The sequence below is a fragment of the Bdellovibrio bacteriovorus genome (assembly GCF_048286975.1).
Classification (GTDB): Bacteria; Bdellovibrionota; Bdellovibrionia; order Bdellovibrionales; family Bdellovibrionaceae; genus Bdellovibrio; species Bdellovibrio bacteriovorus_H.
The window spans coordinates 1022013-1075896 of the sequence record NZ_JBLVRT010000001.1 but is presented as its reverse complement, the minus strand read 5'-3'; the positions used below and the strand labels follow the sequence as shown (position 1 = coordinate 1075896).

The 53884-nt window shown below is 48.7% G+C and carries 66 protein-coding genes and 1 other RNA gene (2 of these 67 only partly in view); 29 read left to right on the top strand and 38 right to left on the bottom strand.

Annotated features, from left to right (window positions below):
• Positions 1 to 582 carry the beginning of an NAD(P)H-binding protein gene (locus ACNQKP_RS05385; protein WP_417863324.1) on the bottom strand. It extends 789 nt beyond the left edge of the window, so 582 of the gene's 1371 nt are visible here — the first part of the coding sequence; the start codon lies at positions 580 to 582; its stop codon lies off the left edge, out of view.
• A 170-nt stretch (positions 583 to 752) separates the two neighbouring features.
• On the opposite strand from ACNQKP_RS05385, the gene ACNQKP_RS05380 reads away from it, so the two are divergent.
• The 3 genes from ACNQKP_RS05380 (at position 753) to ACNQKP_RS05370 (ending at position 2037) form a co-directional block, all read left to right on the top strand.
• Positions 753 to 929, top strand: coding sequence for a hypothetical protein (locus tag ACNQKP_RS05380; protein WP_417863323.1), 177 nt, complete (start codon positions 753 to 755; stop codon positions 927 to 929).
• Positions 929 to 1420: an Hsp20/alpha crystallin family protein gene (locus ACNQKP_RS05375; protein WP_417863321.1), complete on the top strand. Its 492-nt coding sequence runs from the start codon at positions 929 to 931 to the stop codon at positions 1418 to 1420. The genes ACNQKP_RS05380 and ACNQKP_RS05375 overlap by 1 nt, the downstream gene beginning before the upstream one ends.
• 137 nt (positions 1421 to 1557) lie before the next feature.
• Complete coding sequence (locus ACNQKP_RS05370; RefSeq protein ID WP_417863319.1) at positions 1558 to 2037, top strand: hypothetical protein; 480 nt, start codon at positions 1558 to 1560, stop codon at positions 2035 to 2037.
• 12 nt (positions 2038 to 2049) lie between these two features.
• Here the strand turns inward: ACNQKP_RS05370 and ACNQKP_RS05365 are convergent, their stop codons facing one another.
• Positions 2050 to 2475, bottom strand: a complete 426-nt coding sequence (locus ACNQKP_RS05365) for a VOC family protein (protein ID WP_417863317.1) — start codon at positions 2473 to 2475, stop codon at positions 2050 to 2052.
• Positions 2476 to 2580: 105 nt separating this feature from the next.
• Here ACNQKP_RS05365 and ACNQKP_RS05360 point away from each other — a divergent pair, with 105 nt between their 5' ends.
• Complete coding sequence (locus tag ACNQKP_RS05360) at positions 2581 to 3099, top strand: asparaginase domain-containing protein (RefSeq protein ID WP_011165953.1); 519 nt, start codon at positions 2581 to 2583, stop codon at positions 3097 to 3099.
• Between the two features lie 115 nt (positions 3100 to 3214).
• Positions 3215 to 4969, top strand: a complete 1755-nt coding sequence (locus tag ACNQKP_RS05355; RefSeq protein ID WP_417863314.1) for a hypothetical protein — start codon at positions 3215 to 3217, stop codon at positions 4967 to 4969.
• On the opposite strand, the gene ACNQKP_RS05350 is transcribed toward ACNQKP_RS05355, so the two are convergent.
• Together ACNQKP_RS05350 and ACNQKP_RS05345 are read right to left on the bottom strand one after the other, a co-directional pair.
• Positions 4966 to 5628, bottom strand: coding sequence for an SRPBCC family protein (locus ACNQKP_RS05350; protein ID WP_417863312.1), 663 nt, complete (start codon positions 5626 to 5628; stop codon positions 4966 to 4968). The genes ACNQKP_RS05355 and ACNQKP_RS05350 overlap by 4 nt on opposite strands.
• Positions 5629 to 5634: 6 nt before the next feature.
• Entirely contained in the window at positions 5635 to 6357 is a 723-nt protein-coding gene (locus ACNQKP_RS05345; protein ID WP_417863310.1) for a DUF4097 family beta strand repeat-containing protein, read from the bottom strand.
• 180 nt (positions 6358 to 6537) lie between these two features.
• On the opposite strand from ACNQKP_RS05345, the gene ACNQKP_RS05340 reads away from it, so the two are divergent.
• Positions 6538 to 8136, top strand: a complete 1599-nt coding sequence (locus ACNQKP_RS05340) for an ABC-F family ATP-binding cassette domain-containing protein (RefSeq protein ID WP_417863308.1) — start codon at positions 6538 to 6540, stop codon at positions 8134 to 8136.
• Here the strand turns inward: ACNQKP_RS05340 and ACNQKP_RS05335 are convergent.
• Positions 8133 to 8810 carry a tRNA-uridine aminocarboxypropyltransferase gene (locus ACNQKP_RS05335; RefSeq protein WP_417863306.1) on the bottom strand — a complete coding sequence of 226 codons (678 nt, stop codon included), beginning with the start codon at positions 8808 to 8810 and terminating at the stop codon, positions 8133 to 8135. The genes ACNQKP_RS05340 and ACNQKP_RS05335 overlap by 4 nt on opposite strands.
• Positions 8811 to 8964: 154 nt before the next feature.
• Between ACNQKP_RS05335 and ACNQKP_RS05330 the strand changes: the two genes are divergently transcribed.
• Positions 8965 to 9471, top strand: a complete 507-nt coding sequence (locus ACNQKP_RS05330) for a DUF1993 domain-containing protein (RefSeq protein WP_417863305.1) — start codon at positions 8965 to 8967, stop codon at positions 9469 to 9471.
• A gap of 235 nt (positions 9472 to 9706) precedes the next feature.
• Complete coding sequence (locus ACNQKP_RS05325) at positions 9707 to 10354, top strand: L,D-transpeptidase (RefSeq protein ID WP_417863304.1); 648 nt, start codon at positions 9707 to 9709, stop codon at positions 10352 to 10354.
• Positions 10355 to 10419: 65 nt separating this feature from the next.
• Here the strand turns inward: ACNQKP_RS05325 and ACNQKP_RS05320 are convergent, their stop codons facing one another.
• Together ACNQKP_RS05320 and ACNQKP_RS05315 are read right to left on the bottom strand one after the other, a co-directional pair.
• Positions 10420 to 10782 (bottom strand): hypothetical protein, encoded by a 363-nt coding sequence (locus ACNQKP_RS05320; RefSeq protein ID WP_417863302.1) that lies wholly within the window; start codon positions 10780 to 10782, stop codon positions 10420 to 10422.
• Positions 10783 to 10995: 213 nt separating this feature from the next.
• Positions 10996 to 11355, bottom strand: coding sequence for an MGMT family protein (locus ACNQKP_RS05315; RefSeq protein ID WP_417863300.1), 360 nt, complete (start codon positions 11353 to 11355; stop codon positions 10996 to 10998).
• 79 nt (positions 11356 to 11434) lie between these two features.
• On the opposite strand from ACNQKP_RS05315, the gene ACNQKP_RS05310 reads away from it, so the two are divergent.
• A complete protein-coding gene (locus tag ACNQKP_RS05310) occupies positions 11435 to 12979 on the top strand; it encodes an AbgT family transporter (protein WP_417863298.1) in 1545 nt (514 codons plus the stop codon).
• Positions 12980 to 13016: 37 nt separating this feature from the next.
• On the opposite strand, the gene ACNQKP_RS05305 is transcribed toward ACNQKP_RS05310, so the two are convergent.
• Positions 13017 to 13940 carry a hypothetical protein gene (locus tag ACNQKP_RS05305; protein ID WP_417863297.1) on the bottom strand — a complete coding sequence of 308 codons (924 nt, stop codon included), beginning with the start codon at positions 13938 to 13940 and terminating at the stop codon, positions 13017 to 13019.
• A gap of 220 nt (positions 13941 to 14160) precedes the next feature.
• On the opposite strand from ACNQKP_RS05305, the gene ACNQKP_RS05300 reads away from it, so the two are divergent.
• The 3 genes from ACNQKP_RS05300 to ACNQKP_RS05290 are packed head-to-tail and all read left to right on the top strand — an operon-like array spanning position 14161 to position 17823.
• Positions 14161 to 15294 (top strand): sensor histidine kinase, encoded by a 1134-nt coding sequence (locus tag ACNQKP_RS05300; protein WP_417863295.1) that lies wholly within the window; start codon positions 14161 to 14163, stop codon positions 15292 to 15294.
• Positions 15278 to 15754 carry a response regulator gene (locus ACNQKP_RS05295; protein WP_417863294.1) on the top strand — a complete coding sequence of 159 codons (477 nt, stop codon included), beginning with the start codon at positions 15278 to 15280 and terminating at the stop codon, positions 15752 to 15754. The genes ACNQKP_RS05300 and ACNQKP_RS05295 overlap by 17 nt, the downstream gene beginning before the upstream one ends.
• Entirely contained in the window at positions 15754 to 17823 is a 2070-nt protein-coding gene (locus ACNQKP_RS05290) for a response regulator (protein ID WP_417863293.1), read from the top strand. The genes ACNQKP_RS05295 and ACNQKP_RS05290 overlap by 1 nt, the downstream gene beginning before the upstream one ends.
• Here the strand turns inward: ACNQKP_RS05290 and ACNQKP_RS05285 are convergent.
• The 3 genes from ACNQKP_RS05285 to ACNQKP_RS05275 are packed head-to-tail and all read right to left on the bottom strand — an operon-like array spanning position 17796 to position 19113.
• Entirely contained in the window at positions 17796 to 18185 is a 390-nt protein-coding gene (locus ACNQKP_RS05285; RefSeq protein WP_417863291.1) for an acyltransferase, read from the bottom strand. The two genes, ACNQKP_RS05290 and ACNQKP_RS05285, sit on opposite strands and share 28 nt — an antisense overlap.
• A gap of 9 nt (positions 18186 to 18194) precedes the next feature.
• On the bottom strand, positions 18195 to 18740 hold the full coding sequence (locus tag ACNQKP_RS05280) for an SRPBCC family protein (RefSeq protein WP_417863289.1): 546 nt from the start codon (positions 18738 to 18740) through the stop codon (positions 18195 to 18197).
• 13 nt (positions 18741 to 18753) lie between these two features.
• Positions 18754 to 19113 carry a DUF1428 domain-containing protein gene (locus ACNQKP_RS05275; RefSeq protein ID WP_417863287.1) on the bottom strand — a complete coding sequence of 120 codons (360 nt, stop codon included), beginning with the start codon at positions 19111 to 19113 and terminating at the stop codon, positions 18754 to 18756.
• 108 nt (positions 19114 to 19221) lie between these two features.
• On the opposite strand from ACNQKP_RS05275, the gene ACNQKP_RS05270 reads away from it, so the two are divergent.
• Positions 19222 to 19626, top strand: a complete 405-nt coding sequence (locus tag ACNQKP_RS05270) for a VOC family protein (RefSeq protein WP_417863285.1) — start codon at positions 19222 to 19224, stop codon at positions 19624 to 19626.
• A gap of 8 nt (positions 19627 to 19634) precedes the next feature.
• Entirely contained in the window at positions 19635 to 20108 is a 474-nt protein-coding gene (locus ACNQKP_RS05265) for an SRPBCC family protein (RefSeq protein WP_417863284.1), read from the top strand.
• 18 nt (positions 20109 to 20126) lie between these two features.
• Here ACNQKP_RS05265 and dkgB read toward each other — a convergent pair whose 3' ends face one another.
• Positions 20127 to 20927 (bottom strand): 2,5-didehydrogluconate reductase DkgB, encoded by an 801-nt coding sequence (gene dkgB / locus ACNQKP_RS05260; RefSeq protein WP_417863282.1) that lies wholly within the window; start codon positions 20925 to 20927, stop codon positions 20127 to 20129.
• A 197-nt stretch (positions 20928 to 21124) separates the two neighbouring features.
• On the opposite strand from dkgB, the gene ACNQKP_RS05255 reads away from it, so the two are divergent.
• Entirely contained in the window at positions 21125 to 22315 is a 1191-nt protein-coding gene (locus tag ACNQKP_RS05255; RefSeq protein ID WP_417863280.1) for an MFS transporter, read from the top strand.
• Here ACNQKP_RS05255 and ACNQKP_RS05250 read toward each other — a convergent pair.
• Complete coding sequence (locus ACNQKP_RS05250) at positions 22312 to 22590, bottom strand: zf-TFIIB domain-containing protein (protein ID WP_417863278.1); 279 nt, start codon at positions 22588 to 22590, stop codon at positions 22312 to 22314. The genes ACNQKP_RS05255 and ACNQKP_RS05250 overlap by 4 nt on opposite strands.
• 191 nt (positions 22591 to 22781) lie before the next feature.
• Here ACNQKP_RS05250 and ACNQKP_RS05245 point away from each other — a divergent pair, with 191 nt between their 5' ends.
• Positions 22782 to 23192: a CoA-binding protein gene (locus ACNQKP_RS05245; protein WP_417863277.1), complete on the top strand. Its 411-nt coding sequence runs from the start codon at positions 22782 to 22784 to the stop codon at positions 23190 to 23192.
• Here ACNQKP_RS05245 and ACNQKP_RS05240 read toward each other — a convergent pair whose 3' ends face one another.
• The 5 genes from ACNQKP_RS05240 to ACNQKP_RS05220 all read right to left on the bottom strand — a co-directional run bounded on the left by ACNQKP_RS05240 (position 23193) and on the right by ACNQKP_RS05220 (position 27931).
• Positions 23193 to 24083 (bottom strand): DUF6635 family protein, encoded by an 891-nt coding sequence (locus tag ACNQKP_RS05240; protein WP_417863276.1) that lies wholly within the window; start codon positions 24081 to 24083, stop codon positions 23193 to 23195.
• 148 nt (positions 24084 to 24231) lie between these two features.
• Positions 24232 to 24768 (bottom strand): hypothetical protein, encoded by a 537-nt coding sequence (locus tag ACNQKP_RS05235; protein WP_417863274.1) that lies wholly within the window; start codon positions 24766 to 24768, stop codon positions 24232 to 24234.
• Complete coding sequence (locus tag ACNQKP_RS05230; protein WP_417863273.1) at positions 24750 to 25562, bottom strand: metallophosphoesterase family protein; 813 nt, start codon at positions 25560 to 25562, stop codon at positions 24750 to 24752. Before ACNQKP_RS05230 ends, ACNQKP_RS05235 begins: the two co-directional genes overlap by 19 nt.
• Positions 25559 to 26527 (bottom strand): hypothetical protein, encoded by a 969-nt coding sequence (locus ACNQKP_RS05225; RefSeq protein ID WP_417863271.1) that lies wholly within the window; start codon positions 26525 to 26527, stop codon positions 25559 to 25561. The genes ACNQKP_RS05230 and ACNQKP_RS05225 overlap by 4 nt, the downstream gene beginning before the upstream one ends.
• Before the next feature lie 48 nt (positions 26528 to 26575).
• Entirely contained in the window at positions 26576 to 27931 is a 1356-nt protein-coding gene (locus tag ACNQKP_RS05220; protein WP_417863269.1) for an MBL fold metallo-hydrolase, read from the bottom strand.
• A 149-nt stretch (positions 27932 to 28080) separates the two neighbouring features.
• Between ACNQKP_RS05220 and ACNQKP_RS05215 the strand changes: the two genes are divergently transcribed.
• Both ACNQKP_RS05215 and ACNQKP_RS05210 read left to right on the top strand, forming a co-directional pair.
• Positions 28081 to 28446 (top strand): ArsR/SmtB family transcription factor, encoded by a 366-nt coding sequence (locus ACNQKP_RS05215; protein ID WP_015092650.1) that lies wholly within the window; start codon positions 28081 to 28083, stop codon positions 28444 to 28446.
• Positions 28430 to 29383: an SRPBCC family protein gene (locus ACNQKP_RS05210; RefSeq protein WP_417863268.1), complete on the top strand. Its 954-nt coding sequence runs from the start codon at positions 28430 to 28432 to the stop codon at positions 29381 to 29383. The genes ACNQKP_RS05215 and ACNQKP_RS05210 overlap by 17 nt, the downstream gene beginning before the upstream one ends.
• 36 nt (positions 29384 to 29419) lie before the next feature.
• Here ACNQKP_RS05210 and ACNQKP_RS05205 read toward each other — a convergent pair whose 3' ends face one another.
• Positions 29420 to 30412, bottom strand: coding sequence for a VOC family protein (locus tag ACNQKP_RS05205; RefSeq protein WP_417863267.1), 993 nt, complete (start codon positions 30410 to 30412; stop codon positions 29420 to 29422).
• 113 nt (positions 30413 to 30525) lie between these two features.
• Between ACNQKP_RS05205 and ACNQKP_RS05200 the strand changes: the two genes are divergently transcribed.
• Positions 30526 to 31299, top strand: coding sequence for an exodeoxyribonuclease III (locus tag ACNQKP_RS05200; RefSeq protein ID WP_417863266.1), 774 nt, complete (start codon positions 30526 to 30528; stop codon positions 31297 to 31299).
• A gap of 34 nt (positions 31300 to 31333) precedes the next feature.
• Here the strand turns inward: ACNQKP_RS05200 and ACNQKP_RS05195 are convergent, their stop codons facing one another.
• Genes ACNQKP_RS05195 through ACNQKP_RS05185 form a run of 3 tightly spaced genes read right to left on the bottom strand, consistent with a single transcriptional unit; the run spans position 31334 to position 32780 of the window.
• Positions 31334 to 31816 carry an SRPBCC family protein gene (locus ACNQKP_RS05195; protein WP_417863264.1) on the bottom strand — a complete coding sequence of 161 codons (483 nt, stop codon included), beginning with the start codon at positions 31814 to 31816 and terminating at the stop codon, positions 31334 to 31336.
• A 9-nt stretch (positions 31817 to 31825) separates the two neighbouring features.
• Entirely contained in the window at positions 31826 to 32239 is a 414-nt protein-coding gene (locus tag ACNQKP_RS05190; protein WP_417863262.1) for a VOC family protein, read from the bottom strand.
• A gap of 10 nt (positions 32240 to 32249) precedes the next feature.
• Entirely contained in the window at positions 32250 to 32780 is a 531-nt protein-coding gene (locus ACNQKP_RS05185) for an SRPBCC family protein (protein ID WP_417863261.1), read from the bottom strand.
• Positions 32781 to 32858: 78 nt separating this feature from the next.
• Between ACNQKP_RS05185 and ACNQKP_RS05180 the strand changes: the two genes are divergently transcribed.
• The gene (locus ACNQKP_RS05180; protein ID WP_417863259.1) at positions 32859 to 33494 is read left to right on the top strand and encodes a TetR/AcrR family transcriptional regulator; all 636 of its coding nucleotides are present in this window, start codon (positions 32859 to 32861) and stop codon (positions 33492 to 33494) included.
• On the opposite strand, the gene ACNQKP_RS05175 is transcribed toward ACNQKP_RS05180, so the two are convergent.
• Together ACNQKP_RS05175 and ACNQKP_RS05170 are read right to left on the bottom strand one after the other, a co-directional pair.
• A complete protein-coding gene (locus ACNQKP_RS05175) occupies positions 33491 to 33991 on the bottom strand; it encodes an FBP domain-containing protein (RefSeq protein ID WP_051026357.1) in 501 nt (166 codons plus the stop codon). The genes ACNQKP_RS05180 and ACNQKP_RS05175 overlap by 4 nt on opposite strands.
• 45 nt (positions 33992 to 34036) lie before the next feature.
• Positions 34037 to 34513, bottom strand: a complete 477-nt coding sequence (locus tag ACNQKP_RS05170; RefSeq protein ID WP_148278896.1) for a carboxymuconolactone decarboxylase family protein — start codon at positions 34511 to 34513, stop codon at positions 34037 to 34039.
• 116 nt (positions 34514 to 34629) lie between these two features.
• Here ACNQKP_RS05170 and ACNQKP_RS05165 point away from each other — a divergent pair, with 116 nt between their 5' ends.
• Positions 34630 to 35568 (top strand): sigma-70 family RNA polymerase sigma factor, encoded by a 939-nt coding sequence (locus ACNQKP_RS05165; protein WP_417863257.1) that lies wholly within the window; start codon positions 34630 to 34632, stop codon positions 35566 to 35568.
• Positions 35569 to 35582: 14 nt separating this feature from the next.
• Here the strand turns inward: ACNQKP_RS05165 and ACNQKP_RS05160 are convergent, their stop codons facing one another.
• The 3 genes from ACNQKP_RS05160 to ACNQKP_RS05150 form a co-directional block, all read right to left on the bottom strand.
• On the bottom strand, positions 35583 to 36185 hold the full coding sequence (locus ACNQKP_RS05160; RefSeq protein ID WP_417863255.1) for a type 1 glutamine amidotransferase family protein: 603 nt from the start codon (positions 36183 to 36185) through the stop codon (positions 35583 to 35585).
• A 15-nt stretch (positions 36186 to 36200) separates the two neighbouring features.
• Positions 36201 to 37184, bottom strand: a complete 984-nt coding sequence (locus tag ACNQKP_RS05155) for a PAS domain-containing protein (RefSeq protein ID WP_088563927.1) — start codon at positions 37182 to 37184, stop codon at positions 36201 to 36203.
• 73 nt (positions 37185 to 37257) lie between these two features.
• On the bottom strand, positions 37258 to 37452 hold the full coding sequence (locus ACNQKP_RS05150; protein WP_226987839.1) for a hypothetical protein: 195 nt from the start codon (positions 37450 to 37452) through the stop codon (positions 37258 to 37260).
• Positions 37453 to 37563: 111 nt separating this feature from the next.
• On the opposite strand from ACNQKP_RS05150, the gene ACNQKP_RS05145 reads away from it, so the two are divergent.
• Both ACNQKP_RS05145 and ACNQKP_RS05140 read left to right on the top strand, forming a co-directional pair.
• Positions 37564 to 39306 carry a DEAD/DEAH box helicase family protein gene (locus ACNQKP_RS05145; protein WP_417863254.1) on the top strand — a complete coding sequence of 581 codons (1743 nt, stop codon included), beginning with the start codon at positions 37564 to 37566 and terminating at the stop codon, positions 39304 to 39306.
• Between the two features lie 43 nt (positions 39307 to 39349).
• Positions 39350 to 40276, top strand: coding sequence for a JmjC domain-containing protein (locus ACNQKP_RS05140; RefSeq protein ID WP_417863253.1), 927 nt, complete (start codon positions 39350 to 39352; stop codon positions 40274 to 40276).
• On the opposite strand, the gene ACNQKP_RS05135 is transcribed toward ACNQKP_RS05140, so the two are convergent.
• Positions 40273 to 40593, bottom strand: coding sequence for a winged helix-turn-helix transcriptional regulator (locus ACNQKP_RS05135; protein ID WP_011165997.1), 321 nt, complete (start codon positions 40591 to 40593; stop codon positions 40273 to 40275). The two genes, ACNQKP_RS05140 and ACNQKP_RS05135, sit on opposite strands and share 4 nt — an antisense overlap.
• An 86-nt stretch (positions 40594 to 40679) precedes the next feature.
• Between ACNQKP_RS05135 and ACNQKP_RS05130 the strand changes: the two genes are divergently transcribed.
• Complete coding sequence (locus tag ACNQKP_RS05130) at positions 40680 to 41366, top strand: pirin family protein (RefSeq protein ID WP_417863252.1); 687 nt, start codon at positions 40680 to 40682, stop codon at positions 41364 to 41366.
• Positions 41367 to 41381: 15 nt separating this feature from the next.
• On the opposite strand, the gene ACNQKP_RS05125 is transcribed toward ACNQKP_RS05130, so the two are convergent.
• The 5 genes from ACNQKP_RS05125 to ACNQKP_RS05105 all read right to left on the bottom strand — a co-directional run bounded on the left by ACNQKP_RS05125 (position 41382) and on the right by ACNQKP_RS05105 (position 45497).
• Positions 41382 to 41996, bottom strand: a complete 615-nt coding sequence (locus ACNQKP_RS05125) for a DUF938 domain-containing protein (RefSeq protein WP_417863250.1) — start codon at positions 41994 to 41996, stop codon at positions 41382 to 41384.
• Between the two features lie 122 nt (positions 41997 to 42118).
• A complete protein-coding gene (locus ACNQKP_RS05120) occupies positions 42119 to 42988 on the bottom strand; it encodes a DNA adenine methylase (protein WP_417863249.1) in 870 nt (289 codons plus the stop codon).
• Positions 42988 to 44334 (bottom strand): hypothetical protein, encoded by a 1347-nt coding sequence (locus ACNQKP_RS05115; RefSeq protein ID WP_417863247.1) that lies wholly within the window; start codon positions 44332 to 44334, stop codon positions 42988 to 42990. The genes ACNQKP_RS05120 and ACNQKP_RS05115 overlap by 1 nt, the downstream gene beginning before the upstream one ends.
• Before the next feature lie 135 nt (positions 44335 to 44469).
• A complete protein-coding gene (locus tag ACNQKP_RS05110; protein WP_417863245.1) occupies positions 44470 to 44895 on the bottom strand; it encodes a hypothetical protein in 426 nt (141 codons plus the stop codon).
• Positions 44892 to 45497 carry a hypothetical protein gene (locus tag ACNQKP_RS05105; RefSeq protein WP_417863243.1) on the bottom strand — a complete coding sequence of 202 codons (606 nt, stop codon included), beginning with the start codon at positions 45495 to 45497 and terminating at the stop codon, positions 44892 to 44894. The genes ACNQKP_RS05110 and ACNQKP_RS05105 overlap by 4 nt, the downstream gene beginning before the upstream one ends.
• A gap of 147 nt (positions 45498 to 45644) precedes the next feature.
• Between ACNQKP_RS05105 and ACNQKP_RS05100 the strand changes: the two genes are divergently transcribed.
• The 3 genes from ACNQKP_RS05100 (at position 45645) to ACNQKP_RS05090 (ending at position 47260) form a co-directional block, all read left to right on the top strand.
• Complete coding sequence (locus ACNQKP_RS05100) at positions 45645 to 46106, top strand: recombinase family protein (RefSeq protein WP_417863241.1); 462 nt, start codon at positions 45645 to 45647, stop codon at positions 46104 to 46106.
• Positions 46107 to 46301: 195 nt separating this feature from the next.
• Positions 46302 to 46778 (top strand): carboxymuconolactone decarboxylase family protein, encoded by a 477-nt coding sequence (locus ACNQKP_RS05095; RefSeq protein WP_413292338.1) that lies wholly within the window; start codon positions 46302 to 46304, stop codon positions 46776 to 46778.
• Complete coding sequence (locus tag ACNQKP_RS05090; RefSeq protein WP_413292337.1) at positions 46775 to 47260, top strand: Rrf2 family transcriptional regulator; 486 nt, start codon at positions 46775 to 46777, stop codon at positions 47258 to 47260. Before ACNQKP_RS05095 ends, ACNQKP_RS05090 begins: the two co-directional genes overlap by 4 nt.
• Positions 47261 to 47307: 47 nt before the next feature.
• Here ACNQKP_RS05090 and ssrA read toward each other — a convergent pair.
• The 4 genes from ssrA to ACNQKP_RS05070 all read right to left on the bottom strand — a co-directional run bounded on the left by ssrA (position 47308) and on the right by ACNQKP_RS05070 (position 51724).
• Positions 47308 to 47653: a transfer-messenger RNA gene (gene ssrA / locus ACNQKP_RS05085) on the bottom strand.
• A 333-nt stretch (positions 47654 to 47986) separates the two neighbouring features.
• Entirely contained in the window at positions 47987 to 49129 is a 1143-nt protein-coding gene (locus ACNQKP_RS05080; protein ID WP_417863239.1) for a DUF4423 domain-containing protein, read from the bottom strand.
• 157 nt (positions 49130 to 49286) lie between these two features.
• Positions 49287 to 50195: a hypothetical protein gene (locus ACNQKP_RS05075; RefSeq protein ID WP_417863238.1), complete on the bottom strand. Its 909-nt coding sequence runs from the start codon at positions 50193 to 50195 to the stop codon at positions 49287 to 49289.
• Positions 50196 to 50362: 167 nt separating this feature from the next.
• On the bottom strand, positions 50363 to 51724 hold the full coding sequence (locus tag ACNQKP_RS05070) for a hypothetical protein (RefSeq protein ID WP_417863237.1): 1362 nt from the start codon (positions 51722 to 51724) through the stop codon (positions 50363 to 50365).
• Between the two features lie 138 nt (positions 51725 to 51862).
• On the opposite strand from ACNQKP_RS05070, the gene ACNQKP_RS05065 reads away from it, so the two are divergent.
• On the top strand, positions 51863 to 52555 hold the full coding sequence (locus tag ACNQKP_RS05065; RefSeq protein ID WP_417863236.1) for a phosphatase PAP2 family protein: 693 nt from the start codon (positions 51863 to 51865) through the stop codon (positions 52553 to 52555).
• Here the strand turns inward: ACNQKP_RS05065 and ACNQKP_RS05060 are convergent, their stop codons facing one another.
• Positions 52556 to 53308, bottom strand: a complete 753-nt coding sequence (locus ACNQKP_RS05060; protein WP_417863234.1) for a M48 family metallopeptidase — start codon at positions 53306 to 53308, stop codon at positions 52556 to 52558. It abuts the gene before it with no gap.
• A gap of 45 nt (positions 53309 to 53353) precedes the next feature.
• Here ACNQKP_RS05060 and ACNQKP_RS05055 point away from each other — a divergent pair, with 45 nt between their 5' ends.
• Positions 53354 to 53884, top strand: partial view of a serine/threonine protein kinase gene (locus ACNQKP_RS05055; protein ID WP_417863232.1) — the 5' portion only. It continues 444 nt past the right edge of the window; 531 of the gene's 975 nt are visible here — the first part of the coding sequence; its start codon is at positions 53354 to 53356; its stop codon lies beyond the right edge, outside the window.

Here is a 53884-nt window from a genome sequence, read left to right as displayed (position 1 = left end):
GCAGTAGCGCAGACTTCGTACAACATCCTTTAAGGCCACCGGCTGGCTTTGCGTACTGGTCCATTTTGGACAGACCATGGCTGGCAATCGATCCACCAAGCGGGTCATTATATGAAAGGATGAACCCTCAGGCCCCAGTATCACTGCCGCCCGCAGAATTGTTGCGGGGATGCGACTGGTTTTAAAAACACCTTCAACCTCTTGACGGCTGTGCAGGTGACGGGACATTTCTTGAGAATTTTCAGGGCACATGCCACCCAGATAGAAGATGCGTTTAACTCCGCAGGTTTCTGCGGCACGCACAAAGTTATCCGCGACAATCAAATCAAAGTCTTCAAAGGTCCCTTGAGTCAGTTGGGCCGAGGGGCGCATGGAATGCACAAGATAAACGGCAACGTCACAGCCCTGCAAAGCCTTCTCTGCATCCAGCAGACTGAACAGATCACAGGAACGCCACTCAATGCCTTCAGCGGAATCCTTTTTACTGGACCGGCTAAGAGCAATGATTTCATGATGTCCCTGCAGTTCCCCGATCAGCGCCTTGCCAACAAAACCGCTGGCTCCGGCAATTGCCACCTTCACTTCAAACCTCGCAAATAAATCAATCCTAACACATTCGTCCAGAGTTCTAAAATTATTGGCAAATAACAAGCACTTGCACGCGCCTTGACAAGAAAAGTTTCGTACACAGATTTGTAGCAACAGATATTTTTCGGTTCCTCTTTTTGACCCACGAAAGGAGGTTGTTGGTCATGAGACGAACAGATTCTTTTTCAATCAAACATCTTATTAAAGAACTTCTGATTGCACTTTATTTAACGGCATTAATTTTGGTTGGCGCAAAAATTATTGATCCACCCAACTTGACAGCCGCACAAACAATCACATCGTTAGAGTGTAAGAACGAAACCTGCAAAGGAGGTTTATAATGAGACTGATTACACCTTATTGGCCCACTCGCAGAATGACATCCAATATCTTCGACGAGATGGATCGTATGTTTGAGAACTTTGCCATGGTCCCTGTCGCTGAAAATCAGGAGCGTCTTTTCAAACCCGCTGTTGAAGTGGCCGAATCCGAAGATCACTACTTGCTAAGCGTGGATCTGCCTGGATTCAAAAAGGACAGCATTCACATAGAGATGAACGGCAATCTTCTGACCATCTCGGGTGAAAGAAAGCGCGAAGAAAAGGTGTTAAGCACCTTCAGTCGCAGCTTCACAGTTCCTGACACTGTGGATGGAGCTAAAATTGAAGCCCATCACGAAGACGGAGTGCTCAGCATTTATCTGCCGAAAGCTCCGGTGGCAAAAGCTCAAAAAATTGAAATTCAAACTCAAAAAGGGGGTTTCTTCGACAGACTATTGGCAGCTAAAAGCACTGCCGTCGAAGACAACAAGTCCGAATCTTCCTCCCACTAATCCTTCTCCCTTCCCTCTGAGGGCTTGATTCCCCGTCAAGCCCTCTTCTATTTTGACAAGTCGGAATGCTTCAGCCACTGGGCATAATCATTTGCCTGAATTCACACAAACAGAGATACTGGCAGCAGAGGTGTCCCTTGGATAAAAAGAAACTGATTGAAGCCATTCGTGCGCAACTTGTTGCGGACATGACTGCCCTTAAAGAAGCGGTCAAAGCCACTATCGATGCGGCCACCAACGAAGAAAGCAAAGCTGAAAACGAATATGACACCCGCGGACTGGAAGCCTCTTACCTGGCACGCGGTCAGGCCAAGCGCATTGCTGATATCGAGGAAGTTTTACTTTTACTGAAACATCTGACAGTCAGGGATTTTGGTCCTAATGATGGAATTTCATCTTCGGCGGTGATTGAAGTCGAACACAACGGCAAAACCAGCTTCTTCTTCATTCTTGCCAAAGGCGGTGGCGTCAATGTGCAGTTTGAAGGAAAGAGCATTCAGGTGGTCACACCCAACAGCCCTTTGGGCGAAGCACTTCTGGATCAGAAGGTCGGCGGTGTGGCCGTTGTCGAAAACGGACCTCAGATTCGCGAATACGATATTATCAATATCTGGTAACAACACAGCTGCCTAGGGCAGCTGCATCTCACCTTTATCATTCAGTGGCGCCAGGGGATTCCACGCCACTTCCCACAAAAAACGATCCGGGTCCTCAAAGTATCCGCTATGGCCTCCCCAGAACACATCCTGGGCCGGTTTAATGATGCGGCCTCCGGCTTTTTCCGCCTGAGCCAGCACCTTGGCCACTTCCTCTTTGTTGTTCACATTGTGCGCGATTGTGAAATCCCTGAAGCCACTGCCCCGCGGATCAACGCCGGCATCTTTCGCCAGTTCCTCTGATGGAAACAGTGCTAGAACCACTCCGCCGGTGCGCAGGAAGACCACGTTTTCATTGCTGGCTGATGAAACCGGCCACTTCAGACCCTTTTCATAAAATTCGCGGGACACCGCCAGATCCTGAACGCCCAGCGTGATCATCGTCAGTCGTGCTTCCATACTCACCTAACTTGCCACCAAATGCTACCACGGGGTCTTTTCCACGAGCATCCGCTTTCTTGCTTTTCTTGCCAGCTTCCGAAAGTTGACATAGGATCTCGAAGCATGGGCACAGCTATTCAAGACGTCATCATTATCACCACCGGTGGCACCATCGAAAAAACTTATAATGAGTTCGATGGATCTCTGGAAAACAGAGGCACCAGCATTAAAAACCGCATTCTTTCCAAGATGCGACTGCCGTACACCAATATCATGGTGTACCCGCTGCTGAGCAAAGACTCCCTTTATATGACAGATGAAGACCGCGCCCTGATTTCTGCCACCGTCAAAGATCAAATGCAGCGCGGAAGCCCGATCGTTGTTCTGCATGGAACCGACACCATGCATGTTTCCGCTGAACACTGTTTTAAAGAAATCGGCACACCGAAAGTTCCTGTGGTCTTCACTGGCGCCATGATCCCAATGGGTTTTGACGACAGCGATGCCGCTCAGAACGTAACGGAAGCTTTGCTGTCAGCAAAACTTCTGCAACCGGGATTCTATATTTCCTTCCATAACCAGGTGTTCAACGTACCGCAAGTTCGCAAGAATCGTGAAAAGGGAACTTTCGAAAGCTTCTAATCGCGAATTCCTATCTGAAAGTCCTGTGTTAATTTGAGATTCCCGAAGGGGCCCGTTAAGCCCTTCGGACCTTCTCCGAAAAGACAATATTGGATCTATTTCTGAGGAGTTACGCTTGTTTTTATCCCGTTCTGTTTTGGCAGCTGTTTTTGTACTTTCCGCCTGCACTCATCTGCCCAAATCGTCGGTGCATGAAAGTTCGCGCCTGACAGATCAGGCCGTGCCCCTTCCTCCCCACAAACGAACTCCGGCCGCCGAAGAACTTGATTGGTGGGCAGCCAATGAACGTCAGGTGAAATCTGCGGTGTGCCGTTTGAAATTACCCGTCACCACCGCAGAGATTCAGCGTTATTATAAAAGTCTTCCTGTGGAAAACGGCTATGAGCCGGGAACGCACGAAGTTTTAGGTATTGTTCTGGCGAATGAACGTCCTCATCTGGTTCTGGCCCTCAGCCGACTGCTGACTTTGGGACGCGAAAGTGCGGCTCCTGAAAAAGTGATCAAGGATTTCCAGAAAGAATTTAAAATCAGTCCGGGATGCGACAAGGCTTTGTGTGCGGTTCAAAAGATTTTTGGACCTGAAGTCGGTCCGCAGATGCTTTATCTGATGGACAAATTCGACGTGAACACCTCACCTTATTCGTTTTCCAGTGCGTCGCTGTTCACCGCCAGCGAGATCGCCGACGTCATTCGCACTTTTGAACTGGTGAAACCCGATCAGCTGCCCTTTGGGTTCAACAAACAACTGATCAAATTCAAGCGGGGCTATACCCGAGCATCCTACGGTGACGAGGGCGGAAAAGTTCTGGCTAATGCCTCGATTGAGCTTTTTGACTCGTGGTCCGATCAGTCCTCGATCATGCGCCAGTACACGCTTTATCACGAGATCGCCCATAACCATTCTGACAATCAATTTTCAGACTATGACCGCTCGGCGGCCTGGCTGCAGTTGAGCAACTGGAAAGAAGCCAAAGCCGGCGGTTTTGAAGTTGAAAAGAAGAAGGCACTGCAAGGCCATCCTTTCGTGTCCCGCTATGGTCAATCCAATCCCTTTGAGGACTTCGCTGAAAGCGTGACCGCCTACCGATTTAATCCGAATCTGCTGAAGTCAAAATCCGAGGAAAAATACAGCCTGATCAAGTACCTGGTGCACGACGGAGTGGAATACACTTCCAGTAAGAACTGCAACGACACGGGCGTTTCAAAGAAATTCCAGAAAGAGATCGACAGGGATGACGGCCTGACCAATACAGAGAAAGACCGTGTATTAAAAGCCTGCCGTCAGTCCTTCTATCAGACCGTGCTTGGAAATATGCCAGTGTCGTTCTTTGACTCCTGTGTGAATTATGAGGCAACTCAGATCTGGGCAATACAAAACGACAAACGCTATCCGGATTTGCTGCCTCAGGCCCTGTTCGACCCAAAACTTCGTGTCAGCACGCTGAAATTCACAAAGCTGAGATCAGAACTGGCAACAACTCTGCAACCGGAAGTGACGGACTGGATTCTTGATTCAGTGCAGACGTTCGCATACCAATTGCGCTCGGACATGAACAATGCCGATTACTGCGAGGTTTGGGCGCAGCTCAATCGCAAGGTTTATCCTGACATCGATCGTGATAACAAATGGCGCTACAAGGGGATCTTCGTTTCCCACGACTATTCACCCAAAGCCGGCGCGGCTCGTGGCATCTGTCTGGATCTGTCTGTCGGGTTTGTTCCGACGTCCAAGTCAACACTTTCGACAGTGAAAAGCTGGATAAAAGAAACCGGGCATATCAGCACCCAAGGTCCTTTGAAAGAACGCGGCATCAGCCGTGAAACGCTGCTAAAGTATATTACCGATCGCACGAACGTCAGTGTTCGTTAGGATTTTTTCTTTCGTACCGGAGCCGCTGGCGTCATTTCCGCAAGGGCGTTGACGGCTTCATTCCAGCGATCACGAATCACCGCTTTGGAACGGGTGTCTTTGATCCCGTCATGCATGAAGGCCAGCATGGATTTATTCTCGTCCCGGCCCATCACATAGATCTGCACAATTGTGGGCTTGTGCCACTCCGGATCCTGCCAGCTCATGCGCAGGCGCTCGCCCTCTCTCATGGTGCGGATTTCGCCAAAAAATCCATCTTCGGTTTCAAAAACATTTTTGGGCTTAAACTTGAAACGAGACAAAGGCTTCAGCCAAGCGGCCTGACCTTCTGCGGACTCCAGAAGCTTCCAGAGCTTTTCTGCGCTGATATAGAAAGTGCGTGTCACCGTGGCGGAAAGCTCGCCTTTTTGATTGCGGCCTTCCTGACGGCGGCCGATATGGACTTCATAACCTGAAGTCACAATCTGACGCCACCACTCTTTCATTTTGAAGGTCTTCTTTCCCAGTAAAGCCACGATCTCTTTGTGGGAAAGGTTCTTCGCCCCCTGGTCATTCAGAATCTTGATCCACTGATCCCAGTTCTTGCCCGTATGCTTTTCCACGGACAGGGCAGTGACCTTATTTAAAATCTCAATGACGACAGGTGCTTTTTTGGCCATGCAAGACTAAAGCGCTTTCTTGATATGCAGGTTCGCAGAACCGGATTTCAGTTTCACTTTGAATCCCGCATTCGCAGTGTCACCCACTTCATTGGTCATTTTACCGCCCACAGAAATGAAGCTTGTCTGGATTTTGGCATCTGCCGGCAGAGTCAGCTCAACATTGCCGCTGCCGGATTTGATCTCAAACTCACCCGTGGCCGGCAATACGGAATAAACGGCCTTCACAGTGCCGGAACCCATTTTCAAATCGGATTTGCCGGTCAGGGATTTTACATTAATTTCTGCATTTCCTGCAGAACCATCCAGTTCGTGCACGTCGGCGTCGATCGTCACCTGGCCATTGCCGATTTTAAAGTCGATATCCCCTTTGGTGCCGGTGATGATGATATTGCCAGATCCTGATTTGACTTCCAGCTCCACCACTTTCGGCAAAAGCACGGTGAAATTGGTGGTGCAGTCTGATTTCTTAAAGACACCTTTGCGGGAAACTTGCACGTCCATGTCTGTGCCCTTTTGTTTGATTTCCAGACGGCAGGATTTGGTGAAATCGGTTTTTTCAGCCGTGATCACGACTTTATCCTCATGACCGCCTTCAATTTTGATGTTTCCATTCAGGTTTTCGATATCGAAACTGTGAATGGTTTTCGCATCAAACTCTTTCACTTCGGTCTCGGCGGCCAAGGCCACGGGACTGATAAACAGGGCCAACAATGCTGCTAACTTCATAAGTCCTCCTACAAACATAATTCATTTATTAAGCCGCCAAGCCCCCCTATTTTCAAGCCAAGAGCACATGGCCAGGCCTTTTCACCGGGAGTTTTTTCCAAGGCGCCCTTTCCGATGGGGAAAGGGTTGCGTTTCGCGCCTGAAACACGTAAAAAAACAGCTTTCCAAAGGACCCATCCGATGATCAGCACGAACAATGTAAGTCTGCGTTTTGGCGGCAAAAAACTCTTCGAGGAAGTGAACGTAAAATTCACCCCAGGCAACTGCTATGGCCTGATTGGCGCCAACGGCGCTGGCAAGTCCACGTTCCTGAAAGTTCTTTCCAAAGAAATCGAGCCCAACACCGGTGAGGTGATCATCGGTTCCGACCAGCGTCTTTCGATCCTGAAACAGGATCACTACGCCTATGACGAGTTCCCGGTTCTGAAAACGGTATTGATGGGGAACGACCGCCTGTACAAGGTGATGGAAGAAAAAGACGCTCTGTATGCGAAGCCGGACTTTTCTGAAGCTGACGGCGTTCGTGCTTCCGAGCTGGAAACCGAATTTGCAGAACTTAACGGCTGGGAGGCGGAATCCGAAGCCGCCGTTATGCTGGCGGGCCTGGCAATCCCGGAAGAACTGCACGGCAAACTGATGAAAGAGCTTAATGGCGGCGAAAAAGTAAAAGTCCTTCTGGCGCAGGCCCTGTTTGGCCGCCCGGACATTCTGCTGCTGGATGAGCCGACGAATCACTTGGACATCTATGCGATCCAGTGGCTGGAAGAATTCCTGCTTAATTTTGAAAACACCGTCATCGTGATTTCGCACGATCGTCACTTCCTGAACAAAGTCTGCACTCATATTGCTGACATCGACTTTGGCAAAGTGACCACCTACACCGGCAACTATGACTTCTGGAGACAAGCCAGCGAGCTGAATCAGCGCCTGCGCGAAGACCAGAACAAGAAAAGCTCAGACAAGGCCGAAGAACTGAAAGCCTTCATCGCCCGTTTCAGCGCCAATGCCTCCAAATCCCGTCAGGCCTCTTCCCGTCAGAAACAACTGGAAAAGCTGGAGTTCGTGGATCTGCCAGCCTCTTCGCGCAAAAAGCCGTTCATCGGTTTTGATATCAAACGCGAGCTGGGTAACGACGTTCTGGTCGTGGATAAGCTGACCAAAACCTGGGAAGGCGAAACACTGCTGAAGAATCTAAGCTTCACCCTGAAGAAAGGCGACAAGGTCGCACTTCTGGGCCGCAATGACCTGGCCAAGACCCTGTTGATGGAAATCATCGCAGGCGAAATGCAGGCTGATTCCGGAACATACAGCTGGGGTATCACAACGTCTGTCGGCTATTTCCCAACAGACAACTCCCGTTATTTCAATGGTGATGAAGAAACTTTGGTGGACTGGCTGCGCCCTTACTCCACGGAAAAAGACGAGACCTTCCTGCGTGGATTCCTGGGAAAAATGCTTTTCGGCGGCACTGATGCCCTGAAACAGCCTAAGGTTCTTTCCGGGGGCGAAAAAGTTCGCTGCATGTTCTCTAAATTGATGCTGTCAGGTGCGAACATTCTGATTCTGGACGGACCGACGAGCCACTTGGATCTGGAAAGCATCACGGCCGTGAATGAAGGCCTAAGCCGCTTCAAGGGCACTGTGATCTTCACATCCCATGACCACGAGCTGATTCAGACCGTGGCCAACAGAATCATCGAAATCGATCAGGGCGTGGTTTACGACAATCACATCACTTACGAAGAGTACCTGGCTTCCAAAGCCCAGTTGACTCACTAGCGACCGCAACGGGCCTTCAAGTCACGCGAATTGAAAGGCCCGTGAATCTCTTCCGCATGTCGCAGGTGAAGCAGTTGCCGCTCCACCATAAGCTCAAAAACCTCCAGCAGGTTGTCGTGCGGACGCTGATCCAGATCCAGCCCCAAATCCCCACTCAAAAGCTCAATCGTCTGATGAACCGCCTCGATCGTTGAGTAGCAAAACTCTTTTGGTTGTTTGCGCACCCGAAAGCCTGATGGCTTTTCCGGGGAAAAACAAATCTTGGGCAGGGCGTGCAGATTGCGGCTTTCACGCATCATCTTCTTTGCAGTGGCCCAGGTGCCGTCTATCACAAACACCGTGAGCCTCTTTCCCTCTGGCACCAGACTGCGCCGGGCCAGATGATTCATCAAAGACAGGTCACTTGAGTCCGGGCCTGGATAAAGAATCACACAGTGGTTGCCAGGATCTTTAAGCAAGGTATTGACCAGCGGACTTTCACTGAAGTTCTGACCCGAGATCAGATGGGACTTTTCCAGACACAAAGACGTCATGCGCCCGGTGGCGATGCGCCGGCGCACTTCAATGGGATGAATCAACAGGACAAAGCTGATTCCAGGATCAAATCTCTCAATAGCGTGGCAGTAACAGGCTTTTCCGGGCTGCAGGCAGGAATGACACAAGGGTCGCCCCACGTGGCTATTATGTTGTTGAGCTTTTCGCTCCTGATACTGCTTTAGATCCAATCACCTGACTCCCGTTTCAAACTTGAGTCTAACCCGCACAGGAAACTTGTCACCGGGAAAAGCCTCTGTTCTAATTCTTCTGCACTGTTCACCGGAGGTTTCCATGCTTTACGAAATGACTGTTCCCCCTTTTATCAAAACCCTTAAAAATCTTTCTGCTATTTTGGATAAAGGCGCCCACCTGGCCGAGACAAAAAAGTTTGATGTCGAAGTTCTGCTGAACTCCCGACTGGCACCGGATCAGTTCCCGCTGACTCGTCAGATTCAGATCGCCTGCGATACGGCGAAACTGGGCGTGGCTCGACTGACGGGCAAAGAAGCCCCCTCCCATCCTGACACCGAAAAAACCTTGCCGGAATTGAAGGCGCGCATCGAAAGCACGATTGCTTTCCTGGAATCAGTTTCTGCCAATGACTTTGCGGGCTCTGAAAAGAAGCACATTTCTCAGCCCCGCTGGGAAGGAAAGTACCTGACTGGAGAAGACTACGTTTTGCATCACGCGATTCCGAACATCTATTTCCACGTCACCACGGCATACTCGATCCTTCGCCACAACGGCGTGGAAGTTGGTAAAAAAGATTTTCTGGGCGCACTGCCATTTAAGTCCTAATCTGCTGCCAGTGAGCATGCTGAAGAGATTCAACATGCTCACATTCTGTCCCCAACTCTCACACCAGACTTCCGTGTCGTTCTCTTTCGGATCTTGCATGAAGGTTCCCTTCGTCGGTCTGTCTCTCTGAAAATTTCTCTGTCATCCATCCGGCCTTGTACGGAAATTACCATTTTTTTGCCCCCACAAAGTACAATGAGGACAAATCCCAACTCTCTAACCAATGAGGTGTGGCATGAGAACTCTACAACAAATAACAGGAGCAATAGCCGCTCTGCTGTTTTTGACAGTGAATACTGCCCAGGCAGAGCCCACCGAAACAATGCAAAAACGCAGTCCAACAGTAATCGACGAGATCAATCCGTTTGACCCCAACATCGAGCAAGTGCTGGAACAATTCGATAAAATTTACGAAGAGGAAACCGGACAGTCCGCTCATCTTCCAGAGACCTACCTGGATGACATCGTGAATATCTTTGGAGGTTGCACACGCAACAGCTGTGCGGTCTGGGCCCAGGTGGTGAAATCCAGTCAGCGCATGTATCTGTACGTGAACGGATCTCTGCGCGGTTCATGGCTGGTATCGACAGGCATGTCGGGATATGGCACCCCTAACTTTGACAAACATCCGAATGGCCGTATCTACGACCGCTACAGCTCCAGCAAGTTCCCCGGCGGCGACTATAAAGGTCTGGGCAATATGCCTTATGCCGTCTTTATCAGTGGAGGTTTTGCCCTGCATGGCACACCTCAAGGCAACTGGTCTAAGTTAGGCACACGTGCATCCCACGGTTGCATTCGCATGCATCCAGATAACGGATATGTTTTCAACCGGCTGGTGCGCAGCTACGGAAAATCAAATGTGTGGATTACTGTTCAGTAAAGCACGTTGCAATGGAGCGTTCTGGGCAAGGGCCCCGTTCAAACCAGGACGGGGCTATGCAATCACTAGCGTCTGGGAGTGTAATTGGTGGGGATGGCAGTGCCACTCCAAAGATGAGTCTGATAGGCGCCGTTACGGACTTTCTTTGAGGTGATTTCCACATCAATGATCGCATTGAACTTCGCCTGAACGGCAAAGTACGCCAGTCGCAACAATGTCTCGTCACGATCTTCGCAATCCACAATCTTAAAAGGCTTTTCAGTGCGCTTCAAAAGACGCGTCTCTTTGCTTTGATCCTTGAAAAAAACCGCGATATTGCGAGCGGCTTTGACATCCGCATCGTAAGCATCCACTTCCGGCATCACTTTAAAATCAAAACACGGCGTACAATAAGCCCCGTGGGAAAGTAATTCAGGAACCTTCGTCATAAAGGAAAAGCGACCCTCTTCCAGAAACTGAGCACAGTTCTTACAGACCGCTTCTTTGCAACAGCCACACAGAAGCGTGGCTTTGGGCTTTTGGCATACACAACAAATTGAACTCATGCCCCCAAGCTATCACAGCTTCAGGACAGATTCGACTGGAACTATCACAAACAATAGCTTTCCACCGGGATTTTCAAATCGGCCGCAGACCCCACTCTATCCAAACATCTGTGGCTTTTTGGCCGTACCTTTCATTGCCCTGGCTTTTTTCTTCCACTGGAAGACGGACATATCAATCGCGTCCCCTGCGCCGAACCGCACCCCCTCTGACGTCAAAAGCTTCTTTTGCTGCCGATAGGATTTCGTCCCCGGCGGAAAAGAAATCTTTCCTTTCGAATTCAGAACCCGCTGCCACGGAAGTTTGTGACTTTCAGAACATGAATGCAGCAGCCACGCCACCCCGCGGGACCCCTGAGGCTTCCCCGCCAAGGCCGCGATCTGTCCATAGGTGGCCACTTTCCCTTCCGGGATCATTTTGATCAGCTTAAGAACCCTCTCTGAAAATACTTCGCTCATAACTCATCTTACTTTGTCTTTAATATGTGACAAGTACTTACAAATATTAAAAGATATTCGCTTGAGGGGGAGTTTCCACATGTCGAGCACTGATAACTCTGTAGAGTCCGGACCGTTGTATCGCTTTCTGCTAAAGGTGGAACGCGCAGGGAATGCCCTGCCACAGCCGGCTCTGATGTTCTTGTTGTTAACAATTTTGGTGGTTCTGCTGTCTGCGGTCATCAGTGGATTGGGCATTGAGGCCGTTCATCCGGTCAAAAAAGAAACCATCACGGCGGTGAATCTGATGTCAGTGACTGGTCTGCACATGGTTTTGACCGACATGCTGAAGAACTTCACCGGCTTTGCTCCGCTGGGAACAGTGCTGGTGGCGATGCTGGGCTTCAGCCTGACGGAAAAAAGCGGACTGCTGGGGGCCCTGCTGCGATTGCTGGTGATTAAATCCCCGCGTCAGCTTCTGGTTCCGGCTGTGTTGCTGGCGGGAATCATGTCCCACACCGCGGGTGATATCGGCTATGTGCTGCTGATTCCGCTTTCGGCGATGGCGTTCCATAGTGCGGGTTTAAATCCTTTGGCGGGCCTGGCCATCTGTTTTGCCGGCGTGTCCGGAGGCTTTGCCGCGAACTTCATGCTGAGTGTGGCCGATCCCGTATTGTCCGGCCTTTCCCAAGAGGCCGCTCGTATTATTGATCCGGCCTACACAGTGACCCCGGTGGTGAACTGGTACTTCATGTCGGTTTCATCCATTCTGATCATTACCATCGGAACTTTGGTGGCAAAAAAGATCACTTTACCGTTCCTGGGTGAATACAAAGGCACAGCCGAGCGCACGGCACCCGAGCCTTTGAATGCTTACGAAAGAAAAGGTCTGCTCTGGGCCGGTGTGGTCTTTGCGATCTTTGTGCTGGTGGTTTTGTGGGGCACGGTTCCTGAAACCGGCTTCCTCAGAAATCCTGCCAATGGCTCTTTGCTGGATTCTCCGTTCTTGAAAGGCATCATCCCGATGGTGTTCTTCCTTGCGGCCTTCACCGGTGTGGCTTACGGCTTTGCGGCTAAAACTTTCAAATCCCAAAGTGATGTGACCAATGCCATGCAAGACGCCATGGTGACAATGGCTCCGTACCTGGTCATGGTTTTCTTTGCGGCTCAGTTTATTTCTTTGTTCAATTCCTCCAACGTCGGATTGATTCTGGCGGTGAAGGGTTCTGAACTTTTGAAGGACATGAATCTAAGCGCCATCCCACTGATGATTGGTTTCATCATTCTGACTTGTGTGGTGGATCTGTTCCTGGGAAGTGCTTCAGCAAAATGGGCGCTGATGGCGCCGGTGTTTGTGCCGATGTTCATGCTTTTGGGAATTGCGCCGGAACTGACGCAGGCTTCTTACCGTGTGGCTGATTCCGTGGTGAATATTATTTCCCCATTGATGCCGTACTTCCCGCTGATTCTGGCGTTTGCGAATAAGTATGATCCAAAAGCGCGTCTGGGAACTTTGATTGCCCTGATGCTGCCGTATTCAATTGCCTTCACGATCTTCTGGTCGCTGTTGCTGTTTGCCTGGATCTGGCTGGGACTTCCTCTGGGCCCGGGGGCAAACCTGCTTTATGTGATGCCAGGACAATAAGAAAAAAGCCGGGTCTAAAACCCGGCTTTTTTTATTTCTACTGCTTCCAAGAGCGATACCAGATCGCATTGTCTGTGCCTTTCACAAACACCAGCGTTCGATTTCGCGCCGACGATGTCGCATCAGGTCCGGAGGTCAAGACACCTCCCAAAGATTCCCAGTCTGACCAACCGCCACTGTACCACTTGTGCCAGAGGGCGTTGTCAGTGCCTCGCACATACACATCAAGGCGACCATTGCCCCAGGAAGACACCCCTGGTGATGAAGTTAAAACTCCACCCAGCGATTCCCAACCGGACCAGCCTCCCCAATACCAGATGTGCCAAAGAGCGTTGTCTGTTCCGCGCACAAATACATCCAAACGACCACTTGCCCACGATACTGCTGCAGGATCTGAAGTCAGAACTCCTCCCAAGGACTCCCAGCCGGACCAAGCTCCGCCAGTGAACCACTTGTGCCAGAGAGCATTGTCTCCGCCACGAACGAACACATCAAGCCGTCCGCCAGACCACGTGGCTGCAGCGGGGCCTGACGTCAAAAAGCCCCCGAGCGAAACCCAAGGCTGCCAGGAGCCGTTTCGGAACGTACGCTGCCAAAGGGCGTTGTCCCCGCCACGCACGAAGACATCAATGCGGTTCGGCCCCCAACAAGCGGCCGCGGGTGATGAAGTAAGGAAGCCACCCAACGAAGTCCAAGAGCCCCAGCTGGTTCCGTTCCACTGACGGTACCAAAGAGCATTGTCAGTTCCGCGCACGAAAAGAGACGTGCGGAAATTACTGCGGGAACAAGTCGCTGGATCCGAAGTGCCCACGCCACCAAGGCTTGACCAGGCGGACCAACCGGGCGGTTGTGGATCATCGTGCTCAGGCCCGTATTGCGAATCTGTCATCACGAAGCCTTTTGCTGTCAGTGATGTGACTGTGGCTAAAAACAAAGTCAGTGCTAATTTCGATAAACGCATATCATCCTCCTTGAATCCTGCGTTGGTGAAAGTTCTTTCACAGCCAGAAGGTAGCGAAATTAAACGAAAGAGAAAGTTGAATCATCTGCTTTGCCAAAATGAATCACCAAGAGCTGCCAAAGAAAATTTACATGCGAACAAACAGCTGCCATTAAACATATTGCCCCCACCCAGATTGTATAAACAAAATTACATGTGAGTACAAATAATGGAGGAATCTGTGGAAACCGTAGCCTTCGAACATGAGTATAAATTCAAAACTATCATCGAGTCTTTGCCTACCGGAATCGTCATGGTCAACAAATCGGGGTTCGTTGTTCTCTGCAATGGAGAAATGGAAAAAATGTTTGGCTACAATCCCGGAGAGCTCAAAGGCTCACCGATTGACCAACTTGTTCCCATGGGCGCCCGCTCACAACATCCCAAACACCGCGACAGCTTTATGCAAAATCCCACCAAGCGGCAAATGGGTGCCGGGCGAGACCTGTCAGGAGTTTGTAAAGATGGTAAAGAGATTCCAGTCGAGATTGGCCTAAATCACATCTCTATTGACAACATCAACTATGCCATTGCCTCTATCGTCGACATCACCGAACGAAAAATCATCGAGACACGCCTTAAGCACGCTTACGACGAACTCCAACAAAAGAATCAGGAGATGGAGCAATTCGTGTACACCGTTTCCCACGATTTGAAATCGCCCCTGGTGACCAGCTCTTCTTTCATTGAATTCATCAAGGACGATATCAAAAACGGCAACATGGATGATGTCGCTGACTCTATCGATCGTTTGGAAAAGGCGCACAAGCGCATGCAGGAGCTTATCAACGATCTGCTGCAGCTGAGCCGGGCCGGTCGCATGGAGCTTAACTTAAGTGACGTCAACATGAATGACATCCTGAATGAAATTATGGAAAATTTCTCGAACCGATTCGCCGACCGCAAAATAGATGTCCAGATTCCCGCGGAGCTCCCGAAAGTGATCGGTGACCGCCGAAGACTTTATCAGGTTGTGGAAAATCTGATCACCAATGCCCTCAAATACGGAACCGACAATCCCAATCCACAGATCCAGGTCCTGACCAAGGATGCGCCGACGGAAATGCTGGTGGGGATCAAAGACAACGGCCTGGGCATTGCTCCGGCCTATCATCGTAAAATATTCGGACTGTTTCAGCGTCTGGACAATTCAAAAGAAGGAACGGGTGTGGGCCTGACGATCGTGCAAAGAATCATGCAATTGCACGGCGGTCGCGCTTGGGTGGAGTCGCGGGAAAACGAAGGGGCCACATTCTGGCTGGCATTCCCAAAGTTCTTCACTGAGCGAGGAGTCTTCGATGCAACCAAGTCATGATGAAAAACATCCTTTAAGAATCCTTCTGGTTGAAGACAATGACGATCACGCCCTGATCGTCATGAGAAACCTGAAGAAAGAATCCTTTGTTAACAAGGTGGACCGGGTCAGCGATGGCGTACAGGCTCTTCAATACCTGCGCGGTCAGACGCCCTATGAAAAACGGGAAAGTCCTGACATCATTCTGCTAGACCTGAAGCTGCCCCGCCTGGATGGACACGAAGTCCTTTCTGAAGTCAAAGACGACGCAAACCTTCGCAAGATCCCCATCATAGTGCTGACAACATCGGACGCCGAAACCGACAAACTGAAGGCTTATGACCTGCATGCCAACAGCTATCTGGTAAAGCCCTTGCAGGCCGATGATTTGAAAAAAATGGTCGAAAGCATGGCCACCTATTGGGGAATATGGAATCGCAACACCTCCAAGATGGAGTCCGCCGCTGAAAAGGAGACGTGATGTCACCGCTAAAACCGTTGAACATCCTTCTGCTGGAAGACAACGACGAACACGCCTTCATTATCTCGCGCTATCTTCGTCGCGTGAAGGATGTTCCCGAAATCACTCTGGATCGCGCCGCGATGTTTAAGACCGCCCTTCAGCTGATAAACGATAAGCACTATGATCTCGTTCTGCTCGATCTGCGCCTTCCCGACAGCGATCTGAATGAAACCCTGCCACGCATGCAGGCCATCCTGCCCGATGCACCCATCATCATCTTGTCCGCCCTGGAGGACCGGGAATTTGCCTTAAGAAAAGTGCATGAAGGCGCCCAGGACTACCTCTGCAAGTCCGAGCTGTCTTCAGAAACACTGGTGCGCGGAATCTATGCCGCTACCGAAAGGAAGCACGCCGAAGTGTTAATGCGGCGACAGTTCGAACAAATGCAGACTCTTTTTGATTTCTCAAAGTTCGTCATGAGCGAAGTCTATCCCGAACAAATGATTGAACACTTAAGGCAAAGCGCACTGAAGTGTCTTACGCTTTCAGCTGTCGAAATGATCCGTCGTGACTCTGAAAAAATGTCGGAGGAATTCGCCAGATCAGCCTTTTGGAATCTGCGGGGACCGAAGCTTTTACTGGACGGCGACCTGGCGATGAAGCTGTCCCCTTATCGGGACTTGCGCGAAGAGGGCTTTAACTCCTGTTTAATCGTCCCGGTGCAGGGACTTGAAAAAAACCAGCAGTTTGGGCTTCTTTTGCTGATGAACAGGGCCATCCGTCATTTTTCTGAAGAGGAAGTGCGGTTCATCCAATCACTGGTGAACACGCTTTCGATCGCAATGAGCCGCAATGCCCTTCACAAAGAGCTCGAAGAACGGATTCAGCAGCTTCACACCGCCCACAGAAAGAAAGATGACTTTCTTGCGACCCTGTCTCACGAACTGCGCACGCCACTGAATATCATCAAAGGAGGGCTGGATCTATTGAAAGGTTCCGATCCCACCTCGCCAGAGTACTTCGATGCACTGGATGCTATTGAACGAAATCTGAATCACGAAATACGCCTGGTCTCTGACACACTGGAAATCTCGCGCCTCACAACCGGAAAAACCAAATTGATCTTGAAGAAAGTCATTGTTCAGGATCTTATTCAGTCAGTAATGGAGTCCCTTGAAACCGCCTCCCATGCAAAGGGAATTTCTGTCCAGCTCACCAGCAGTGAGGCCGCGACACCGGTGGTGGTGGATCCCGACCGGTTCCGGCAGATCCTTTGGAATCTTTTGTCCAACGCGATCAAATTCACACCTCACGGCGGTCATATTCACGTAACCTGCAAAAAGAACGACTCACACTTCAGTGTTTCAGTAAAAGATTCTGGCCAGGGCATCGAAAAAGAAAATCTTCCCTACATATTTGAAAAGTTCTGGCAGGAGGATTCCGGCATGAACCGCAAGCGAATGGGTTTGGGACTGGGCCTTTCCATCGCCAAACACATGAGCGAACTTCATGGTGGAAGTATTGAGGTCAGCAGCGCGGGAAAAAACCGGGGTGCCACCTTTACTTTCCAATTGCCGCTCGTTACGACTGAAACCGCACTGGCTCCCACACTGAACCTCATTGGAAACACCGAGAATCTTCAGTTCGCCGACGAAGACGAAAAGGGCTCTTTGGCAGGTCTGCGGGTATTTCTGGTGGATGACTCGGAAGACACACTGGTGCTGATAAAACGTCTGCTGCAGCGAGAAGGAGCTTTGGTGACGGACACGTCTTTGCCGAAGCAGGCACTTTCTCTTTTGAAGGAAGGCGAATTTGACATTCTGATTTCTGATATCGGGATGCCCGAAATGGACGGCTATGAACTGATTCGCGCGTTGCGAGACTGGGAAGGCCCGCGAAATCGTCACCTGCCGGCAATAGCTCTTTCAGCCTATACCAGCACTGAAGATATCAGAAAGGCGCTGGAGTCCGGATTCCAGCAGCACTTAAGCAAACCCAGTCCAATTAAAAGCATTGTCAAAGAAGTGCTGCGTCTGACGGGGAAGACCCCGCCACGACCTCAGCCTCTTTTAAACAACGGCTTGTAAAGGTTCCAGTATCCCGTCGCGGCCAGCACATGCAAAGCAATCATCACAACGGGCATGACGACGTTCTCAAGACCAGGAGTCAGGAAGGAATGGAACAGGAAAATCTGCAAGGTGATCGGCGCAAGAATCACCAACGCCAGCGGCACCGCAAATCCACTGAGCAACAAAGCCCCGCAAATCACTTCTGTTCCCTTCAATACCGGGAAGAAGTACGGCGCTGCCATCATTCCACCCATAAAGGCCATAGCCCCCTCAGGCATTGTTGGCGGGGCCGGGATGAACTGCAAAAAGCCGTTCAAGCCAAACACAAAGTAAATCAAACCCAGTAAATATCGGGAACCTGTTGCCAATTTAGATCGCATAATCTCTCCTTATTTCTGCTCAAGCTGTGTCTTAAGATTTATCAGGCTTTGATCCATATCCCGGATGATATGCTCTTCGCCGCCAAAAATCTTATTAAACAGGAAACTCATCACATTCATCGGAATGGACATCTCATCGTGCATGCCCATGGTCACCCGAGTTTGAGCAGCATCCACGGATTCCATAGTCACATAGGAATCAAAGCTGGCTTCCATCGGAATTTTGAAGCGGATCTCGGTGTCCACGCGGTTGTTCTCGACAAGACTTTTAATCTCCTGCTCGCCCACGCCCACTTCTTTGATGGCACTTTCCCAGGACACGATGAAACCCACGGTTCCGTCTTCACCCTTGTAGTCCATTTTGACTTTGGGATCTTTCAAGAACCAGGAATTCCAAAGATTCTGGTGTTTCAGCTGCTTCACATAAGCATAAACATCCGCTTGCGGCCTGTCGATGATGATATCACGGCTGACCTTAAAATCCTTCGGCGCCATAAGCCCCAAAGCCAGAATCAATGCGACCAACGAGCCAACTATAATTCCAAATGATTTCATAACCTTCCCGAGCCTATTTATCTACGATCGTTTTGAATCCACCGTAGGCCATGCGCTTCATATTAAAGGGCATCTTTTCCGGACTCATTTCTTTCATTTTCGGATCGTTCATCATGGCTTTGTTCGCGCGATCCCGGGCCGCACGGGATTTGTAAGTGATCCAGGAAAACACAATCACCTCATCGGATTTGGCCTTTGTCAGCTTCGGAAACGGCAGCGCCCAATCGATATTCATATCATCCCCGACACATTCTTTGTATTCCAGGGCCCCGTGCTTCAAAAAGATTTTAGAGGCCTGCATCGCCATCTTGCGATACTGCGCCATATTCTTCTTGGGAACTGTCAGTACAAATCCATCCACGTATTTTGCCATGTGATCCCTCCTAGGTGTGTTTTTATGTATTCCTTCACGTTCACTTGAGACTTATTTCTTCGTTATTAACAATATATGGAACAGGGCCCCTTCTGGAAGGAGAAATGAATGGTAAATCAAATCTACGTGAATCTTCCTGTCAAGAATCTGAAAAGATCCATGGAGTTTTTCAGCAAGCTCGGCTTTGAATACAACATGAAATTCACCAATGACAGTGCCGCCTGCATGGTGATGGGCAAAAATATCTTTGCCATGCTTCTGGATGAAAATTTCTTCCAGACCTTCACCGACAAAACCATCTTGGATGCCCGCAAGAACATAGAGGTCATCACCTGCTTTTCGGTCGATTCCAAGGAGCAAGTGGAAACGCTGATCGACAAAGCCAAAAAAGCCGGAGGCCTGTCCCCACGCCCGCCAACGGACTATGGTTTTATGTACAGCCGCAGTTTTGAGGATCTGGACGGACATGTCTGGGAAGTTGTCAGCTATTCTGGCGAAGAGCCGCCGAAATAGGAGGATGCATGAACGATCTGAAAGTCGTCCCTGCGGGAGACCGCAATATTGTCATCACCCGCACTTTCAAAGCCTCTAAAGAAAAGATCTTTGATGCCTATACCAAGCCAGAATACTTGAAGCGATGGCTGCTGGGCCCCAAGGGCTGGACTCTGCCCGTGTGCACTCTGGACCCCAAGCCTGGCGGTGAATATCACTATATGTGGCGCCATGAGGATGGCCGTGAAATGGGAATGCACGGAGTGGTGAAAGAAATCCATCGCCCGGATCACCTGCAGACCACCGAACTGTTCGACGAGCCATGGTATCCGGGCGAAGGGTTGAACGATCTTTCACTGACCGAAGACGGCAAAACCACACTGCACACAGTGGTATTGCGCTATGAATCCAAAGCTGCGCGCGACATGGTCTTACAGTCCGGCATGCACCGCGGACTGAGCGAAAGCTATGACCGCCTGGAAGATCTTCTGCGGATCATGTAGACGCAGCAAGATTCAGAATCAATCCCACACTGGCGCAAATGCCGGATTCGCCAGTCGTTCACCCGAATTCAGGCCGGCAATCAGTTCTTTTTCCTCGGCACTTAAAAGACCACGATGGGCTTGCAGGTTTTTCTGCAGGTTCTGTTTCTTGGTGGAGGAAGGAATCACCACCATGTCCTGATCCATCAACCAGGACAAAACCACATCGGCCGGAGTTACACTGTGTCTGCTTGCGATTTTCAGCAGCACCTCATCTTTCATGACTTTTCCATAAGCCAGCGGCATATAAGCCGTGACCGTCACACCCACTGACTTCAAATAATCCACCAGCTTGCGGTTTTGCAAATATGGGTGAACCTCGATCTGATTGGTGAAAATATTTTTAGCGCCCACGATTTCAACGGCTTTCTTCATTTCACTGACCGGGAAATTGGACACCCCGATCTCTTTGGTCAGTCCCAGGGATTTAGCCTGCATCAAAGCTTCGAGAGTCTCCGCCAGCGGAACCTTTCCTTCTGGGGAAGGCCAGTGAATCAATACCAAATCCACATAATCGGTTTGCAGCTTCTGAAGACTTTCTTTCAAGCTAGGAATCAGACGTTCTTTGGACAAATTCTCTGTCCAGATTTTGGTGGTCAGAAAAACATCTGCGCGGGGAATCTTACTTTCCGTCAGCACCTTTCCCACCTCGGCTTCATTGTCATAGATCTGAGCCGTGTCGATATGGCGATAGCCCAGCTCAAGCCCCATTCTTACTGAGTTTTCAGCGTCAGTCCCTTTAAGGCGAAAGGTTCCAAGTCCGATTTGTGGTATTTTCATTAGGTTCTCCTCTTCAAAAAGACACTTTGATAAGGCTAATTTAGCATTTTCACTGTTTCTGATTTAGACCTAAAACCGCAATTGATCTTTGACTGGAGATCAACAATCCATTTAGGATTCCTTAACGAATGATGAGTCCACGTCAGCTTTCATCACTGTACTTGCGCAAAGACATGGGCAGGCGTAGCTTCGGGAATATGAAAACGGACACTGCTCACCCCACTTTAACTCGCGGTTTGGTCCTGCTTCTGATGGCTGCCGTCGGAATCATCGTTGCCAACTTATACTATGCTCAACCTATCACGGCCATGATCAGTCAGGCACTGGGCCTGGATCCCAGTGCTGCCGGTCTTGTCGTAACACTGACTCAGATCGGATATGGACTGGGAGTTTTGCTGATTGTTCCCTTGGGTGACATCATCGAAAATCGCCGTCTGGTTCTGACCATGATTGGTATCGCAGTACTGGGCGTCCTAGGCCTGGCCTTTGCCTCCCAATTGACACCGTACTTTATCGCCGCCTTTGCCACCGGCCTTGGTGCTTCGACGGTGCAAATCCTTGTGCCTTACACCGCACACTTTGCCCCCGAGGTGAAACGCGGCCAGGTCGTCGGCAGTCTGATGAGCGGACTGATGATCGGGATTATGCTGTCCCGTCCGGTCTCAAGCCTGTTAACAGACCTATTTTCGTGGCATGCCGTATTTGTTCTTTCCGCCGTGCTGATGGCGGTTCTTGCGGTGGTGCTTTACAAAGTGATGCCGGAACGTCATCCGGAAAACAAGAATCTGCACTATTTTGATTTGCTGAAATCCATGGGCCGTCTGTTTGTAGAAACACCGGTGGTGCGTCGTCGAGGCGCTTATCAGGCTTTCATGTTCGGGGCATTCTGTCTGTTCTGGACGGCAAGTCCGTTGTTGCTGGCAGGGCCGAAATTCAACCTGTCCCAATCCGCGATTGCGATTTTTGCGCTGGTCGGAGTTTCTGGCGCTGTGATTGCGCCGATTGCCGGGAAAGCCGCCGACAAAGGTCACAGCCGTATTGCCACGATGATGGCGATGATCATCTCGGCCTTTTCATTTCTGCTAAGTCATTTCTTTGAAGGTGGCTCTACCGGAGCCTTGGCGGCGCTGGTGATTTCAGCCATCTTGCTGGATGCAGGCATCACCGCGAATTTGGTGATGGGTCAACGTGCGATCTTTTCGCTGAAGGCGGAATACCGCAGTCGTTTGAATGGGCTCTTTATTGCGACGATCTTTGTGGGAGGAGCGGTTGGTTCTACTTTAGGTGCGTGGGCTTACGCCCGTGGCGGCTGGGAGCTGACATCGTGGGTGGGGTTTCTGATGCCAGCCCTCGCCTTTGGTTATTTCCTGACGGAAAAGAAGTCCTAGTCGAACAGTTCTTCCAGGAATGATTTTCTGCGTTTATAAGGTTTCTGATACTGATATGGCTGCTGCTGGTGATGCTGCGGCTGATACTGAGGTTGTTGTTGCTGAACAGCCTCTTCACGTTTTGGAGCAGCATCGTATTCTGCGGATCTTTCGATGATCTTATCAAGCTCGCCACGATCCAGCCAGATGCCACGGCATTCAGGACAATAGTCAATTTCGATACCTTTGCGTTCTGAGATCACCAGATTTGGTTCTTTGCAGTTTGGACATTTCATATTTTCTGCCTCCTGATGAATTCAATGTAGCTCAGGGAAGTTCATTTTAAAAATCGATAAACTTAATGAAGATGTTTGCTTAAAACAAAGTTCATAAAGAGATTTGCGTTGTCACTGCACGAAATTCCCTTTGAATGCTTGCACTTAAGATTGCCCTCGTTGAACATGGAAATACAAACCGAGGTGACCTTATGAATGTCAAAGACAGCGAATTCAAAGCCCTGCTGGAAAAGTACAAAAAATTCTCTGTGTACGGGTTAAGCCCCGATGCCACCAAAGCAAGTCACTACGTTCCCGCGTATATGCGTGATCACGGCTGGGATATGGTGGGCACTTATCCCAAAAAACATGAAGCCGGCGGATTCAAAATCTATAGCAGTCTGGCGGAAGTTCCCGCTGAATACCGCAGGTTTGTCGACGTGTTTCGCAGTTCGGACCGCATTGATGAAGTCGTGGATGAGGCCCTGGACGTGGGTGGTGTGGAAGTGCTGTGGCTGCAGCTGGGCATTTCCAATCCTACAGCGGAAGCGCGCGCCGAAAAAGCCGGCATCAAAGTTGTTTCCAACCGCTGCCTGATCATCGAACACAAAAAAAATTTCTGATCAACCGGCCTGCTTCATGGCAGCGGGCTGCCGGAGATGATTCTTCAGGTCTTTCTTCAGGGCGATAAAAAGTTTCTCTTCAAGATTGTCCACCAGCGCATGAAGCTTCTTGTCGTGCAGTCCAAACCGCTTGCGGGCCGGATCACTTAAAACGCTGACAAGCAAACTGCAGACAGTCAGCAGTGTTCCCACCGCCAGGGTCGCCATCACTACCTGCGTGTTTGTGGGTGCCGGAGGAAATACTCCGTAAAACACCGAGCCCACTTTTTCGCCTAGGAAGAAATTCGAAGACGCTTTTTCACGAGCCAGTTTACCGGCAATACGGCTGCCAAGTCCCACAACCCCCAGAGACTTATCTCCAAAGTAAMCCCATCCCGCCGCAAGTGTTAGCAGGGAACTGCAGATATCATTGATCATGGCCTGACTGGAAGTATACTTTTCGATCTCTTTCAGCACTTCGCTGTGAATCTTTCGCCGATTCAGCTCAACGGCACCGGATGCCACCATAGGCCCCAGGACGGGATCTTTGCGCACGTAATCCATCAGAATGCCTTCGCCCACAAGTTCGGTCGCAATCAGCTTTTCAATGTCTTTTTGATAACCCGTCTTAAAGCTTGCCGGCAGAAAATCTATAATGGGATTCAAAGCCGGCCAGCCCATCTTATCAGAAGTTTCCACGGCCTTTTTTAACATCAGGTACGGAATTGACCAAAGTGCATTCACCGGACTTAGCAGCAAATCAAGCGGCAGGTGCCTTTTCTGAATCTGGATGGCCTCAGAAACCGAGAAGTGTCGTTCAATGAAGGGGGCAATGTGCCGCTTTCTGTCTGCGGCGAATTTTTCGATACAATCGTCAATGGCACCAAGAACTGGCGCTGATCTTTGATCCATGAGGAATCTCCTGGATCTATTCTGACAAATTTTACGGGCGAAAAGGGTTAAATGTTGCCGCAATAGAGGCACTTCCTACGAATCTCGTTTTAAAACAGGCCGTCCGGCAGGAAAGACAATAAATCTGTCGACCTTTCAGCCATTATTTTTAAAACAAATACTGAAGCGAGAATCCGGAAGAAATATAGTACTGCAGATCACGATTGGAGTTGTTGAAGATCGCAATCACCCCGTTATCAAAGATTCGGAGACGATAGGCCAACCCGAACCGACTGGGCATGAACGTGTAAGTCGTGCCAAACTCCAACCCATAACGAAGTGCCGTCCAGTCATAGTATTTCGGATACGGATATTTATCCGGTGACTTCATAAAGTAATGCTCCTGATCCAGAGAATACGCCATGAAGAAGCCAAACTGCAAAGGCCGCCACATGTCTTCGCCCACCGGACTGTTCCAGCGGGAATACCGATAGACAAAATTCGTCTGGTAATAAGTTTGATCATCCATCGGGTAAGCCCCCAAAGAAAGATCCACCGCATGCTCAGGTTCCCACTCGTAACTGAAGCCCGCAGCCACTGTACCCATGAATCCAGCTCGCTCCACCACCGCACGCCAATCCCCGGCTTGCGCCGAAAGACCCAGCATCAACATCAGAGCGAAAAGAGCTATTTGATGTTTTCGCATGTGGTTACTCCTGTATCCATACGTTTTACACAAAACTGCCCGGCCTGCACGGTGATCGTCAGCCAGTGGGTGCCGTCATCACCCGCAACCCGCCCACATTGCATCATGATGGTGTCATGATCTTTCGACAGATCATACACGTGATTGTGGCCGTTAAAGATCACCTTCACCCTTGGATGTTCGATCACGTAACCCAGAATTGTGGCATCGTCATTGAAGTAGCGCTCGTTATCGCGCAACTGCACATGCGAAAAGATCATGATGTTTTTGCCGGTTTCATCCACGCGGTCTTTCAACCACTGCGGGTCAAATTCCCCCGGATTTTCCAGATTGTTGGAATTAAAGAAGATATAGCGGTAGGTCGCCGACTCGAAATAGAAATTAGATTTACCAAAAGCCTTGCGATATAGCTTCGGTCCCGCACCGATAGAATCGTGATTCCCCACCGCATTGATGTTGATCTGATCCAGACGGCCGATGGCTTCGATAAATTCATCGTATTCCAGATTGTAGGACGAGTTGGTGAAATCCCCCAAACCTGCTACAAAATCAAGATCGGTGGCCTGATTCATCTGATAGGCCATTTTGTCCGTAGCCTTGTAGTTCTGATGCGAATCAGAGTAAACACCGATGCGAATGACTCCGTCGCCCTCGATGTCCCCCAAGCGACTGATGGCGACTTCGTTCAAATTACGCTCAGGGCGCAGCAGATTGTCCGAAAAAGGTGAATCCACGAACGGCGCGCAGGAACTGGTCAGGACAAATGCGGAAAGATAGAATGCCCACTTCATCATAATCTGAACTCCACGCCCAGACGGCCATAGAAGTCATTTTTGATCGTGGTCACTTTCGAATTTGGAACATAAATACGTTCGGATTCATACAAACGACGATCCACCGCCGCCCCCAAAGCAAAAGAAATACCGGTCTGAGGGGTCACGAACTTTTTCAAGGCTCCTTCGGCGAAGATCTCTTGATAGTACAAGCGGTCGGCGTTGTCTTTGCGAGTGTCAAACATATAGGACCGCACCGTCAGTGCGGTCCTGGCCTGGAAGACGAAACCATGATCCATCTGCTTGCTGGTAGCCAATCTAACGCCAAATGGAGTCAGGCTGAAGTTTGTCACCCACTCTTCACCAGCCCCCCATTCCAGCATCAGGAAAGGCAGCCCCAAACTGAAACGAAAGCCCGGCCAGATATCCTGGACCACCCCAATGAACGGATACGGCATGCCATTGTAAATCCCACGATTGTCCGACTGATTCACCGCAAAGATCCAATGATAGTCTTTGCCTGTCACCATTCGGTAGGAAATCGTCCCGTCAAAGTAGTCATTGCGTGGGGCACCCCAGGGAACATCGCTCGCGGTGGCATAAGAGGCAAAAACACTCATCATACTGCCGCTGGCGAAAACTTTTCGCACACCAAAGCCCATGCCCTGATTCTGCAGAGCCGTCCCGATAAAGATGTTTTCGCCACCGAGATTAAACTGCGCCCGCCCCAGCTGAAGGTTCTCGTCAAAGATACGCGCAGACGCACTCCAGGTTTCGCTTTTATATATCGGAATCAAAAGGTCGGCGCCCACGATCCGCACCGGCGAATCTTTGTAGGTGTAAGGTGAAGACCAAAGATCCGAACGGAAATCAAAGATCAGTCGCAGATTGTCTTCTTCAATTGTTGGAATGGTTCCCAGCGGACCACCCCAACAGGGTTGCAGCGCCAGCAAAAAAATAAAAGAGGTTATCAGACGTTTAAGCACATATCAGTTTTAGAATTGCTGTAAACATCAGTCAATGGATAGAACAGATTAAAGCGCTGCTCTCTGACAACCTGTCAGACGGCGAAGTTGCGCCAGCTGGTAAGCTCCGAAAACGCCGTTGAACAGGCAACGTATCAACGGGTCTTCAACGACGTCCACTTCGGACACCACTGAATTTAGTTCGGCGACAAAATCAAAATCATTAATCCGCATGTACATGGATGTTAAAGTCTCGCCCGCCTGCAAAGCCGCGTGCAGCTTGTAAAGGGACACTTCGGTCGTCCATGCAATGTTACCCTTGGCTTCCGTCAGCCTTTCGATCTCGGACCCATGGACCTGATAGAAGAATTCCTGTCCTTGGCCTTCGTGATCAAAGACGGAAAGACGCCACAAACGAGGCTTTTCAAAGTAGACATCCTCAGGGTCCGACATCGAGCGATACTTTGTTAAAAGCCCGGACTGACAGTATTCAAAGACACTGCGGGCTTGTTCGGGCGTAAGAGCCGGAAAGTGCTTAGCCACTTCAGAAGTTTTTGGCGGAACCAGGTTCGGCTGATAATCATAGTCGACATCCTGCTGCCCCACAGGTCTTATCCACGGCAAAGGCTCTGAGAATTGAACCCCCGCACGTTCCAGCACAATGCTGCATGACGGATTCAGGCGCACCACTTGCGCCTGCGGCAACAGCGCATTGATCTGATTTTGAAAAGCCGCATAAGAGACCGGGAAAAATGCATGGTTATACCAAGACCAGCTTTCCATAGAAAACTGGCAAGAGCTTGGGATCACGACACGGGGATTGAGCACCTTTAGCTGCTCGGCCCACTCTTCCGGGATCAATCCATCCGACGGAACAGCATTCCTTGGAGCGATCACTTCAATTTCACGCATCGTCTGAAAAGGCCACATCACCAGATCCCACGGGGCCTGGTCACGCAACAAATCCAAGGTGTCATAATCAATCCAGGAATCCACGACGTTCAGAATGTTTAAACCCTTGGCCTTGATCTGAAACAACGAGTCCACATCTGCATCCAAAGCCCGGCGCGGAATGATTTCAAATTCACCGATCTTAACTGACGTATTCAGCGCCAAAGAATTCACGTTGGTGAATCCCAGCTGACGAATCCAATCAAAGATCTCGTCAAAAACACAGTACATGTAAATCGGCGTGCTTCGATCAAGCAGATTCAAGCTGTCCAAGGAACAATGATCATCATGATAGTGGGAAATAAAGACGGCTGAAAATTTCAGATCGCGAATCTGATCTTTATCAAAATCTACGGAAGGAAAAGCATGGCAGTTACGACTGAATGGATTTTCAAAGATCGTATCAAACGCCACACGAATGCCCTCGCACTCAAAGACGTAGCCGGCATGAAGGATTCGGGAAACTTTCACCATGGCAGTGTTCTATTACAGACCCGGGCCTTTGCCACGTGTTTTTGTGATATTTATAACTTATTGAAATTGCTTAATTTAATCGCAAATTTGACAGGCCTGCCGAACGGGTTTATATTTAACTTATTAGTTAATTAACCGATAGGTGTATTATGCAAGACCATCTTAGCCTGACCTTTGCCGCCCTTGCCGACCCGACCCGCCGGGCGATGCTGGCTCAGCTTTCAAAAGGTGAAGCCAATGTGTCGGATTTGGCGAAGCCTTTCTTAAAAGAAATGAGCCTGCCTGCTGTCACCAAACATCTGAAGGTGCTGGAAAAAGCGGGTCTGATCACGAAATCCAAAGAAGCCCAGTGGCGCCCCTGCAAACTGAATGGCGATGGTTTGAAAGATGTCGCCGACTGGATGGAGCAATACCGCATCTTCTGGGAAGAAAGTCTTGATCGCTTAGATGCCTACTTAAAAACTGTCACTGTGAAAGAAAAACCGAAAGGGAAAAAACATGGCCGCAAAAAGTAAATCCAACGAAATTAAAATCACACGAATTTACGATGCTCCGGTGAAAGCCGTGTGGGATGCCTGGACGGAGCCGGCTCAGGTCGCCAAATGGTGGGGTCCGCGAGGATTCACAATCACCACTCACAGCAAGGACCTGCGCCCCGGCGGCCACTGGGCTTACACCATGCATGGACCTGACGGAACCAACTGGGAAAACAAAACCATCTATCATGAAGTCGTAGAACGTTCCCGACTGGTGTACGATCACGGAGGCAATGATGACAGGCCTCCTCTGTTCCGTGTGACGGCGACATTCCAGGACGTCAAAGGCAAAACCAAACTTGAAATGACCATGACTTTGCCGACACCGGAAGCCGCTCAAGAAACCAAAAAGTTTATCAAAGCTGCAGGTGGCAACTCCACTTGGGACCGTCTGGCAGAATATCTGGAGAAGGAATCCACCGGACACGAGACCTTTGTGATCAACCGCTCGTTTGAAGCACCTATCAACACGGTGTTTGAAATGTGGACGAATCCAGAGCACTTTGCCAAATGGATTCCACCGACAGGGTTCACCATGAAGTTCCTGCGTGCGGATATTAAAACTGGCGGCAGCACGCTTTGCATGATGACCAACGGACAGGGCGTCGAATTCTATAGCCGCGCTCACTATCTGGAAATCAGTCGCCCGGACCGCATCGTGTACACGCAGCAGTTCTGCGACAAGGACGAAAAACCATCTCGTCACCCGCTGGCACCGACGTGGCCTGAATCCATGAAGACCACAGTGCTATTGACCGAGGAAGCTCCGGATGAAACCAGGGTCACAGTCACTTGGGAAGCTCACGGCACTTGGACGAAAGAGGAACTGGCAACCTTTGTTCAGGGCCGCGCCGGAATGACTCAAGGATGGACCGGATCCTTCGACAAACTGGAAGACTTACTGGCAAAAAAGTAAGAATGAAAAAGGCCGTGAATACCCACGGCCTTTCTTTTATTTCAGAAGCTGACGAAGCTCAGACTCACTGAGCTTTTGTAATCGCAGAAGCTCGTCATAAGGATTTCCTGACAAATTCAAAGCCTTGGCAAAAGCAGGCTCGGTCTTATCCCCGGCCTTACGCAAAGCCAGAATCTTTTCAGCCAAAAATGATCCACCCACATGCAACAGACGCTCTTCGACCAGGAAGTGCAGGTTGCCGTTTTGTTTGACTGTGCCCTTCACTTGAGCAAAGACCTCAAAGGTCACGCCCTGAAAATCAAAAGAAGCTGTCACCGCAGCATACTGCGCATGGGTTTCGGCCTTGAAGTTTTCAAAGCCGGAGAAATGCTTTTTTAACAAGGTCTCGGCTGTCGTCAGATCTGGAATGTTGATCAGAACATCCACGTCAGATCCGGAAACATTCATACCCAGCGGGTAAGTTCCCACCAACAGGGGCTGATGTTCCTTCAGGGACTTCAGAACACCTGAACTTTTCACAGCCGTATGAATGGCTTCGTTCTTTTCAAGTCGAATGACGGATTCCAAAGACAGTGGATGAAATTTGATCGCCAGCTCATCCAGGGAAATTTCAAGCTCCGGATTAAATTCTTTTTTTAAACCCGATTCACTGAATACCGCACTTGGATAGCGAGCCTTGATTTCATCAAAGCCGATATCTGCGACCACTTCAAAGTGCTCGAAACCTTCAATAGTGACTTTACCCGGCTTGGGCGCAGGAAGTTCGACCACCTGAATGGACCAATCTCTAAAACGAATTGGCTCTGCGAATTTGTAAGTGGCAATAGGGCGTCCGTTCACATCGCTTTCAATCAAAAGTTCGGCAAAGGACGCGAACTGTGTCTTGAAGGAGTTGTAGTTTTCCAAAGAAGAAACGCGATAACAAAGATGATCAATAAACCAGTGCTTATCCAATTGGATATTCTGAGCATCCAACTTGTTGAATACCCTCTGCAAAAAGTCCTGAGCTGCGATGTTAAATTCGTTCATATTCATCTTTAAATGTCCCTGAAAGCTGAGCCATTTATAGTATCAAAACCCGGGCGGCGGCAACCCTCGACCGGCCTTGACCTCCATCGGCAAAACCCCCTATTGTAGGGCTTATGAAAATGATCTCTTGGAATGTTAATGGGTTGCGCTCGGTCCACCGCAAAAATTTCCGCGAATGGTTCGAAAAAGAAAAAGCCGACATCGTCTGCCTGCAGGAAATTAAAATCACCGACGAAGCCATCAAAAAGGATGAAGAATTCTATCATCCAGCGAAATACCATTCTTCTTGGGCATTCGCCGAGAAAGCGGGTTATTCCGGCTTGGCGCTTTATTCCAAGAAAGAACCCGACGAGGTGCGCATTGGCCTGGGCATTCCGAAATTTGATATCGAAGGCCGTTGGCTGGAAGCGGATTTTGGCCCGATCACGGTTGTAAACAGCTACTGGCCCAACAGTCAGCGCGAGCACACCCGCTTGCCATTCAAACTGGAATTCTGTGCGGCGGCGGAAAAACGCCTGCAGGCACTCAGAAAAAAAGGCCGCGAAGTCATCATTTGCGGGGACTTCAATATCGCTCATAAAGAGATTGATCTTAGAAATCCAAAAACCAACATGAAAAACGCCGGTTTCCTTCCCGAAGAGCGCGCGTGGATGACACGATTCCTGGACAAGCTTGAATGGGTCGACAGTTTCAGAAAGTTTGAACAAGGGCCTGAACACTATACCTGGTGGAGCTACCGTCCCGGAGTTCGCGAAAAGAACATCGGATGGCGCTTGGATTATTTCCTGGTGAACAAAGAGGCTTCTGACCGCCTGAAGGCGGCAGCCCACTGCCCTGACGTGATGGGTTCAGATCACTGCCCGGTGCGCCTGACCTTGAAGAAATAAAAAAAGCGGCTTTGTTACAAGCCGCTTCTTCTTTTTAAAGACTCTTCATCACTTTCACCAGCTGATCGGCACAAATGCCCCAGCCTTGGTGGAAGCCCATGGCCTCGTGTTTTTTCAGGTCTTCTTCACTGCGATGGCGAGCGACCGCTGTGTACTTGGTTTTTCCCTGATGCTCTTCAAGCAAGATGAAGGCCGTCATCGGGAAACCCGCGCCGGATTCTACGGTCGGAACCGGGCGGAATCCTGGAGCCAAAACATCAGTCCATACAAGCTTTTTGTTCTTTTCAACTTCCAGGAAGCAGCCGACATTCGGGTACTTGTCACCTTCCGGAGATTGCATCACCGTGCGGAACATCCCACCTGGCTTCAAGTCCACTTCCGCTTCAATCGTTTTCCAAGGTTCCGGGCAGAACCACTTGGTCAGAATCTCTGGAGTCGTCCAGCCCTTCCATACCTGTTCAGGGGTCAAATCAATAACTCTCTCAAGCACCAGATCAAGCTTTGGATCAATATTCATAACGGCCTCCTATTTCGGCAACTTGCTCATGTTCATAAATAAAATATTCCAGCGGTGACCGTCCGGATCGGCAAAGCCACATCCGTACATCCAACCGTCTTTGTCTCCGGGATCACCAAAGGATTTGGCCCCGGCTTTTTCCGCGCGGCTGGCCCAATCATCCACTTCCTCGACAGAGTCAGCCCCTAAGGAAAACAGCACTTCTCCGGATTCATGGCTTTCTGTCACGGCCGAACCACCGATAAATTCTTTGAACATCACATCCGGAAAGATGTTCAGTACAACTTTTTTACTGCCCAGGAACATTCCCACCATATGCGGGGCTGCGTGGGCGGTGTTCATCTCAAAGCCCAGCTCTGTATAAAACTTTCGGCTCTTTTCAATGTCCTTGGAAGGAAGATTGATCCAAAATTCGCCTTTCATCTGCGGCTCCTTATTTTACTTCCACGATAGTTTTTAGGTTTTCAAAGCCTTTGCGGAATTGATCCGTGATCATTTTTTCGCAATCGATAAAGAATGTAACAAGTTTTCCAACATAGCCACCATCGCCGGACATGGACCAGCTAAAACGAGTTCCTTGTCCCTCGGGCGTCAGGCGATATTCCACAATATTGTCAGCAGCCAAAGGCTCCGTCATCACCAGACGAAGCTGCACCAGTTCATTGGGAACAACTTTAAGAATTTCAATCGAGCCTGCACCCGCGTCTTTGTTGCCGGCAAAGATCAGCTTGCTGCCCACTTGGTTGGGTTCGCCGATAAATTCTTTTTTCATGTTCGGATCCACTTTTTCAAATGGAGACCACTCCCCGCCCAGCTTCAAATCACTAATATAGGGAAAGATCTTTTCCGGTGGAGCCGCGATCACTTCGCTTGCTTCATAGCGGAATTCACCCTTGCGAGTGCCGATAAAGGCCAGGAACAATGCCACGACAACCAGGATACCCACGACCACTTTGATCAACATAACGACCTCCTATATGAGAAACCTTAACATACTATTTAGTATGTTGTAAAGATCGGTCTTATTTGCTAGACTCTTTATATGGAAAAAGGAAAAAAGGTGCGAAAAGCACCCATTAAAAAGACCCGAAACCTGGAAAAGTCCCGTAAAGAGATTTTGGATGCGGCTTTTTGGGAGGTCTTTACCCGCGGATTTCAAGGGGTTAGCATCGATGACATTGTCAAAAAGACGTCGATGACCAAAGGGGCCTTTTACCATCAATTCCCGACAAAATTGGATCTGGGCTATGCCCTGGTGGATGAAGTCATCAAGCCCATGACCTATGCCCGCTGGATTGATCCGCTTAAAACCTATGAAAACCCCCTTGAAGGGATCTTGCTTCAGTTAAAAAACCTGATCGGTAAGGCAGATCCTCAGGAACTTCGCTATGGCTGTCCTTTAAATAATCTGGTGCAGGAAATGGCGCCGGTGGATGCTGGCTTTAAAGAGCGTCTGCAAGATGCGCTGAACTACTGGATTGATGGCATGGATCAGGAACTCAAGCGCGCCAAAAAAGCAGGTTATCTGCGTGACGACATCAACACCCGTCAGGTGGCGCATTTTGTGGTGATGGCCCATGAGGGCTTTTACGGGATGTTAAAGGGCCTTGAAGATCCCAAAGCCTTTAATGCCCTTTATGATTCTCTGAAAAGATATTTTGAAATTCTAAAAGCTTAGTCCGGGCGATAGTTGCTGATATTTTCAAAGAGCTTGGACATCTTATAGTAAAGCTCTGTGATATTTTTCTCTGGATCTTTTCCCGCCAGCATTGCCGCTTCTTCAATCTTTTCGATACAGCGCAGGTCCTGACAGATCATGTAGGAGTTACTGACATTGGCGCTCATCGCGACCGAAAGCAGGCCGATTTCTTCTGACGAACCATAAGCATTGCACCAGTTGCAAAGACCGCCCGTGGGCTCACCGCTGGAAGCGGTTCGTTTAAACGCCACACCTTTGGGAAGATCCCAGTTGGGCATTTTCATGACCAGATAGGTGTAAACTCCAGAGGACTCTTTCCAGGTGAAGTAAGAACGGATGTTCAGCGGGAACTTCAAATTCCCCGGCAGAACCAATTTTTTCTGATCACGCACACGGAACGATTTCACCAGCTCATCTTCAGAGCTGATCGAAAAGGAATGTTCGGCCTGGAAATTATTGCTGTGAGATTTAATCATGGACTTAGAATATTCCAAGCCCATGATCAAATCGAACAATTTCAACTATAGACCCGCCTTATCAAGACCGAAAAAAGCATCGGCAGAACCGGCAGGATTGCGGAAAGCCACATTCAGACGGTTCCACACATTCACCACGCTGATCCCCAACGTCAGATGAACCAGTTCCTTTTCAGAGAAGTGTTCACGAACACGCTGATACAGTTCATCACTGATATTATCCCCATGCAGCTTGGTGACAGCCTCGCTCCATTCCAAAGCGGCTCTTTCCTTATCCGTAAACAGATGAGAATCGCGCCAGACGGCAACGTGATACATGCGCAGTTCACGCTCGCCGCGAATTTTGGCTTTTTTCACATCCATATCCAGACAGAAGGCACAGCCGTTGATCTGGGAAACACGGTTATGAACCAGACCAAACAGGCTTTCACCAAGGGTTTCTTCCACGGACTGGCTCATTTGCGCGAGCTTTTGGAACTGATCTTGAATCATGGGTGCAAATTGAATTCTTGCTTTGTGCATATAGGCTCCTTGAAAGGGTTTGTACCCTTAAGACGACGGAGGCCTAAAAATTGTGACAGATCTGAATATTTTAAGGTGAATTGTCACATTTCGCCTTTTAGACTCGTCTTATCGATATGGAAACACCGCTTTATTTTAAAGAATGGGAACCGTCTTTTTCACAGCACCGTCCCTATTTGATATCATTCACTTTCAGAATGACCGGAAGTCTGGCTGAAGCCGAAGACCTGGTTCAGGATGTCTTTATTGAGGCGGCGAAAACCGACCCTTCCACTATCGAAAGCCACAAATCCTGGCTGACCAAGATATGTTCGCACCGCGCGCTGGATCTGCTGAAGTCCGCATATAAACAGCGGGAATCTTATTCCGGAACCTGGCTTCCGGATGCGGTGCCTGACAGCCTTCAATATTGGAACTTGCCGGAAGCAGATTCCGTCGACAAGAATCTGATTATAACAGAGAGCCTGACCACAAGCTTTCTGCTATTGCTGGAGCGCTTAAACCCTGAAGAGCGCGCCGTCTATCTGCTGAATGAAATCTTTGAATACTCATTCAAGGAAATATCTGAGTTCTTAAACAAGTCCGAGGCCGCCTGCAGAAAGATCGCGCAAAGAGCGCGAGAGTTTATTTCCACGAATAAGAAGCGCTTTGAATCTGCCGAAGGTGCAAATCCCACAAAGCTGATTTCGCAGTTCTTTGAAACTGCCCGAACCGGCAATACTGAAGCACTTAGTCTGCTTTTATCTGACAGTTCTGAATTTTGGGCAGATGGTGGTGGGAAGATCTCGGCTGTTCCGCACATCCTGCGCACACCATTTGATATTGCGCGGTTCTTTGCGGGTATCTATTCTTCCCGCGTGAAGCCGCCTTATGAAATGAAAATGGAACTGCACCCGATCAGTGGACGTCCGGGTGTGGTGATTTCTAAAAAGCTTCCTTCGGGTGATTGGGCCTTTGAAACCCTGATTTCATTTGAATTTGAAGATGGAAAGATTGCCCGAATTTACTCCCAAAGAAATCCGGACAAACTGGCACGCCTGACTTCGCTCCGCTAAGGACCCCGCCTAAGCTATGTCCAGAACTCTGCCGGTGGCGTAGTTCCGTTTTTGAACAGATTATACCAATGCTGACGCTTTTCTTCGGTGTAAACATCCAAAGCTCGCAAGATCTCAAGCGTAAAGTCCACCGGACCGGCTCCGGAAGCCGTGATCAGATTTCCATCCGTGACGGCAAGCTGGTTCTGGTAATTGGCGTCTTCAGTGTAGGTTGGCACGAAGGCCTTTAGCATGTTGAGATCATTGCTGGTGTGTTTGCGGTCTTTCAGTAAGCCCTCTTGCGCCAGCGCAAAGGTCGCCCCACAGATCGCCGCCAGAACAGAGTTTTGCTTCAAAACCTGGGCTGCCAGTGCGCGCGCGTCTTTATTGCGATCCATATTCGGCCAGTTTTCCCCGCCGATCAGAATCAAAGCGGACACCTGATCTGCGGTATAGTCTGAGACAGCCGCCTGAGGCTGCACTTTCAGGCTTCCGATGGAGGTGATGGTGTTCTTCGTTTCGGACACAACGGTAAAAGGAATCTTGTTCTGGGAAAGTTCGCTCATCAGGTAAGCGCCTTCCCAGTCCGCGTATTCATCTGGAAGATAGATCAAAATCTTTTTGTCGTTAGCAGCCATGAAGGCCTCCCAAGGTTACTGTAAAACCTTTACTGAAACTTTACCGATCGAAATCGCTTTGCCCGTCTGATCCACAATCGGGAACACCGTGGAAAGATACTTTTCTTCAGTCCCATTTGTCACTAACACTTCGTCATAGGTGACCGGGATCTGCGATCTTAGAACTTCCTGCTCTTTTTCAGAAGGAGCCGAGTGGAATGGAGATTTTAACAGTCGGATGTTTTTTCCCAAAAGGGATTCGCGGGTAAAACCCACCATCCCGGCAAAGGCGTCATTGCAATTGGTGATAGTGCCTTCGGTGTCTTTCACAATCAGCAGGAACGGAGCCGAATCCAGGATCTGCTGCATACGGGTTCTGAAATTTCTTTCATCGGTCACATCGCGGGCCGAAGCAAAACGAACACCCAGTTCGTCGTCGGCGGCGGCACTCCAGCTCAGGGTGCGATAAGAGCCCTCGGCCGTGCGATAGCGATTCACAAAGTCCACGGAACGCAGGCCCAAACTTAAGGCCTTGATGTTTTCGCGGGTGGATACGCGGTCATCTGGATGAATGAATTCAAAAAACGGAGTGCTGAGCAAAGTCTCTTCACTGTATCCCAGAGTATTCACCAGGGACTTGCTGACTTTCTTCAGACGCCCGTCTTTCCCCGCCACCGCCATCAGGTCATTGGAAATGGTAAAGAATCTATCTAGGGTGATTTGTGAATCTTCCGTTTCGGACAAGCGCTGCGCCATTTTGTCGTAGTCACGACGGGCCTTCTCCAACTCCAGACCGGAAGAATGGCAGGTTGCAATGCCGAAGCAGGCGATGGCTGGAATCAGAATAATAAAAGCAATAATTTGCGTGGTGGTGATGGCCGGCAGAAGGATCGCTGCGGCCACAAACAGGGCTGAAAGCAGCAAAATGGAAATCAGGCAGATCAAAGTGATCTTGTTCTGGACATGCCATGAGCTAAAATACTCAATTGTCTTTTTCTTGTCGTTCAACGCCAAAACCACGTCCCTCTAGCAGTGCATGGGATCATATCCAACCGGATTGGATCATTCAAGTAATCTGCGAACGGGGCCAATTTTAGTGTTCGCCGTCCGCCGCACGCATTTTTCTTAAAACCATCATAATGGTCTCGCCGTCCACCCCGGCGCGTCTCATCAGGGCTCGGGCCTGGTCAAAGTCGTCGGAATCCAGTGCCTCAAAGAACTCGTCAATCTTATTGATCTCTGCAATTTTCTCAAGAACCAAAGTCCCCTCAAAATCACTTTCATCCATATAGACCTCCTGCAAAAATAGTTTAGTCACGGCGCTCTCAACTGTAAATAAGCTTGTGTCCAGAGAAACTTAAGAAGTGAGATTTTCAGCCTAATCCTGTAAGGTGGGCCCATGTACAGGTTACGTGACTATCAACAGCAGGCGGTTACAAATACGATCCGGTATTTCCAGAAGAAACGGGAACCGGCTGTCATTGTGCTGCCAACAGGTGCGGGAAAAAGTTTGGTTATCGCCGAATTGGCCCGCATCGCCCGTGGCCGGATCCTGGTACTGGCACACGTCAAAGAGCTGGTTGAACAAAACCATGACAAGTACAGAAGCTATGGCCTGGAAGCCGGCATCTTTTCTGCCAGCCTGGGAAAGAAAGATCACGATCAGAAGGCCATCTTTGGAAGCGTACAGTCCGTGGCCCGCGCCCCGGATGAATTCTTCAATAACTTCTCTTTACTGATCATCGATGAATGCCATCGTGTCGCCGAAGAGGGCGCAACACAATATCAAGAAGTCGTTAAAAAGCTGCAGGATCGCAACCCCACTTTGTGTGTCTTGGGCCTGACGGCCACGCCTTACCGCATGGGCTTAGGCTGGATTTATGAATACAATCAAGGTGGCGAGCTTAAAACCGAGCAAAATCGATTCTTCAAACAGTGCGTGTACGAACTGCCACTGTCCTACATGATCCGCCACGGCTATCTGACCATCCCGGTGAAGGTGGATATTCCCGTCACATGTTATGACTTTTCAGACCTGCTGGGAAAAGACCGCGCCTTCACCACCGCCGAGGTTGAAGAAGTTCTTAAGAATCAAAAGCGCCTGACCCCTTTGATTATCAATAACATCATCGACATCACGGAAAAGTACGACCGTCAGGGTGTGATGATTTTTGCCAGCACCATTAAACATGCTGAAGAAATCATGACCTATCTGCCGGCGGATCAGGCCCGCGTCGTCTTTGGTGACACAGACATCAAAGAGCGTGCGCAGATCATCCACGACTTTAAACAGAAAAAATTCAAGTACCTGGTGAACGTGTCCGTCCTGACCACCGGATTTGATGCGCCTCACGTCGATGTTATTGCGATCTTGCGCCCCACGGAATCCAACAGTCTGTATCAGCAGATTGTGGGTCGCGGACTTCGTTTATCTGAAGACAAAAAAGACTGTTACGTTCTGGATTACACCGGGGTCGGTCACGACATCTATGCCCCGGAGATCAGCGACAAGCGTCCGGCCAAGGACACTGTCCCGGTCAAAGTGGCCTGCCCCAAGTGTGCCTTTGAAAATGATTTCTGGGGTTATGCCGATGATGACGGCGTGGTCTTTGAACATTTCGGCAGAAAATGCAAAGGGGCTTCTCAAGACCCGAACACCTTGGAAATCAAGCCCTGCGGATTCCGATTCAGATTTAAACTTTGCCACAACTGTTCCTGTGAAAACGACATCACGGCCAAGGCTTGTGAAAAGTGCGATGCCGTCTTAATTGATGCTGAAGCCAAACTGAAGCAGGCAAAGCTTTCCAAGAACGCCCATGTGATGACTCCGGACCGGATTTCATTTGAAGAGCGCAAGGACAAGAATTCAAATCCTTACCTTGAAATCCGTTATTACGATCTGGAATCGAATTACCTCAGCGAAGTCCACTTCTTCAACAACACAACAGCTGTGAAGAAGTTCAATATCAACTTCTTAAGATCCCACCTCAGACTGCCGGAACTGGCCGTGGATCTGACAAGTCCTCAGGAAGTCATCCGATTCCAGAAGCTTTTCCGCTCCCCGATCTTTGTCATCGCCAGAAAACAGGACAAGTTCTGGCGCGTGACTGAAAAAGTCTTTGCTGAAGAGCTTGCACCTTAAAGAATAGATAGCGCTGATCGGTTTCTCGGGGTTAAATCAAGGCATGAAAAAACTTGGTCTTGCTGAGCTATTGGCTCCCGTCACGCTTCCTGAATTCTTTAACTCCCACTGGCCCGTGGAACCTTTGTTTATTCCGGCAACGCCGGGGAAACTGCAGGACATATTTGCCTTAGAGCAAATGCAAGACCTTAAAAATCTGATCTCGGCCCGCCAGCGCAAGGTTCGTGCCTGTCTGCCTGATTTTGACGATGAATACAGTTCGATCCATCTTGAACCTGGTGATGCACTTAAAGCCTATCGTAACAACATGACCCTGGTTTTTGATTCCATGCAAAGTCAGGATTCAACAATTGCCGACATGCTGGGGAACGTCCGCGCGGACTTGGGGTTGGTAACTGGTGGAGCTGAAAACGATCTGTGCAAAGCGCGTTCGATTGCCTATGCCACACCGGCTGGTTGCGGCACCCGTCTGCACTTTGATGCCAATGCAAACTTCATCATTCAGATCAAAGGCACCAAGACCTGGAGACTTGCACCGAATGAGTCCGTGGAGTTTCCTACGGAGCGCTTTACTACCGGCTCGGAAGAAATGCCGGCAGCTCTTGAGAAGCAGTGTCATGCTCACCTGATCGATGCTCTTGATGAAGACAGCATGAAAGTCGTGATGAAGCCGGGCTGTGTTTTGTTTGTTCCCCGCGGTTATTGGCATGAAACAACCACCGAGGAAGAATCCCTTTCACTGAACTTTACATTCAGCCAACCGACGTGGGCGGATGTGTTCACCAAGTCATTGCAAGAGGTCCTTTTAAGATCACCGGAATGGCGTGAACTGGCCGACGGCCTTGAAGGCACTGATCAAGAACGAAAAGAAGCCGCTATCACACGTTTTGAATTCTTGCTAAAAAGCCTGGCAACAGAGCTGCCAGAAATTTCCGGCAGGCTTCTGCTTCAGGAAGGTGGCTTGATCTAACGAAGCCACTTGTCTCCGAATTTTGCCATGGAATCAAAAACCGCAGAAAGGCCTTTGCCTTTTTCAGTCAGAGAGTATTCCACCCGTGGCGGGACTTCGGCGTAGACTTTTCTTGAAACCAACCCCTGATCTTCAAGCTCCGTCAGGCGCTCGGTCAGGGTTTTGGGGCTGATGGATCCCAGGGACCGGCGAAGCTCATTGAACCGGACGACTTTATTAGCCAGTAAGTCTCTAAAGATGAGAATAGTCCACTTTCCGTCCAGAATCATCGCCGTCTTATAAACCGGGCAGGCTTCCAATGATTTACTTTTTGCCATTAGTTCACTCCAGGAAACTAGTTTCCAAAATACCCCTACTTTACTAAAGATACCACCTGCCCCAGAATACCATAAGGAGCGATTCTATGAATTCAAATCTATCCGAAATTCAAGTTAGGCCCTATTCCCAGTTGCCGGAAATGAACCTGGGCTGGCTGTCTTTGAAAGATCATTTTATCGCCACTGTCGGCCCGTATTCTGGTCGTGGCGAACAACTGAAGAATCTGCTGGTTTTGGCGGATGCGAAAATCCAACCCAAATCCCGCTTTCCCGATCATCCCCACAATGACATGGAAATCCTGACCTGGGTGGTTCATGGCAAGCTTCAACATTTGGATGACAAAGGAACGAATCAGGAAGTTCCGGCAGAGCATCTGCAACTGATGAGTGCCCGTGACGGGATCTTTCATGCGGAAGGGAATCTTAGCGATCAACCTTTGCGTCTGCTGCAGATCTGGATCCATCCGAATGCCAAATCGGGAACGCCGGTGGTGCAGCAAGCAGGCCTTACCCAGAAAGGCTTCAACCTGTTGGCGGGGCCTAGTGCTGCCCCACTGAATATCCGACAGGATGTGTGGTTGTATGCTGCAAAGATTGAAGGGGACGAACAGGTCTTTGATATTCCAGAAGACAAGTTCGCCTATGCGGTTTCTATTGGGGATCTTTCCTGGAATGGAAAAGAGATTAAAGACGGTGATGGGATTCTTGCCCAAAGTGGAAAGCTTGTTATCAAAGGCACCGGACAAGCCATCGTGATATTACAGAAGAAGTAGTTTGCCTTTCGGCGCCTACTTCTTTCTTACGAATTTAAGCCTGCGGAAAAGCAGCATACGATTGTTAGCCGGCATTTCGAAGTCTTTCACGAACTCAAAACCATTCTTAAACATCGCCGCCAGCACATCTTCAAAATTGCGAATGCCACTTTGCGGATCTCTTTCACGCAAGGACTTGTCGAACTCTTCATTGCTTGGGGTTGTGAACTTACCGTTATAGTTGAACGGCCCGTAGATCAAAACCTTCCCGCCTTCTTCCAAGCGGCCTGCGATCAATTTGATAAAAGTCTTACACTCTTTCCAGGACATGATGTGGAAAGTATTGATCGTCAGAATCACATCGAAAGTGCGAATCGGGAAATCATCCTCCCCGACAACCATACGGAAGGGGGTTTTGATATTTGGAATCCCGCTTTGTTGGATACGCTCACGAAGCATCGGCAGGTTTTCTGCCACTTCGGTCGGGGTCCAATCCATCTTTGGGAAGAAGGGAGCCAAATAAACCGCGTGTTGTCCCGTACCCGCGCCCACCTCGAGCAGATTATGGTCTTCGTGACGAATGACTTTCTTAAGAACTTCCAGGATGGGTTCTTTGTTACGATCGGCAGCGGCGGAGAATGGTAGTTCCATGGGTCTTCCTTTGGAGGCACATAAACCTATTATCATTCAATACAACTATCAATAGATTTAACCTTTAACCCAGAAATATAGAGAAAATCTTCCTCGCTTTATAATAACACATTTGTGCACACTCAATAAGCTAGGGCGCCGCTAGTACCGACTTCTGCAATGTCAGGTATGGCCATATTTTTCGAAAAGAATATGACTTCTCTGCCCGATTGATTACCAGCAGCGCTATAATTTAAGGTAAATTCAAATCTTTCGTATGCCTTATACAACCTTCTCAACACATCGTGATTGTCATATGAAATAACCCATTTTAGATCATCGGAACCCCTAAGATATTCTGCCATATTTACATGATCATCCTGATCGAAATACTTTCTATAGAGAGAAGGCCCCTTTTCGAAATATGGCGGATCCAAATAAACTAATGACTTTTTTGAAAGAACCGGTTTTATTTCATTCAAAAATTCGCAAGCGTCCAGATTCCGAACAAGTATTCTATCAGCAAAGTCACCGATTCTCTCAATCCTTCGAATCAACTCTGCCTTATTAAAGCGGCTATCGATCTTCCACGGGCCATCTTGTTTTAGACTACCAATCACACCACCATTCATGATACCCGAACGATTTGTGCGATTTAAAAAGAAGGTAGAAAATCCTAGATCAAGCAAATTAGAATCATAACGATTCTTTTGAATTTCTTTTTGTTCACGCCAGTTTCCAAGGTCAACAGTAACTTTATCTATTTTTCGACAAAATTCCTCTGGGTGCTTTAGTATAGAGTTCCAAAAAGCATAGATAGATATATCAATGTCGTTCAAGTACAGTTTTCTTATATACGCGTTTGCCAACAAATAGAGTCCGACGGATGCGCCCCCTGCAAAAGGCTCAATGAAGTCCGCATCGCCAAGCCGATTTGTCTCGACAACGAGACCCATATACTTCGATAGCTTAGCCTTACCACCCGGATATCTTAAAGGGGAAAAAAACTCCATTACACTTGGTTCCAAATTGCTTCAATAAATAATTGAATGTTGTCCCAGTTAATTTTGAGTTCTGTCGACACAGGATTAAAAGACTTGTTATGCACGTATGCATTGAAGGTATTAGCTGACAGCATGTGATGAATATTACCGCTACTAGCACGAATCCCTTTCAGCTCCTGTTTATGAATGATCCCATTCTGCTCAAGATGATCCGCCACACCGTTTATCTTCATTTGCAACTTTGAATCGCTGTTTAACTTTGGCAACTTCTTTCGTTCAATATAGGTATCCACACTCAACTCAACAAAAACACGCAGAAGCACAGCAGCTGCATTTACATACTCATCACAATCAATACTCTTCAGTTCTTGATATACTTTATTGATGCGCTTTTCTGAAATCTTAAGAATGCAATCCTTAGGAATCAGCGATGATCTAGATGTGGAAAGTGGATTTGACTTCTTGGGATTGATTCTCGCTGTGGCATTGGGCGCGGAGTTCTTAGGTGATGCAACCACCTCCCACTTTGAAGGAGCTTTCTTCCCCTTAGATGGCAGGTCACTTTTCCCAAAAGTCTCAATGTACTTTTCACGATCTTTCTTCGTGTAAATATCTTTAACTTTAATGGATTTGGAAACTAAATCGTTAACAACTTTTGTTAAGCCTTTTACAACCTCCGATTCTTCGAAGTCCGTAATTACCTTTCCATCCTCGATCGCAATACCAAGAATAGACTGCATATTTCTATCTTTAATAATTCTCTCAAGATTAGTTGCAGGAACCTTTCCCAGCTTAGACTTAACGTCGGGAGATACATACGAACTCTTTTTTAGGAAGTCGATAACTTGAAGCGCTTCCGCGGTATTTCCGCCTACACTTTCCTCAAATCTAGCCTGCTGCTGTGTGTTCCAACGAACTGTACCAACCCCATCGTTCTCGCCCGTATGTTTTAACTTAATCCACTTATTTGCATCATCTGGGTCATCAAATACAATACAACTTACCGATTTTATTTTCTTATATTCACCGGAAAGCTCTTTAAACTTCTTGAGCAGTGTCTTGTCGAAAGAAGCAAATTCAGGATTGTCTAATAATTTAAGTGCGGTAATTCTGCGATTACCTTCTAAGACAACAAATATTCCTTTTGCGGTCACGACCGGAGAAACAATTGTGGACTCTGACGGGTTAAGTCCGAATTTTATAATGTCTTCTGCAAGATTTATAATTTTATCTGACTGCTCATTCAGCATCGTTCTGATGGCCTCTCTCTGATCTCCGGCCATTTCAAATCGCGGATTCTGGGTATTCAATTCAAGGCTGGACAACTGTAAATCTTGCCGATTCCATTCGGACATGTGCTACTCCATTAAACAATTTATGTTTGTTTATTTAAGATGCTATCGTTCATTGGTGTCCAGCAGAATTTTAATTTTTTCCAGGAGGTCTAGCTTTACTATCTCTAATTATAAATCAACTCCAAGTTTCATATCCTATATCAGGTTTTCAATCCATTCCGAGTCAATAAACAATTTGACGGTCGTCGCTCGATCTCGGAATCGATATGTCACTGAAAGTGTCGACATTAATTTTTGCTTTAGATCTAGCAAGGCAACTGGCGCAGGATTAATCGCAATAATTTTCTTTAACTCCTTAGGAATATAGAAAGAAAATATTGCCGAACTCCCATTGATTTTGAGCGACCAACTCCCCTCGACATTCTCAAAGTGGATGCGATAGCTACTTCCACTATTAAGTTCATCGATCAGGGAGCGATCTCCCTCATACTTCAGAAGAACGGGAATTTTGTTATTAAAGACTCCGAGAACTACTTTCCCTTTTTGTTTTGAGATATCAGCTTTAACCTTACTCACTAATATATCAATTTGATGTTTTTCGATTTTCGCTTTATCCCTCATAAGATTCCTCGGAAGGTCTCTCGAAGAGATTTTATATCTATATCAATATCTGTATTCCAATTGATTTTAAAACCATTAGCACTGAGTGGCTCAACAATTACCGCATCAACATAAAGATCAATAACATCAATAAAAATGCTCTCATAGATATCAGCGCTTAAATCAAGCAGGTAGATGTCTTGTGCATATGCGTAGTTCTGCGCATTTGAGGTAAAACCACTGGATGATATTACCGCGTATTGATAATGATATCTGTATGTGGACTGAACACCAGGACGAAAGTATTCTTCCACATCCTTCTTTACTCCGACTGCATTTCGAATCACATCTATTCCAACTGACTTACCCTCACTATATTTAGCTTCACAAAGTAGTCGGAGAGGATTAGAGAATGGGGGCGGAAAAACATAGTCCGCTATGGCATCAATTTGATGTCTCTCTCCGCGACCCAGAACACATATTCCATTAGGGGCATTCTCGAGATATGGATCAAGGCGGTTAATATTTGGAACCGCTGGGACAGTCATATAGCAAGACTCCTCTAGGAGATACAGAATAGCTTCTTCAAGTAGAGCCGCTTTAATGTTGGAGATTCGAGCCAAACTTATCCTCTTTAACTTGTGCAAATAGGTGAACGTACAACTACCCGAAGAAATTCTCTCTCAACCCGGCTTTGCAATCTATTATTTGTTTATACTCTAGACCTAAGGATAAATTCCTAGCTAAATACCCCCAAAACGGGAGCATCTTTGATTTTTAAATTGGTGGAGTCCCTCTCACCTAAGAAGAACAATGCATCCTCATTGAATTTACGTTTGCATTCAAGTATTTGCACGCTGCCTCTCTTCAGAAACAAGGCGTTCCTCACGCAGAAATATCACGTCGAAAAGCTGTCTGCGCGCCAAATCGCCGTCCTCATTGGCTGCTCCCATTCCACGATAAATGACGCTCTGGAGAACTTCGGACTCACGAAGCAAACGCACAAAGGCGGATGGGTTCCTTACGGAACAAAGCTGCTGAAAACCGGAAGAGTGTCGCACGTTCGACAACAGAAGGTTATCGAATGGATGCTGAAGAAGAAGAGGTCAGGCTGGAGCAGCGCCAAGATCGCGGCTTCGCTCAATGAACATAAAGTGCCGAGTCCTGCTGGAACAGGTACTTGGTACCCGGCTTCCGTTGGAAAGATCATTAAGCAAAGTAGCGGCCTGTAGCCGTCCCTTAAGAAGTGCCGGCGGACTAAAACGTCTCAAAAATAGAGGCTCGAAGGCTAGTAATTTCGATGGCCTACCCCATTCCCATACAAATGGACCCAGTAGACTTGACTAACGATCTATCTCGGATAATAATTATCTGAGATAGAATATTAGAATGATGATCCTAGTAAACCTTAAATCGGAGCTCACACTATGCAACGTCTTGACTACTTCTCACTCGCAATGCCGGCATTTCAACACCTTCTAGCCGTCGATCAGTACTGCAAAAAAAGTTCTGTAGATCCTACGATCCTGCGGTTGGTTCAGATCTACGCGTCACAAATTAACGGCTGCGCGTTTTGCGTCGACATCCATTGTAAGGAAGCTAAAATTGCCGGAGAGCGCGAATTGAGAATTTACCATGTGCCAATCTGGGAAGAGTCGCCACTCTTTACTGATAAAGAAAAAGCGGCTTTCGAGTGGACGAAGGCTGTTACTTTGATCAGCCAGGGACCTGTCTCTGAAGAGTTGTTTCAGAAGATGAAGCAGCATTTCAGCGATCAAGAGATCGTTGATCTGAATATGCAGATTGCTTTCATCAATCTGTTCAACCGATTCGCAGCAACATTCAGATCAGTTCCCGGAGCAAGGGACCAAGTATTGGGATTGGGAAAGGCGAATCTTTCATGATTTTAGGCAATCAAGTGGAGTGGGCACTGCACTGTATGATGATTTTGGGGAGCGCTCCGGATGGTAAGCTCCTCAATTCAAAAGCGCTTGCAGATTTTCACGGCGTGCCGAAGGAATATCTGTCGAAGTGCCTGCAAATGTTGTCACAAGCTGGTCTCGTGAAAACAACTATGGGTCCATACGGGGGGTATTGTCTCGCGAAGCCTCCCAACAAAATTTCTTTTCTCGATATTGTCGAGGCCGTTGAAGGAAAAACTAAGACCTTCAAATGCAATGAGATTCGCCGAAACAATCCATGCCTTGCCAAATCGGATCGAAAGTTTTCAAAACTCTGCGGAATTGCGGCAGTCATGCATGAAGCAGATGAGGCCTGGAGAAAGTCACTTCGTGAAAGAAAGCTATCTGATATTACTGACTTTCTCGAAGATGGCGCGAGCAAAGAGACGCTCAGTAACTTTAAAGAATGGATAGATAATAATTAGAGCTTCGCACTCTTGAGGACGTAGTTCGTCTTAGATAAATCCAAAAATGGTGGAGGCGGGGGGAATTGAACCCCCGTCCGCAAATGATCCACGATAAGGCGCTACATACTTAGTCAGTGTTTTAGATTGGTCCTCGGGCTTCCACAGACAAAATCCCTAAGACCTCTCCCCCAGTAAATTTAAGCATGTCTGCTGGAGAAAACCCAACACGCCGAGGTCCCTAAATGACGATCAATCCAAGTGCGGAACCACCACAAGGTTGATCGTGCTGCTTAATTAAGCTGCAAGTGCGTAATCGTTGCCAATTACAAAGTGGACGTTTTTAACGAGGTCCTCATCCGCCCCGGTATGCTCCTTATGCTTCAGCACCCACGTCGAAGCCAGTACGCCCCCATAGTGTGTGAACACATCGTCTTCATTGTCCCTTAGTTTCGGGCAAATGAAAACCGGTTATCCTTCCCATTTGCACCCCTGTTTTCAACGATTAAATTTTTCGTGACGCAGGACTTTTGTCTTGCTTGGGTGGTGTCATCCTAACCAGATCCTAACGTTAGCAAGGGACAATTTACGCCAAACGGTTGAGATATCCACCATTTATGGGGCTATTCCACAGAGTTATCCACATTGTTGGCTGAAAAATGGGGCAAAACTGACACCAAAATTTAAGAATCTTAAATTTATCCGAGGGGCTGTCACGTTCAATGACAGCCCTTAGATTGTGCAGAATTAACGGAAAAGGTCGGCAGCGGACGCTGCAGTTGCGGCAAGTGAACTTACATTGGAGCGTTCATTCTTCTGTTCTTTAGCGCTGACAGGGGCAGATACAGGACTCACAGGCGGAACCACCGGAGCAGCCTCAGCCATCATAACTGGAGCCTCTACAGGGGTCGTCTCCACGATCGGAGTTTCAACCTGGATGTCCAAAGCCGACTTCATCGCTGGTGCTTTCACCGCAGATTCAACCGCGTTGGTCACCGGGAACAATTGGATGTTCAACTGGTAAACTCTTTCGCCCTTGTCCTTCATGCGCGCGATTGAGTTGTCCTTGTGCAGGGCTTTTCTCATCTGGCGCAGTTTGAATTTGATCTCTTCAAATTCAGACTTGGTCAAAGAAAGAGTCAACGTACCGAACTCACGCTCGGTCGGCTGATCCTGGTACAGGGATTCAAGGCCCAGGTACATCAGTTGGGATTGCAGCTTGCGAACCAAAGCCACCGGGATTTCTTCCGGGGAATCAGTCAGGCTGCGGGCTTTTTTCAGTTCACCGGTCACTTCGTCACGACGAAGATCGCCCGAAGTGATCAAAGTGGTCAGCGCATTGTCGATTTCATCTTCAGAAGCCTTGCCACGCAGAAGCTTTTTCAGCGTCGCTGTATCGAAAGACACACCGTCTTGATCGATCATTGCGTAAATGATCCACGCCACCCAGTTCGGAACTTTTTCCCAGGTCTTGCGGTCGATTTCGCCGGATTTCAGTTTCCCCGCCACACGGTGTTCGCTCAATTTCTTGAGGTACATGTTGCGTTCAGCCGGATCCATCGCTTGCGTGAATTGAACCAACAAACGGAATTCTTCGGTCTGATCTTTCATAAAGCCCAGGGCTTTACCGAACTTGCCGATCATGTCGTCGGAAAGATTTCTTTTTCCTTCGATGATCATTTTCAAGTAATTCGGGGATTTGATATTGGCTGCGGCAGAGAACACGGCATACGTGTATGCACGCAAAGAGCCTTTGGAAGCCTTACGTTTAAACAGATAGAAGTCCGCCAAGAACTGGCGATAGTTCATGTAATCAGATAATACGGGCGGAACGAGCGAACCCATTGAAATTTCTTTGCCTTTGCTAAACTCTGGCTGGCGGTTTTGCATAGAAATGGTTCTCCTTTGCACTCAAACTAGTTCACCTGATTTGAACCCTCAAAACAAGCGGATTTGGCGCAAAGATCCTTAACTTATTGCAAGGCATAAAAAAAGGGACCCCGATTGGAGCCCCTTTTCTTAGTCTAAGTTTTAAAACGTTCAGCAATTAGCGACGGGACAACTTCAAAGTCACCCCGCGAACATCCAAGTCCCCGCGAGTGTAAAGCACGATGCTGGAAGCCGTCTGACCGATCACAGCATTTTGCGGGTACACAGTCTGGCGACGACCGTAACGATCTACTTGGATGGTTTGACCCTGGTTGAAGCCGTTGATCAGAAGATCCATCAACGCCACATTGTATACCGCATTCGCATCGATTTCGATCGCCTGGATTCTGTAACCACGGTAGCGGTTCATATCCAGGTACATGCCCAGATCCAAACGGTCATTCCCGTACAAACGACGGTTCACATACAACGGCACGTCGATTGTGCGCTCAGGACGACCTGGAGGATTGTATGAATCCTGCTCACGCAAGTTTACAGTGACGGATTCAAGCTGGGCATTGCCACGGATTTCTAGTTGCAAAGTGCGGATGTCTTCACCCAAAACCGCACGATACTGCGGGCGAAGCAAAACAGACCCTTGAGGAGAATAAACACTTTCCTCACGACGGCCATCAGTCAGCAAAATGACTTCCGTGTTGTAACCGCTGCTGCGGAACTCCGCTTCCACGGACTCCACAACATAACCACGATAGTTTTCACCGATCCCCGCCAACTGGCGAAGGTGCAAGGTTTCATTGTTCACACGACGGTTCAAATAGATGACTTTACGTTCCTGACGGCCATAACCCCCGCCATTACCGAAGTCATCACCCGGATAACCCGGCGCTGGGATTGGAGCCGGTCCAAAATCACCGCCCGGTCCGAAATCACCTGGGAAGCCAGGGCCGACATCTGGAATGGGAGCTGGGCCCGGACGAGAACCACCCGGCACGATATAGGCTTCAGCAGCAGCGGCGAATAAAGTAATAGCGGCAAACGAAATTAAAAGGCTGTTTTTTAGAGTCATTATGTCCCCCAAGTGGTTAGAAAGTTCCCCCACCGACCCTTAAAGCAACCTGCGTACCAACCCTTTGGAGGCCAAAATGACCCTGAAAAACGAAAAAAGGGCCACTGACCTTGGAGTATCAGTGACCCTCAACACATTAACCACCCTCGAAAGGGTTCTTTTAGGGACTATTTCAAGTTGTCATCAGTAAGATCAACGATAGGTTTGATCTTACGCATGAACGTGATCGCGAACTGATCTTGAGCATAAGTGGCGCGTTTTCTCATTTTCAAAGCCAAACGAACCTGACCCAAACCGTTGTTGGCGACAAGGCGAGCCTCACCGATCCAGTTAGCATAAGTCAGTTTGGTGTTGCTCAAAGAGATCAAATCCAAAGTGTCTTCCTGATCTTTCGCGATACGGGAAAGAGGAATGTTCACACCCGTACCCGCTTCAGGAGCCAGCAACGGACCGGCGAAAGCCAACAACTCGCTGTTGCCACCTTTCATCATAACTGTGAAACCGGAACGACCGTTTACAACCTCGAAAGAGGACATTTTCACAGACTTCACTTTATCTTGAGTGTTTTCATTCAAGTAAGTGTTTCTCATGAACTCACGCAGAACCAGATACTCTGGGTTGTCAGAGTAGTTGCCTGGAAGCTTGAAGAACAAGTCAGCAGAAGAATTTCTGAACACGATATTGATGATCGCAGAAGTGGGGCTGGAACCGATTTTCAAGCGAGCGAAAGTCGTTTCGCAACCGCCATCCAGGTCCACACATTTCACAGTGCCTTCCAAAGCGCGAGCGCCGGTGGAACGTTCGCCGTTACCAGCGCGCACAGATCTTACTGGTGTTGCAGAACCTTCGCCGGAAGAACCCGCGACGTTGTAGACTTTAACGTCATTACCTTCTTTGATTTTCAAAGTGATGATCACATCACCAGACAAACCATCCACAGACATTTTCGCAGACTGAACAGAAGCCGCCGCTTCGTTGTTCAAACGACGAGTGTCATAGCTGACTTTTTCGTTACGAGCTCTTAGATAGTTCAAAAGCTCATCGGTAGAAGAAGAAGTATAAACCAGACCGTCTTCAGTCACGCCACCGGTCATACGTTTAGTCAGGTTGTCACGATTAAGACTGTTGGGATCTTTCTCGTTATAGTCACCAGGAATCACATTCGTGCCTGGAGCCGGAGCGGGACGAGTGCCCACCACTGGCGGCGGAGTCGTTGGAACCGGAGCCGGTGGAGGTGTCGGATTGGAAGTCTGAGGCGCCTCGGGAGTTTTTGGTGGAGGAGGAGGCGTCGGAGTTGACGGCTGTTTACCCGGAAGTGGTTGAGGCTTAGAGCCCGCATTTGGATCTGCAGGATCAGGAAGACCGCCACCCAATTTATCGTTGGTGTCGCTTGTCTTATTAGAGTCAGTTTGAGTCGCCTCTTTTTTAGGCTCACTGAATACGTCTTTTTTCTTACCACACGCAGTAAGAGACAAAGAAGCCAGCAAAGCGGCCGTAATGATTGTATGCTTGTGAAGCATTGGTAACATGAGAAACCTCCAAGTATTCTTTCTATAAACCAATTCAGAAAGGACCTTTAGCAAGGCTCGGGCCAGATTTCGTCACCCCTCATCAGGCCTTGTATTTCAATACAGATAGGTTTTAGACTGGCTTTTAGAAGGAATTACATGCCTGTACAACAATTCGGCGAGCTTCTGAGCGACCCTAAAAAACTGATTCGACATATTCTTAAAGTCACCCTGATCGCCCTGGCCCTGGCTGGTTTGGCCTTGGTGTTCGTGGATCAACAAGCTTCTTTGTATTTTGCTGAACAAGAAGTCAAAGGCCTGATCCGCGCCCCGGCCCGCATCCTGACGGACATCGCTTTGTCCGAGTACTATTTCGTGGGTTCTTTGCTGGTGTGGATTTTCTGCAAGTGGATCGGCCCGCGTCTCAGCTTCCTGCAAACACATCTGGACCGCGTGGATTACTATCGCCGCTGGGCTTTGAATTTCTTTGTGGCTTTGATCGTGGCTGGCCTGATCACGCACATTATTAAGTTCACAGTGGGCCGTCAGCGTCCACACAAGACACCGGATTTCGATCCCTACGTCTTTGATCATTTTACGACTCACTGGCACTGGCATTCGTTTTCTTCCGGCCATTCGCAGGTGATCTTCACGGTGGCAACCATGCTGAGTGTGGCGTTTCCGCGCTTTAAATGGTTCTGGATTCCGTTTGCGATGCTGATTTGCCTGACCCGTGTGGTGGTGCATGACCACTTTGTCAGCGATATTATCTTTGGTGCGTGTGTGGGTTATGTCGGCACTTTGCTGGCCCTGCAACTGATGCGCAAAAAAACCAGCAACGGCATTTACTAGCTAAGTCTCGGAAAGGAATTCCACCAGATACTGGGATTCCTTCATCGTCTTGACGATGTCCTTATAGTTTTCAACGTACTTTTCGACCAAGCCCCAGAAGTGACTGGAATGGTTCATGTGCTGCAAATGGGCCAGTTCATGCACGATCACATAGTCGATGATCTCTTGGGTAAACACAATCAAACGCCAGTTCAAATTGATCACCTTACGCGAAGAACAACTGCCCCAGCGGGTCTTTTGTTCGCGGAATTTGACTTGTGACGGATGCAGGTTCATTTCTCCGGCCCAGAACTTCACGCGTTCGCTTAAGAAATCCACGGCTTCGCGTTTATAGAAGTGGCGGATTTCTTTGAGGGCGGTCGGATGCTCTTCAATCAGGGAATTGGCACTCCAGTCGTTTCTTGGAATGTGAAGCAGCAGGTGTTCGTCCGTCACCGACACAAAGGTCTTTTTGTGAAGGGTGATGACTACTTTCAGTTTTCGTTCTTTGCCTTTGAACGGGAAGTTTTCATAGGCCTTGATCTTTTTATCCGGGAACTTTTCGGCGATTTCCTGGAACTTTTCAAAGTTCTTTTCAATCCAGTCTTTTTTCGTCATCAGAAAATCAACGATGACCTTCTGAGGCGTGCTTTTCGCCGCAACCACTTTGATCGGTTTGTTGGGATAAAGATAAATGGAAACCGAGCGACGAAAGTTCCGTCGATGCACCTCTACAGGCCATTTTGCGAAGAGAAAAGTTTCTTTGCCGCTCATCAGTCAGAGAATGACTTAAGCCTTAAAAGCTGGCAAGATCTGATAATGGATAAAAGCTCTTCTTTTTACAGTCTGGACCCCGAAAAAGTGCTGCTGGCAGCCGAACACGCGGGCTTTTATCCTACCGGCGAATTCACGCAGCTGAATTCCTATGAAAACCGCGTTTTTGATATCAAGCTGGAACAGCCTTGTGCGCCGGACGCTCAAAGCAACAACGTCATCGCCAAGTTCTATCGCCCCCAGCGCTGGAGCAAAGAAGCCATCCTGGAAGAGCATGAATTTCTTCTTTCATTGAAAGCTGAAGGCATCCCCGCAGTAGCGCCCCTTTTACAAGGTCATGATTCGACTTTGCAGGAAGTCGACGGCATGTACGTCGCCTTTTTCCCGAAAGTTCTGGGCCGTATGCCGCAGGAATTTTTATCCGGAGAACTGCATAAGGTCGGCCGCCTGATGGCGCAGGTTCATAACGTCGGCGCCAGAAAGCCTGCTCCGCACCGTCCGGTGCTGGATACAAGCTACTATGGCGGCTGGGAAACTTTGGACCATTTGCAGGACTGGATCACCCCGGAACTGCGC

Bases quoted from the DNA above. Each gene is read 5' to 3' on its own strand.
- ACNQKP_RS05380 (WP_417863323.1), top strand. From the start codon at position 753: ATGAGACGAACAGATTCTTTTTCAATCAAACATCTTATTAAAGAACTT.
- ACNQKP_RS05375 (WP_417863321.1), top strand. From the start codon at position 929: ATGAGACTGATTACACCTTATTGGCCCACTCGCAGAATGACATCCAAT.
- ACNQKP_RS05365 (WP_417863317.1), bottom strand. From the start codon at position 2,475: ATGGAAGCACGACTGACGATGATCACGCTGGGCGTTCAGGATCTGGCG.
- ACNQKP_RS05360 (WP_011165953.1), top strand. From the start codon at position 2,581: ATGGGCACAGCTATTCAAGACGTCATCATTATCACCACCGGTGGCACC.
- ACNQKP_RS05350 (WP_417863312.1), bottom strand. From the start codon at position 5,628: ATGGCCAAAAAAGCACCTGTCGTCATTGAGATTTTAAATAAGGTCACT.
- ACNQKP_RS05345 (WP_417863310.1), bottom strand. From the start codon at position 6,357: ATGAAGTTAGCAGCATTGTTGGCCCTGTTTATCAGTCCCGTGGCCTTG.
- ACNQKP_RS05340 (WP_417863308.1), top strand. From the start codon at position 6,538: ATGATCAGCACGAACAATGTAAGTCTGCGTTTTGGCGGCAAAAAACTC.
- ACNQKP_RS05330 (WP_417863305.1), top strand. From the start codon at position 8,965: ATGCTTTACGAAATGACTGTTCCCCCTTTTATCAAAACCCTTAAAAAT.
- ACNQKP_RS05325 (WP_417863304.1), top strand. From the start codon at position 9,707: ATGAGAACTCTACAACAAATAACAGGAGCAATAGCCGCTCTGCTGTTT.
- ACNQKP_RS05320 (WP_417863302.1), bottom strand. From the start codon at position 10,782: ATGACGAAGGTTCCTGAATTACTTTCCCACGGGGCTTATTGTACGCCG.
- ACNQKP_RS05315 (WP_417863300.1), bottom strand. From the start codon at position 11,355: ATGAGCGAAGTATTTTCAGAGAGGGTTCTTAAGCTGATCAAAATGATC.
- ACNQKP_RS05310 (WP_417863298.1), top strand. From the start codon at position 11,435: ATGTCGAGCACTGATAACTCTGTAGAGTCCGGACCGTTGTATCGCTTT.
- ACNQKP_RS05305 (WP_417863297.1), bottom strand. From the start codon at position 13,940: ATGCGTTTATCGAAATTAGCACTGACTTTGTTTTTAGCCACAGTCACA.
- ACNQKP_RS05295 (WP_417863294.1), top strand. From the start codon at position 15,278: ATGCAACCAAGTCATGATGAAAAACATCCTTTAAGAATCCTTCTGGTT.
- ACNQKP_RS05290 (WP_417863293.1), top strand. From the start codon at position 15,754: ATGTCACCGCTAAAACCGTTGAACATCCTTCTGCTGGAAGACAACGAC.
- ACNQKP_RS05285 (WP_417863291.1), bottom strand. From the start codon at position 18,185: ATGCGATCTAAATTGGCAACAGGTTCCCGATATTTACTGGGTTTGATT.
- ACNQKP_RS05280 (WP_417863289.1), bottom strand. From the start codon at position 18,740: ATGAAATCATTTGGAATTATAGTTGGCTCGTTGGTCGCATTGATTCTG.
- ACNQKP_RS05275 (WP_417863287.1), bottom strand. From the start codon at position 19,113: ATGGCAAAATACGTGGATGGATTTGTACTGACAGTTCCCAAGAAGAAT.
- ACNQKP_RS05270 (WP_417863285.1), top strand. From the start codon at position 19,222: ATGGTAAATCAAATCTACGTGAATCTTCCTGTCAAGAATCTGAAAAGA.
- ACNQKP_RS05265 (WP_417863284.1), top strand. From the start codon at position 19,635: ATGAACGATCTGAAAGTCGTCCCTGCGGGAGACCGCAATATTGTCATC.
- dkgB (WP_417863282.1), bottom strand. From the start codon at position 20,927: ATGAAAATACCACAAATCGGACTTGGAACCTTTCGCCTTAAAGGGACT.
- ACNQKP_RS05255 (WP_417863280.1), top strand. From the start codon at position 21,125: ATGAAAACGGACACTGCTCACCCCACTTTAACTCGCGGTTTGGTCCTG.
- ACNQKP_RS05250 (WP_417863278.1), bottom strand. From the start codon at position 22,590: ATGAAATGTCCAAACTGCAAAGAACCAAATCTGGTGATCTCAGAACGC.
- ACNQKP_RS05245 (WP_417863277.1), top strand. From the start codon at position 22,782: ATGAATGTCAAAGACAGCGAATTCAAAGCCCTGCTGGAAAAGTACAAA.
- ACNQKP_RS05235 (WP_417863274.1), bottom strand. From the start codon at position 24,768: ATGCGAAAACATCAAATAGCTCTTTTCGCTCTGATGTTGATGCTGGGT.
- ACNQKP_RS05230 (WP_417863273.1), bottom strand. From the start codon at position 25,562: ATGATGAAGTGGGCATTCTATCTTTCCGCATTTGTCCTGACCAGTTCC.
- ACNQKP_RS05220 (WP_417863269.1), bottom strand. From the start codon at position 27,931: ATGGTGAAAGTTTCCCGAATCCTTCATGCCGGCTACGTCTTTGAGTGC.
- ACNQKP_RS05215 (WP_015092650.1), top strand. From the start codon at position 28,081: ATGCAAGACCATCTTAGCCTGACCTTTGCCGCCCTTGCCGACCCGACC.
- ACNQKP_RS05210 (WP_417863268.1), top strand. From the start codon at position 28,430: ATGGCCGCAAAAAGTAAATCCAACGAAATTAAAATCACACGAATTTAC.
- ACNQKP_RS05205 (WP_417863267.1), bottom strand. From the start codon at position 30,412: ATGAACGAATTTAACATCGCAGCTCAGGACTTTTTGCAGAGGGTATTC.
- ACNQKP_RS05200 (WP_417863266.1), top strand. From the start codon at position 30,526: ATGAAAATGATCTCTTGGAATGTTAATGGGTTGCGCTCGGTCCACCGC.
- ACNQKP_RS05195 (WP_417863264.1), bottom strand. From the start codon at position 31,816: ATGAATATTGATCCAAAGCTTGATCTGGTGCTTGAGAGAGTTATTGAT.
- ACNQKP_RS05190 (WP_417863262.1), bottom strand. From the start codon at position 32,239: ATGAAAGGCGAATTTTGGATCAATCTTCCTTCCAAGGACATTGAAAAG.
- ACNQKP_RS05185 (WP_417863261.1), bottom strand. From the start codon at position 32,780: ATGTTGATCAAAGTGGTCGTGGGTATCCTGGTTGTCGTGGCATTGTTC.
- ACNQKP_RS05180 (WP_417863259.1), top strand. From the start codon at position 32,859: ATGGAAAAAGGAAAAAAGGTGCGAAAAGCACCCATTAAAAAGACCCGA.
- ACNQKP_RS05175 (WP_051026357.1), bottom strand. From the start codon at position 33,991: ATGATTAAATCTCACAGCAATAATTTCCAGGCCGAACATTCCTTTTCG.
- ACNQKP_RS05170 (WP_148278896.1), bottom strand. From the start codon at position 34,513: ATGCACAAAGCAAGAATTCAATTTGCACCCATGATTCAAGATCAGTTC.
- ACNQKP_RS05165 (WP_417863257.1), top strand. From the start codon at position 34,630: ATGGAAACACCGCTTTATTTTAAAGAATGGGAACCGTCTTTTTCACAG.
- ACNQKP_RS05160 (WP_417863255.1), bottom strand. From the start codon at position 36,185: ATGGCTGCTAACGACAAAAAGATTTTGATCTATCTTCCAGATGAATAC.
- ACNQKP_RS05150 (WP_226987839.1), bottom strand. From the start codon at position 37,452: ATGGATGAAAGTGATTTTGAGGGGACTTTGGTTCTTGAGAAAATTGCA.
- ACNQKP_RS05145 (WP_417863254.1), top strand. From the start codon at position 37,564: ATGTACAGGTTACGTGACTATCAACAGCAGGCGGTTACAAATACGATC.
- ACNQKP_RS05140 (WP_417863253.1), top strand. From the start codon at position 39,350: ATGAAAAAACTTGGTCTTGCTGAGCTATTGGCTCCCGTCACGCTTCCT.
- ACNQKP_RS05135 (WP_011165997.1), bottom strand. From the start codon at position 40,593: ATGGCAAAAAGTAAATCATTGGAAGCCTGCCCGGTTTATAAGACGGCG.
- ACNQKP_RS05130 (WP_417863252.1), top strand. From the start codon at position 40,680: ATGAATTCAAATCTATCCGAAATTCAAGTTAGGCCCTATTCCCAGTTG.
- ACNQKP_RS05125 (WP_417863250.1), bottom strand. From the start codon at position 41,996: ATGGAACTACCATTCTCCGCCGCTGCCGATCGTAACAAAGAACCCATC.
- ACNQKP_RS05120 (WP_417863249.1), bottom strand. From the start codon at position 42,988: ATGGAGTTTTTTTCCCCTTTAAGATATCCGGGTGGTAAGGCTAAGCTA.
- ACNQKP_RS05115 (WP_417863247.1), bottom strand. From the start codon at position 44,334: ATGTCCGAATGGAATCGGCAAGATTTACAGTTGTCCAGCCTTGAATTG.
- ACNQKP_RS05110 (WP_417863245.1), bottom strand. From the start codon at position 44,895: ATGAGGGATAAAGCGAAAATCGAAAAACATCAAATTGATATATTAGTG.
- ACNQKP_RS05095 (WP_413292338.1), top strand. From the start codon at position 46,302: ATGCAACGTCTTGACTACTTCTCACTCGCAATGCCGGCATTTCAACAC.
- ACNQKP_RS05090 (WP_413292337.1), top strand. From the start codon at position 46,775: ATGATTTTAGGCAATCAAGTGGAGTGGGCACTGCACTGTATGATGATT.
- ACNQKP_RS05080 (WP_417863239.1), bottom strand. From the start codon at position 49,129: ATGCAAAACCGCCAGCCAGAGTTTAGCAAAGGCAAAGAAATTTCAATG.
- ACNQKP_RS05075 (WP_417863238.1), bottom strand. From the start codon at position 50,195: ATGACTCTAAAAAACAGCCTTTTAATTTCGTTTGCCGCTATTACTTTA.
- ACNQKP_RS05070 (WP_417863237.1), bottom strand. From the start codon at position 51,724: ATGTTACCAATGCTTCACAAGCATACAATCATTACGGCCGCTTTGCTG.
- ACNQKP_RS05065 (WP_417863236.1), top strand. From the start codon at position 51,863: ATGCCTGTACAACAATTCGGCGAGCTTCTGAGCGACCCTAAAAAACTG.
- ACNQKP_RS05060 (WP_417863234.1), bottom strand. From the start codon at position 53,308: ATGAGCGGCAAAGAAACTTTTCTCTTCGCAAAATGGCCTGTAGAGGTG.